Annotated in this window: 36 protein-coding genes (2 of these 36 cut by a window edge); 22 read left to right on the forward strand and 14 right to left on the reverse strand. The window is 73.7% G+C overall.

Annotated elements, in window-relative coordinates; translation table 11 throughout:
- The 6 genes from BLA60_RS03380 to BLA60_RS03405 all read left to right on the forward strand — a co-directional run.
- Window positions 1-731, forward strand: the 3' portion of a protein-coding gene (locus BLA60_RS03380) for an NAD-dependent epimerase/dehydratase family protein (RefSeq protein WP_075131145.1). 292 nt of this gene lie to the left of the window's left edge; the window shows 731 of its 1,023 coding nt (coding positions 293-1,023); the start codon falls outside the window, past its left edge; it ends in the stop codon at window positions 729-731.
- Window position 732: 1 nt separating this feature from the next.
- Window positions 733-1,725: a dihydrodipicolinate synthase family protein gene (locus BLA60_RS03385; protein WP_075131146.1), complete on the forward strand. Its 993-nt coding sequence runs from the start codon at window positions 733-735 to the stop codon at window positions 1,723-1,725.
- Window positions 1,709-2,662, forward strand: coding sequence for a hydroxyacid dehydrogenase (locus BLA60_RS03390; RefSeq protein WP_084734585.1), 954 nt, complete (start codon window positions 1,709-1,711; stop codon window positions 2,660-2,662). The genes BLA60_RS03385 and BLA60_RS03390 overlap by 17 nt, the downstream gene beginning before the upstream one ends.
- A complete protein-coding gene (locus BLA60_RS03395) occupies window positions 2,659-3,555 on the forward strand; it encodes a GNAT family N-acetyltransferase (protein ID WP_075131147.1) in 897 nt (298 codons plus the stop codon). Before BLA60_RS03390 ends, BLA60_RS03395 begins: the two co-directional genes overlap by 4 nt.
- An 86-nt stretch (window positions 3,556-3,641) precedes the next feature.
- Window positions 3,642-4,400: a metallophosphoesterase gene (locus BLA60_RS03400; RefSeq protein WP_154814077.1), complete on the forward strand. Its 759-nt coding sequence runs from the start codon at window positions 3,642-3,644 to the stop codon at window positions 4,398-4,400.
- 193 nt (window positions 4,401-4,593) lie between these two features.
- The gene (locus BLA60_RS03405) at window positions 4,594-5,607 is read left to right on the forward strand and encodes a M23 family metallopeptidase (protein WP_245811799.1); all 1,014 of its coding nucleotides are present in this window, start codon (window positions 4,594-4,596) and stop codon (window positions 5,605-5,607) included.
- Here the strand turns inward: BLA60_RS03405 and BLA60_RS03410 are convergent.
- The 3 genes from BLA60_RS03410 to BLA60_RS03420 all read right to left on the reverse strand — a co-directional run bounded on the left by BLA60_RS03410 (window position 5,604) and on the right by BLA60_RS03420 (window position 8,061).
- Complete coding sequence (locus BLA60_RS03410; protein ID WP_154814078.1) at window positions 5,604-6,395, reverse strand: hypothetical protein; 792 nt, start codon at window positions 6,393-6,395, stop codon at window positions 5,604-5,606. The genes BLA60_RS03405 and BLA60_RS03410 overlap by 4 nt on opposite strands.
- Before the next feature lie 80 nt (window positions 6,396-6,475).
- Window positions 6,476-7,759: a C2 family cysteine protease gene (locus BLA60_RS03415; RefSeq protein ID WP_075131150.1), complete on the reverse strand. Its 1,284-nt coding sequence runs from the start codon at window positions 7,757-7,759 to the stop codon at window positions 6,476-6,478.
- 2 nt (window positions 7,760-7,761) lie between these two features.
- Window positions 7,762-8,061 carry a type VII secretion target gene (locus tag BLA60_RS03420; RefSeq protein ID WP_162292891.1) on the reverse strand — a complete coding sequence of 100 codons (300 nt, stop codon included), beginning with the start codon at window positions 8,059-8,061 and terminating at the stop codon, window positions 7,762-7,764.
- A 116-nt stretch (window positions 8,062-8,177) separates the two neighbouring features.
- Here BLA60_RS03420 and BLA60_RS03425 point away from each other — a divergent pair, with 116 nt between their 5' ends.
- Window positions 8,178-8,564 (forward strand): YbaB/EbfC family nucleoid-associated protein, encoded by a 387-nt coding sequence (locus tag BLA60_RS03425; protein ID WP_075131152.1) that lies wholly within the window; start codon window positions 8,178-8,180, stop codon window positions 8,562-8,564.
- A gap of 120 nt (window positions 8,565-8,684) precedes the next feature.
- Entirely contained in the window at window positions 8,685-8,996 is a 312-nt protein-coding gene (locus tag BLA60_RS03430) for a hypothetical protein (RefSeq protein ID WP_075131153.1), read from the forward strand.
- Between the two features lie 8 nt (window positions 8,997-9,004).
- On the opposite strand, the gene BLA60_RS03435 is transcribed toward BLA60_RS03430, so the two are convergent.
- The 3 genes from BLA60_RS03435 to BLA60_RS03440 form a co-directional block, all read right to left on the reverse strand.
- Window positions 9,005-9,886: an RICIN domain-containing protein gene (locus tag BLA60_RS03435; RefSeq protein WP_154814080.1), complete on the reverse strand. Its 882-nt coding sequence runs from the start codon at window positions 9,884-9,886 to the stop codon at window positions 9,005-9,007.
- A 54-nt stretch (window positions 9,887-9,940) separates the two neighbouring features.
- Window positions 9,941-10,297, reverse strand: a complete 357-nt coding sequence (locus BLA60_RS42930) for a hypothetical protein (RefSeq protein ID WP_154814081.1) — start codon at window positions 10,295-10,297, stop codon at window positions 9,941-9,943.
- A gap of 118 nt (window positions 10,298-10,415) precedes the next feature.
- Complete coding sequence (locus BLA60_RS03440) at window positions 10,416-13,214, reverse strand: AfsR/SARP family transcriptional regulator (RefSeq protein WP_075131154.1); 2,799 nt, start codon at window positions 13,212-13,214, stop codon at window positions 10,416-10,418.
- A 145-nt stretch (window positions 13,215-13,359) separates the two neighbouring features.
- On the opposite strand from BLA60_RS03440, the gene BLA60_RS44525 reads away from it, so the two are divergent.
- The 5 genes from BLA60_RS44525 (at window position 13,360) to BLA60_RS03460 (ending at window position 17,122) form a co-directional block, all read left to right on the forward strand.
- Entirely contained in the window at window positions 13,360-13,527 is a 168-nt protein-coding gene (locus BLA60_RS44525) for a hypothetical protein (protein ID WP_170108383.1), read from the forward strand.
- A 177-nt stretch (window positions 13,528-13,704) separates the two neighbouring features.
- Entirely contained in the window at window positions 13,705-14,241 is a 537-nt protein-coding gene (locus tag BLA60_RS03445; protein ID WP_075131155.1) for a MauE/DoxX family redox-associated membrane protein, read from the forward strand.
- A 19-nt stretch (window positions 14,242-14,260) separates the two neighbouring features.
- Window positions 14,261-14,803: a TlpA disulfide reductase family protein gene (locus BLA60_RS03450; protein WP_075131156.1), complete on the forward strand. Its 543-nt coding sequence runs from the start codon at window positions 14,261-14,263 to the stop codon at window positions 14,801-14,803.
- Complete coding sequence (locus BLA60_RS03455; protein ID WP_075131157.1) at window positions 14,800-16,773, forward strand: ABC transporter ATP-binding protein; 1,974 nt, start codon at window positions 14,800-14,802, stop codon at window positions 16,771-16,773. Before BLA60_RS03450 ends, BLA60_RS03455 begins: the two co-directional genes overlap by 4 nt.
- Window positions 16,733-17,122: a S26 family signal peptidase gene (locus BLA60_RS03460; RefSeq protein ID WP_245811825.1), complete on the forward strand. Its 390-nt coding sequence runs from the start codon at window positions 16,733-16,735 to the stop codon at window positions 17,120-17,122. Before BLA60_RS03455 ends, BLA60_RS03460 begins: the two co-directional genes overlap by 41 nt.
- Window positions 17,123-17,129: 7 nt before the next feature.
- Here the strand turns inward: BLA60_RS03460 and BLA60_RS03465 are convergent, their stop codons facing one another.
- Entirely contained in the window at window positions 17,130-18,044 is a 915-nt protein-coding gene (locus BLA60_RS03465) for an AraC family transcriptional regulator (protein WP_075131158.1), read from the reverse strand.
- Window positions 18,045-18,117: 73 nt separating this feature from the next.
- Here BLA60_RS03465 and BLA60_RS03470 point away from each other — a divergent pair, with 73 nt between their 5' ends.
- A complete protein-coding gene (locus tag BLA60_RS03470) occupies window positions 18,118-19,128 on the forward strand; it encodes an SDR family NAD(P)-dependent oxidoreductase (protein WP_075131159.1) in 1,011 nt (336 codons plus the stop codon).
- 6 nt (window positions 19,129-19,134) lie between these two features.
- Here BLA60_RS03470 and BLA60_RS03475 read toward each other — a convergent pair whose 3' ends face one another.
- The 7 genes from BLA60_RS03475 to BLA60_RS03505 are packed head-to-tail and all read right to left on the reverse strand — an operon-like array spanning window position 19,135 to window position 26,628.
- Window positions 19,135-19,683 (reverse strand): hypothetical protein, encoded by a 549-nt coding sequence (locus tag BLA60_RS03475; protein WP_075131160.1) that lies wholly within the window; start codon window positions 19,681-19,683, stop codon window positions 19,135-19,137.
- The gene (locus tag BLA60_RS03480) at window positions 19,680-20,366 is read right to left on the reverse strand and encodes a hypothetical protein (protein WP_154814082.1); all 687 of its coding nucleotides are present in this window, start codon (window positions 20,364-20,366) and stop codon (window positions 19,680-19,682) included. Before BLA60_RS03480 ends, BLA60_RS03475 begins: the two co-directional genes overlap by 4 nt.
- Window positions 20,363-22,171, reverse strand: coding sequence for a carbamoyltransferase family protein (locus BLA60_RS03485; RefSeq protein WP_075131506.1), 1,809 nt, complete (start codon window positions 22,169-22,171; stop codon window positions 20,363-20,365). Before BLA60_RS03485 ends, BLA60_RS03480 begins: the two co-directional genes overlap by 4 nt.
- Window positions 22,172-22,185: 14 nt before the next feature.
- On the reverse strand, window positions 22,186-23,475 hold the full coding sequence (locus BLA60_RS03490) for a hypothetical protein (RefSeq protein WP_075131161.1): 1,290 nt from the start codon (window positions 23,473-23,475) through the stop codon (window positions 22,186-22,188).
- On the reverse strand, window positions 23,472-24,668 hold the full coding sequence (locus BLA60_RS03495) for an ATP-grasp domain-containing protein (RefSeq protein WP_075131162.1): 1,197 nt from the start codon (window positions 24,666-24,668) through the stop codon (window positions 23,472-23,474). Before BLA60_RS03495 ends, BLA60_RS03490 begins: the two co-directional genes overlap by 4 nt.
- The gene (locus BLA60_RS03500) at window positions 24,665-25,660 is read right to left on the reverse strand and encodes a glycosyltransferase family 2 protein (RefSeq protein WP_075131163.1); all 996 of its coding nucleotides are present in this window, start codon (window positions 25,658-25,660) and stop codon (window positions 24,665-24,667) included. Before BLA60_RS03500 ends, BLA60_RS03495 begins: the two co-directional genes overlap by 4 nt.
- 8 nt (window positions 25,661-25,668) lie before the next feature.
- Window positions 25,669-26,628: an NAD-dependent epimerase/dehydratase family protein gene (locus BLA60_RS03505; protein WP_075131507.1), complete on the reverse strand. Its 960-nt coding sequence runs from the start codon at window positions 26,626-26,628 to the stop codon at window positions 25,669-25,671.
- A gap of 215 nt (window positions 26,629-26,843) precedes the next feature.
- Here BLA60_RS03505 and BLA60_RS03510 point away from each other — a divergent pair, with 215 nt between their 5' ends.
- From BLA60_RS03510 to BLA60_RS03545, 8 genes are all read left to right on the forward strand, one after another.
- On the forward strand, window positions 26,844-27,404 hold the full coding sequence (locus BLA60_RS03510; protein WP_154814083.1) for a hypothetical protein: 561 nt from the start codon (window positions 26,844-26,846) through the stop codon (window positions 27,402-27,404).
- Window positions 27,401-28,441 carry a GNAT family N-acetyltransferase gene (locus BLA60_RS03515; RefSeq protein WP_075131164.1) on the forward strand — a complete coding sequence of 347 codons (1,041 nt, stop codon included), beginning with the start codon at window positions 27,401-27,403 and terminating at the stop codon, window positions 28,439-28,441. Before BLA60_RS03510 ends, BLA60_RS03515 begins: the two co-directional genes overlap by 4 nt.
- A 3-nt stretch (window positions 28,442-28,444) precedes the next feature.
- Window positions 28,445-29,452 carry a GNAT family N-acetyltransferase gene (locus BLA60_RS03520; protein ID WP_075131165.1) on the forward strand — a complete coding sequence of 336 codons (1,008 nt, stop codon included), beginning with the start codon at window positions 28,445-28,447 and terminating at the stop codon, window positions 29,450-29,452.
- A 260-nt stretch (window positions 29,453-29,712) separates the two neighbouring features.
- Window positions 29,713-30,141: an aspartate 1-decarboxylase gene (gene panD, locus BLA60_RS03525; RefSeq protein ID WP_075131166.1), complete on the forward strand. Its 429-nt coding sequence runs from the start codon at window positions 29,713-29,715 to the stop codon at window positions 30,139-30,141.
- Window positions 30,142-30,156: 15 nt separating this feature from the next.
- The gene (locus BLA60_RS03530; protein ID WP_075131167.1) at window positions 30,157-30,369 is read left to right on the forward strand and encodes an MbtH family protein; all 213 of its coding nucleotides are present in this window, start codon (window positions 30,157-30,159) and stop codon (window positions 30,367-30,369) included.
- A gap of 35 nt (window positions 30,370-30,404) precedes the next feature.
- Complete coding sequence (locus tag BLA60_RS03535) at window positions 30,405-40,466, forward strand: non-ribosomal peptide synthetase (protein WP_075131168.1); 10,062 nt, start codon at window positions 30,405-30,407, stop codon at window positions 40,464-40,466.
- A complete protein-coding gene (locus BLA60_RS03540) occupies window positions 40,463-53,857 on the forward strand; it encodes a non-ribosomal peptide synthetase (protein ID WP_075131169.1) in 13,395 nt (4,464 codons plus the stop codon). Before BLA60_RS03535 ends, BLA60_RS03540 begins: the two co-directional genes overlap by 4 nt.
- Window positions 53,854-57,671, forward strand: partial view of a non-ribosomal peptide synthetase gene (locus tag BLA60_RS03545; RefSeq protein ID WP_154814084.1) — the 5' portion only. It continues 2,308 nt past the right edge of the window; 3,818 of the gene's 6,126 nt are visible here — the first part of the coding sequence; the start codon lies at window positions 53,854-53,856; its stop codon lies beyond the right edge, outside the window. The genes BLA60_RS03540 and BLA60_RS03545 overlap by 4 nt, the downstream gene beginning before the upstream one ends.

Genomic DNA, 57,671 nt, shown 5'->3' on the forward strand with positions numbered 1-57,671 from the left:
CCGACGGCGCCGACGTGGTGTTCATGGTGGGCGCCAAGTTCGGCACCACCGGCGCGCCGCACCTGGCGTGGGCGGTCAACGCGGCGCTCCCGGCGCGGGTGGCGCAGCGCTACCGGGACGCGCGGATCGCGTCGTTCTCCACCGGCAACGTGTACCCGCTGGTCGACCTGGCGTCGGGCGGCAGTGTGGAGACCGACCCGGTCGGCCCGGTGGGGGAGTACGCGATGAGCTGCCTCGGCCGGGAGCGGGTGTTCGAGCACGCCGCCGCGCAGGGCGTCGCGGTGAGCGTCCTGCGGCTCAACTACGCGGTCGACCTGCGGTACGGGGTGCTGGCCGACATCGGCCAGACCGTGCTCGCCGGCGAACCGGTGGACGTGACGACCGGCCACGTGAACGTGGTGTGGCAGCGTTACGCCAACGAGGTCGCGCTGCGGTCGCTGGCGCACGCCACCGCGCCCGACCCGTTCGTGCTCAACCTGACCGGCCCGGAGACCGCGTCGGTGCGCCGGATCGCCGCCGTGTTCGCCGACCGGTTCGGCACCGACGTCACGTTCACCGGCTCCGAGGCGCCGACCGCGCTGCTCAACGACGCCACGCGCTGCCACCGCCTGTTCGGCTACCCGGACGTGCCGCTCGGGGTGCTGATCGACCGGCAGGCGGACTGGCTGGCCCGTGGCCTGCCGCTGGCCGGCAAGCCGACGAAGTTCGCCGTTCGGGACGGGAGGTTCTGACATGTCGCTCGCCCCGCTGCTGTCCGGCACGGTCATCCCGGCCCATCCACTGGCGCTCACCGCGTCGCGGCACCTGGACGAACGTCGCCAGCGCGCGCTGACCCGCTACTACCTGGCGTCCGGGGTCGGCGGTCTGGCCGTCGGCGTGCACACCACCCAGTTCGCCATCCGCGAGGCCGGGCTGTTGGGTCCGGTGCTGGAGCTGGCGGCCGGGACGATCCGGGAGTCCGGCCGGTCGGGCGAGGTCGTGGCGGTCGCCGGCGCGTGCGGCCCGGTGGACCAGGCGGTCGCCGAGGCGAGTCTGGCCGCCGACCTCGGCTACGACGCGGTCCTGCTCTCGCCGGTGGTCGACGGCGCGGACGAGGCGGCGCTGCTGGCCAGGGCGCGGGCGGTGGGGGAGGTGCTGCCGGTGATCGGGTTCTACCTGCAGACCGCGATCGGCGGCCCGGTGCTGTCCCGCGAGTTCTGGCGGGCACTGGCCGACCAGCCGACGACCGCGGCGATCAAGGTCGCGCCGTTCGACCGCTACCGCACGCTGGACGTCATCCACGGGGTGGCGGCGGCCGACCGCCGCGACGAGGTCGCCCTGTACACCGGCAACGACGACCACATCATCGGCGACCTGGTGGCGACCATGCCGGGCGGTCTGCGGTTCCGGGGCGGGCTGCTGGGCCAGTGGGCGGTGTGGACGCGGGCGGCGGTGGCGATGTTCGCGCGGCTGCGCACCGACCCGGCCGGTGTCGCCGCGCTGGCCCCGGGCCTGACCGACGCGAACGCGGCCGTGTTCGACGCGGCCCACGGGTTCGCGGGCTGTATCGCCGGGGTGCACGAGGTGTTGCGCCGCCAGGGTCTGCTCGACGGCATCTGGTGTCTCGACCCGGACGAGACCCTGTCTCCCGGTCAGGCCGACGAGCTGTCCCGGGTCACCGCCGCCTACCCGTGGCTGGTCGACGACGAGTTCGTGGCGGAGCACCGCGATGACTGGCTGTCCTGACACGCTGGTCTGCGTGCCTTCGGCGGTGCGTGCGGCCGTGTTCCCGTCCGGTGTCGGCGATGCCCGCCTGCTGGACGACCCGGCCGGGCTCGCGGACGCCCTGCCGGGCACGGAGATCCTGGTGACCGGCTGGGGCCTGCCGGCCCTGGGCGCGGAGCTGTTGGACCGCGCGCCGAACCTGCGGCTGGTGGCCCATCTCGGCGCGTCGGTGAAGTTCCTGGTCACCGAGGAGCTGTTCGCCCGGGGGGTGCGGGTGACCCAGGCCGGTCAGGCGATGGCCCGCCCGGTGGCGGAGGTGGCGCTGGCGTTCACGCTGTCGCTGCTGCACCAGCTCCCGCGTTTCGACCACGCCCTGCACACCGGCGCGCGGTGGGCGGCGGCAGAGCAGGCACCGGCCCGCCACGAGATCCTCGACTGCCCGATCGGTGTGGTCGGCGCGTCGCGCACCGGCCGGGCCTACCTCGACCTGGTGCGAGCGCTGGGCGCCCGCGTGTCGATCAGCGACCCACACTGCACCGACGAACCGGTGCTGCCGCTGGAGGACCTGCTGACGTCCAGTCGCATCGTCGCCCTGCACGCCCCGGTGTTGCCGGAAACCCACCACCTGCTGGGCGCCCGCGAACTGGCCCTGTTGCCCGACGGCGCCGGTGTGGTGAACACCGCCCGCTCCTGGCTGGTGGACGAGCGGGCGCTGCTGGCCGAACTCCGCACCGGCCGTCTCGACGCGGCCCTCGACGTCTTCGACGACGAGCCACTGCCGCCGGATCACGAGTTCCGCCGCCTGCCGAACGTGCTGTTGACCCCACACCAGGCCGCGGGCACGGTCGAGGGCCGTGTCCGCCAGGGCCGGATCGTCCTGGCCGAGATCGACCGCTACCGAGCCGGCCAACCCCTGCGCCACGAGGTGACTCCCGACCAGCTGCCGAGAATCGGGTGACCACCTTCCGCACGGCCCGCCCCGAGGACACCCCGGCCCTGCGGTCGTTGTGGCACACCGTCTTCCCCGACGCCGACCACGTCGTTCCCCTCTACGAACAGGACCGGGGCCGCGCCGCCCGCACCTTCCTGGCCTGCGAGGGCGAAACCCCGGTGGCGGTGGTGTACTGGCTGCCCCGCCCGATCCGTGACCTGACCGGTGCGGCGCGGCGCGTCGGCTGCGTGTCCAGCGTGGCGACCCTGCCCCGGGCGCGCGGCCAGGGCCTGGTCCGCCACCTGCTCACCCTGGCCACCACCTCCATGACAGCCGCCGGCTGCGCCTGGTCGCTCCTGTTCACCGCGACGCCCGCCGTCTACCCGAACTGGACGGTGTTCGACCGCGTCACCGTCCACGGAACCTTCGCCCGGCCCTCCCCCCAGCCCGGCTGGACCACCCGGGAGGCGTCCCTGTCCGAATGGCCCGTCCTGGCCGGCCTGTACACCCGCCACAACGCGACCCGCCCCCTCACCACGTCCCGCACCCCCGACGACTGGACCACCCGCGTCCCCATCTGGTACGCCGAGCACCAGATCCTGCTGGCCAGCCACCACGACACCCCCACGGCCTACGCGATCATCCACTGGCCAACGGCGACCGTCACCGAGTACGCCGCACCGACCGACGCCGGCGCCGCCGCGCTGTTCACCGCCGTGGCCCGCGCCGCCAGCGACCGCCAGGTGACCGCGGGCCGCCTGCTGGCCCCGCCTCCCAGCACGATCGGCGAGCTGTTCACCACGTGGACCACCGCCCACGACCACACCGGCCTGGCCCGCCCGCTCACCGCCGGGGCCACCGAGGTCAGGTCGATCGTCGAGGCGCCAACAGCGGTCCACTGGACGGCCGACTACTTCTGAGGACCGCCGGGAAACCGAGGTGGTCCGCCGATCTCGTGCCGGAGTGGACGTCGCGCCGAGACGCGGGGTCTGGTGGACTGGTCGGTGTGATCGTCTTCGCGCAGGTGAGCGACCTGCATCTGGACGGAAGTGAACGCGCGGCGGAGCGGACGCGCCGGGTCATCGACTACGTGAACGCCCTCGAGTTGGACGCGGTGCTGGTGACCGGGGATCTCGCCGACCACGGGCGGCCCGAGGAGTACGCCGAACTGACCGTCGCGCTGAAGTCACCGCATCCGATGATGCTTCTCCCGGGCAACCACGACCGTCGGGAGGCCTATCGCGAGGGGTTGCTCGGTGAGCCGGCCGATGGTGGGCCGATCAATGTGGTCCAGCGGGTCGGCGACGTGAACTTCCTGCTCGCCGACTCGACGATTCCCGGTCGGAGCAACGGGTTCCTGGCCGAGGAGACGCTGGCCTGGGTGGACTCGACGCTGGCCGCCGACGCGGCGTCGCCCGCGTTCGTCTGCTTCCACCACCCGCCGGTGGCACTGCACAGCCCGCTGGTCGACGTGATCAGGCTGGACAACGCGGCGAGGCTCGCCGAGGTGCTGGGCGGGCACCGCAACGTGGTCGCGGTGCTGTGCGGGCACGCGCACACCGCGGCGACGAGCACGTTCGCCGGTGTTCCGCTCCTGGTCGCCCCGGGCGTGGTGTCCACACTGACGCTGCCCGCCGAACCCCGCCCGGACGTCGACCTCGACCTGCCGCCCGCCCTCTACCTGCACGTCCTGGACGACGAGCGGCGGCTCACCACCCACTGCCGGGTTGTCGTCCAGGACGCGCCCCGCACTTTGACCCCCTGACCGTCAACCCTTGTTTGGTTCACGTTATCCGAATGTTGTGATACATGTCCTAATCGGGTGGCCAGGTGAGGGTCGGTGGCGCATAGTCGCGTGACCCCGACCCCGGGTACGCAACGGTGTCCCCCGCGCCGCGTGCCCCGAACCCTGTACTGGAGCGCTCATGGGTGCTCGCCGTCGACAGACGCGAGCCACGTTGGCCGTCCTGATCGCCTCGACGACGGTCACCTCGATGCTGATCGTTCCCTCCGCGGCCGCGCAGCCCTCGTTGGACGACCAGTTGGCCGCCGCCGAGGCGGAACTGGACGCGGCACAGGCCCGGCTGGCCAAGACCTTCCAGGCGTTCGCCACGGCCGACCAGCGGCACAAGGACGCCGCGAAGGCCGCGCAGGCCGCCGCAGGAGCGGTGACCAAGACCCGCGCCGAGGCCACCGCCGCCACCGAGCACGAGCGCCGAACGCGGCTGGAGTTCGACGAGTTCGCCGCCGCGAGCTACCAGCAGCGCAGCTCCATCGGCTCGATCCGCGCCTACCTCGGCGCCAAGAGTCCCGGTGACCTGCTGGACCGAGCCTCGATGGTCCGGGTCCTGGCCGGCGAGTACGTCGACGTCATGGACACCACCAGCAAGGCGGTGGACCGCAAGTCCACCGCCGACCGGCAGGCCCAGTCAGCCCTAGAGAGCGCGGTGACCAACCGGGACGCCGCCGCGAAGGCCAAGACCGAGGCCGAGCGCGCCTACCGCACCGCCGTCGACATCCAGGACGCGGCCAAGGCCGAGACGGCCCGCCTGGCCGAGCGGCGCGCCCAGCTCAGCGGCGGCGGTTCGGGCGAGGTCGTCCTCCCCGCCCAGGGCACCTTCACCTCCGGCTACGGCGCCCGGGGTGGTGCCATCCACTTCGGCATCGACATCGCCAACAGCATCGGCACCCCGATCCTGTCGGCGATGGCCGGCGAGGTCATCGACTCCGGCCCGGCGAGCGGGTTCGGCCTGTGGGTGCGGGTGCAGCACCCCTCGGGCGAGATCACCGTCTACGGCCACATCGACCAGTCGCTGGTCAGCGTCGGTCAGCAGGTGGCGGCCGGTGAGCAGATCGCCACCATGGGCAACCGCGGCCAGTCCACCGGCCCGCACCTGCACTTCGAGGTCCACGAGAACGGCAACAAGATCGACCCGCTGCCGTGGCTGCGTGGCCACGGGATCAACCTCTAACGAAGCAGCTGCCGGACCTGGACGGGAGACACGTCCCATGGCGCGGCCGTGTTGATGACCGTCAACTGGCCCGAGGTGTCGAGGAAGAACACGCCGGTCCGTTCCTGCTGGACGGGGAAGGCCCAGGTGCCGCCGGGCTGCGCCGGCTGTGGGCCGCGGGTCACCGCGACCGGCCCTGGCAGCTCGCCCTTGAGCGCCTCGATCGGCTCCAGGGTGCCGGTCGGGGCCCAGTCGAGCCGGGGGGTGCTGGTCTCGACGCTGCCCGCGTCGCCGGTCGCGGCGGCGAACACGATGACATCGGCCATGGCCACCCACTCCCGGAGCTGGTCGCTGGTGGGCGGCGGGAGCGTGGCGGGCAGGCCGGCGAGCGCGCGGGCGAACCACTGGGCCGCGAACTCGTGGTCGTGGACACCGACGTGGCCGAACAGCGTCGGCGCGTCACCGCCGTCGCGCAGGACGAAGACGCCGCCGGAGCGGGCCTTGCGGTCGCCGGACGCGTGGGCGGCGTCGACGAGGAAGTAGGACGACTCCGGCTTGGTGATCGACAGCTTGTCCGGTGCGGGGTCGCCCTTGAGCGTGGCCGTGACCTCGATCGTCGCGGTCTGCGGACCGTAGGCGTCGCCGGCGCCGTCGGCCGGGGTGGTGTCGGTGATCGTGCCGGTGACGATCAGGTCCGCGTCGGCGACCAGCGCCGGGATCGGCTCGGCCGGATTAGTCGCCCGGTCGCCGCTGTCGCCGCTGCCACTGCTGTCGACCGGCCGCTGGGCGGTCGCGGTTTCGGTCCGCATCGGTTGCTCCTTCTGGTCTGCCGAACAGGCGCTGGCCGTGGTCACCACGAGGATCGCGGCCAGGACGCTCGTCCGCTTCACTAGTCCCAGTCCTCGACGTAGCGGACCTTGTAGAACTCCTCGGAGAAGTCGTCCATGTTCATGACGATCCGCCCGTCAGGGTAGGCCTCGCCACCCGCCTCCTTGACGCCGTTGATGATGGCGTCGTTGTTCGAGGCCCACGGGTTCATCATCTCGACGTACTGCACGCCGTCGCGCTCGTACATGTTGGTCACCATCAGCGCGTGGCCGCCGTCGATCCCGATCCGGCCGCGCACGCTCGCGGTGACCGGCCGCCCGTCGTCGAGGGCCTCGCGCATCTCGTTGTACGAGTCGCCCGGCGACTTGTTGTCGCCGAAGAACAGGTCGGTGGAGGAGTCGGGGTCGAAGGCGCCGGTGTTGGCGCCGAACAGGTCCTCGTAGGCCTCGTTGGAGTCCCCGCCGTTGATCTCCTCGTAGTTGCCGCCCTCGTGCTCGGCGTAGGCCGTCTCGACGATCGCCACCCACTTGCCCTGGTCGGCGCCCTGGTCCAGCAGGCTGTCGTCGTTGACGGTGACGTCGCCGTCCTGGAAGTGCACGGTGTAGGTGCCGTCACCGTTGTCGGTGATCAGGTCCTTGATCTTCTGCGGGTCGGTGAGGGCGGTCGACCCGAGTGCGGCCAGCAGCCAGCAGTCACCGAAGTCACCCTGACGGATGTCGGTGATGTCCGGTTCCCCGTTGGGGTAGAGCGGGTCGCCCGAGCGGTCCTCGGTGTTGTGGTCGCCGGGCGGACCGGCGGGGTTCATGTCCTCTTCGGACAGACCGTCGAAGGCGCCGCTGATGGCGGCGGCGGCCCGGGCGTCCTCGGCGGTCATGCCCGCGAGGTTCTGCTTGATCGTCGCCTCGTACTGGCGGGCCTTCTCGTCCAACGCGTGCTGGGCCGACACGACCTGCTCGGCTTCGGCGTCGCCGGGGAGGTAGAGCATCGCCGACGGCGCGGTCACGCTCCCGTCCTCGGCGACGGTGAAGTCCTCGGACTCCGCCCGGAGGATGGCCGCGCGCGCGAGCGACTGGTAGCCCTCGATGCCGGCCGCCCCCGCGTCGGCGGCCTCGGCGGCGTCGGCGTGCGCGTCGGCGAGCTTGCGGACCTGCCCTTCGGTGCGGCCCATGGACTCGGTGGCCGCGTCGGCGGCGTTGCCGAGCCAGCTGCCCAGCAGGTCACCGAGCACACGGAGCGCGGTCTCGTTCCCGTCGCGCAGCAGCGTGCCGTTGGCGCGGAACTCCTCGGCCTGCGCCCGCAGCGCGCCGACGTCACCCCGCAGTGCCTGCGTCTTGCCGATGGCCATCGTCACACCACCGCGCCGCGGAGGAGGGACTCGCCGCTCTCGTCGGACCGCGTGTAGGCGGTGGCGCCGCTGGCCGCCGCGTCCGCCCACGCCTGCCACGACCTGGCGACCCCGGAGAACGCGGACTCGGAGGCGGTTCCGGCCGCCTCACAGGCCCCGGCGACCGTGAACCCGGCCATCCCGGAGCCCACCCCGGCGGCGGCGCCGGTCCTGCGCCCCGACTCGATCTGCTGGCGGCACTCCTCGACCGACCCGGCCGCGCCCCGCAACAGGGTCGGCACCACCTGAAATGCCTCCGGCATCGCCCCTCCACGCCCCGCTTGACACGCCCGCTCGATCATCGACTCAAGATCAGACCGAGGCTACGCGCCGTTGGTTCCCCGCAGAGTGAAAATGAGACGGGTTCTATCCTGACGGCGTGCCTGATGCCATCCACGCCAGCCTGGCCGAGCTCCAGGCGTCGTTCACCGAGACCCACACCGCGCAGTCCCGGGACGGCTCCGTCCGCGCCGAGGCGACCGCGCGACGCCAGACCGCGCTGTACCTGTCCCCAGGAGCGTTGAGACTGTCTCCGAGCGACCTGGCGGAGTTGATCCTGGAGACCCAGCGGGAAGCCCAGTCCGCGGCGGAGGCAGCCGTCTCGTCACGGCTGGACGGCTTCCGCGCCGACCCCCGGGTGTCAACGGCCCTCGACTCACTGCGGGACGCCCAGGCGCTCCCGACCCCACCGCCCACCCGCCGCCCGTCACGCGACGACGACGAGAACTACACCGTCTCGGTCTACAACAGCAACACCAGCTGGTGAACCGCGCCGGGGCCGTGGACGGTCCGCCGGGCTCGCCTGTCCGGCGGTACTGACCGCGTCCCCTGAAGCACTACGCTGTTCGTGGCGTCGGGGGCGGCGGTCGAACACCCCGGAGTCGACATGAGCGGCGACAAGTGGGCGAAAATCTTCCAGGACAACCAGAGCGTCGGCGGTGTCCTCGGCGCCGCGGTCGGAGCGGTCGCCGGCTTCGCCGGAACCGCCGCTGTACTTGGGTTGGCTGAACTCGGCCTCCCCGGCATCGCCGACAACGTGGCCGACCGCCTGAACCTACCCGTGGACCAGGCCACGGGCGAGGGCGTGCGAGTGGTGCTGGAAACGGCCGCCCTGGCCGGCGCGGGCGCCGGCGCGAAACTCGGACACGCCGCCGATCCCCACGTACGCCGCTTCCTCCGCCGCTTCGCCCCGAGGTGACAGGTTCGCTAGGGATTCGTGGTCTTCAGGTCGACGAGGAAGCGCTGGCTCTCGCGGGAGTCGCACGGTTGTTGGACGGCTTCGGCGCCTTCGGCGGTGTCGTCCTTGCGGAGGCCGACGCACTGGTCGGTGTGTGCCCGGCGGAGTCGGTAGCCGGTGAGGGAGTCGGGGGCGAAGCGCTCGATCCGGAACAGTTGCGCGTCGTCGTCGGGGTCGCAGCGGGAGCGGGGTTCGAGCATGTCCTTGGCGGGGGGCTCCTCGCGGATCGTCAGGCAGCCCATCACCTTGTCCTTGGGGTGTTCCCACTTGATCTGGGTGAGGTCCTCGTCCACGGGTTCGAGGAGGGTGCGGGGACCGTCCGGCTTGGTGCACGGGAGTTGGACCATCACCACGTCCTCGTAGCGGAGGGAGCGGTCGAAGCCTTCCGTCAGGCACAGGTCCGGTGTCCGGGCGGGCCGGATCCGCACCCATTCCCCCGCCGAGGACAGGGGGAGCACGTCGGGGGGATCGGGCGTCGGGGGTCGGTCCGGTTCGGTGGTGATGGTGATGACGAGCAGAACTGCGGCGACGACCATCACCAGGGTGAGCAGGATCAGCAGTCGGGTGCGCGCCGGACGTGTCGGCGGCGGGGGATCCGCGACCGTGTCGGCCGTTGTGTCGGTGGCTTCACGGACGAGGCGTTCGTAGGCGCGCATCCAGTCCGCCAGCCGGTTCTGTTCGCCACAGGCGCGGACGAACGCCGCGACGAGTTCCGGTCGCGGCAGCGTCTGTCTTCGGAGCAGATCCGCCGCGGTACTGCGGGCGAGGGCGTCGCCGCGAGCGGTCGCCTGGTCCTCCAACTGGCGCAGGGTCAACCCGGATCGTTCCTTGAGGGCACGCAACGCGGCCACGAATTCGACGGCATCGCGTGCGGCAGCGGGATCAACCCGTTCGTCCTCCACCCTTCAGAGGTACCGCACCGTGTGCGCATGACGCAACGGAGGCTGTCCGGACGTTCGGACAGGGACCGTGTTTCCGTTGCCGGCCAGGCGAAACGCCCGGGCGGCTGTCCCGGACAGGCGAGGGGTGTTGCCTGAGTCACCCGGATGACGTGAACCTGTCACCGTGCCCGGTCCGGCGATCGCCGGCGGGCCAGCGGAACGCCAGTGCATCGCGGGGGTGCGGCTTTCCGCCACCGACGAGGCCGGGGACTCGGCGGCGTCATCCATCATCAGCAATCCCATACCAAGGGGGATATTTGTCGTGTCCACGTTGACGATCAGCGTGCTCGTCGTGCTGTTGTTCTCCACCACCACGGCCACGGCCGCGGTGGTGGAGGAGTCGGTCGGAACCTCCGTCGTGACGGACGACCACCCCTGCTGCAGAACTCCGTGACACCGTGCGTGTGGCCGGCGCCGGCTGCCGGTTCCGGCCACACGATCACGTGGTGCTGACCGATTTCGAGTACTCGCTCAGCGCATCCGTTCTGGCCTGCGTGCCGTGCAGGCCGTCGCTGCTCACGACGGCCTGCTCGGCGCAGCGGCCCGCGTCCTCGGCGTTGCCCGCCAGGCGGTGCGCCCGCGCGAGGACCGTGAGTGCCCAGATCTCGCCGAACCGGTTGGCGCTGCGGCGGGCCTGGTCGAGCCCCTGGGTCATCAGCTCGATGGCCCGGTCGTACTGGCCGAGGTCGATGTGGATGCGGGCGAGCACCTCGCACACGTCGGTCTGCCGGTAGTGGTCGTCCATCCGCTCGTAGAGCGCCAGTCCCGTCTCGATCATGCTGATGGCCTCGGCTGACCGGCCGAGCTGGTGGTGTGCCTTGCCCAGGTTGACCAGCGCGAAGGCCTGACCGACGGCCGCTCCGATATCCCTGGCGATCTCCAGTTGCCGCTGGAGGAACTCGATCGCCTGGTCGGGACGCTGCCGCGCCAGGTGCGTGTAGCCGAGGTTGCCGAGCGCGCGTTGTTCGCCGAACCTGTCCCTGAGTTCCCGGCAGATCTCGAGTTCGGCCGAACCGTGGACGAGGGCCTGGTCGGGCTGGCCGACGTGCAGGTTGGTCACCGCCAGGTTGCCGTGCGCCACGGCCAGCGAACCGCGGTCACCCAGGCGTTCGGCCGCCGCGACGACCTCCTGCTGGAACCCGACGAGGGCCGACAGGTCGTTGGCGCCCGAGTGCAGGTACCAGTGCAGGCCCAACGCGAGGTCCACACCGAGGCGCAGGTGTTCGGCGGGACCGAGCCACGCCTGCCGGACGACCTCGATCAGGTCGCGCCGGTGTTCGTCCAGCCAGCGCGACGCTTCCTCCGTCCCACCCAGCGGACTGAACCGGACACCGTCGCCGGTCGCGGGATGGTGCGCCCGATGCGGGTACACCAGCGCGTTCGCCCGCGCCACCGTGGCCAGCAGGTAACCCAGAACCCGGGTCAGGACCTGGGATCGCTCCGGCGCGGATACCGTGTCGAGACCACACTCGTTGGCGAAGAGCCTGATCAGGTCGTGCATCAGGAACCGGCCCGGCACGTGTTCCTCGACCAGGTGGGCGTCCAGCAGGCGTTCGACGGTCCGGTCGGCCTCGGCCGGCGACGTGTCGAGCATCGCGGCTGCCAGGGTCAGGTCGATCTCGGTGACGGGCACCAGACCGAACAAGCACAGGGCCTTGGCCGCGGTCCGGTCGGTGGGGTCGTCGCTGTCGCGCAGCGCGGCATGGCTGACCGCGAGGCTGCTGCGCAGGGCAGTGTCGCCCGAGGCAAGTTCGGCGAGCCGGTGCCGGGCGTCGGCGAGCCGTTCGACCAGGTCACTCACCGCCCAGCTGGGCCGGGCGTTGAGCCGGGCCGCGGCGACGTGCAGTCCCAGTGGCAGGTTCCCGCACAGTTCGGCCAGCCGCCGGACCGCTTTGGGGTCGGCGGCCGGCCGCACGTCCGGGACCAGCGCGTCGAGCATCATGCTGGCCTCCTCGGCGGCGAGCGAGCCGACCCGCAGATGGGTGACACCCTCCACCGTCGCCAGCCTGGTCCGGCTGGTGACCAGCACCGCGCACCCCGCCAGCAGCGGCCGGACCTGGGCGGGGGTGGCGGCGTTGTCCAGCACGATCAGCAGCCGCCGCCCGGCCACCATCGTGCGCAGCAGTCCGGCGGCCTTGTCGACGTCCGCCGGCAGGTCCGACCCCACGGCCCCCAGCCCGCGCAGCAGCTGGTGCAGCGCCTCCACCGGGGACAACGGCGTCACGCCGGGGGTGGCGCCACGGAGGTTGACGTGCAGGTGACCGTCGGCGAACCGGGAAGCCGCCAGGTGCGCCGCCCGGGTGGCCAACGCCGACTTGCCCACGCCGGGAGCGCCGTGCAGCACCACGACCGGCCCGGCGGTGGTGGCCTCGCCGTGGAGCATCCCGTTCAGCACGTCGAGTTCGTCGTCCCGGCCGATCAGCGTCGGCAGGTCACGCGGTAGCTGCCGGGGAACGTGGACCACCCTGGCCGGCGCGGTCCTCGACGGGCTCAGTGACGGGTCGGCGGCGACGATCCGCTGGTGCAGCCGCTGGAGATCGGCTCCCGGGTCGAGCCCCAACTCCCCGATCAGGCGGGTGCGCAGGTCCTGGTAGTGCTCGAGCGCGTCGGCCTGGCGACCGCTCAGGTACAGCGACAGCATGAGCTGGCCGCCGAGCCGCTCGTCCAGCGGGTGTTCGGCAGCGCGCGCGGTCAGCTCGACGACCAGGTCGCCGTGGTTTCCCCGGCGCAACAACAGGTCTGCGCGGTCCAGCTCCACCGCGAGGCGGTGCTGGTGCAGGGTGGTCCGCACGTCGTCGAGCCACGGAGAGCGCAGGCCGGCGAACGCCTCGCCCCGCCACAGCCCGAGCGCCTCCCGCATGAACCGCAGGGCGCGGTCCTCGTCGTCGGTGGCCCGCGCCTGTTCGACCAGGTGGTGGAACCGGTACAGGTCGACGGCCATCGGGTCGACCGGGATGGCGTAGCCGCCACGTCGCCGCACGATGCCGGCCCCGCCGGCCGAGACGAGGGCCCGCCGCAGCCGGGACAGGTAGCTGTGCAGCGTGGCCCGGCCGCGAACAGGGAGATCATCGCCCCACACCCGGTCCATCAGCTGGTCAGCGGAGACCGGCTTGTCGGCCTCGATCAGCAGAACCACCAGAACGCTCTGCTGCCGGGCATGCCCGACATCGACGAGTTGTCCGTCGACGCGTGCTTCGGGAACACCGAGCAGGCGGTAACCCTCGGCGATGGACGACACCTCCCGGACCCGAGCCCGTAACCGACACCTAACGAAATACAGGCTCTGGCCAGCGGATTCAAGACTTGTCGCAAGATCCGCACAGCCCCGGCCGGACATCGTCTGAAGCGAGATTCCAGCACCACACCAGAGATGGGAGAGAAACGTGTACCGCAAGATCGAATCGATGGGCGCGAGGCTGCTCGGCCTGTTCGTGCCCAGCGTGGATGCCTCGGCGGCCTGTCAGTACTACTGCTGGAGCGCCTGCTACCAGTGCCCGAACTACGCGCCGTGCTGCCGGCTGACCAGCTGCTCGCTGTCCTGCCAGATCTGACCGGTCCTCGACGCGTCATCCGGACCGATCGCTGCCGCTGGTGGACCCCCGCGATAACCACCACCGTCGTGACAGTGAGGCCCGGTTGAGGATCAGGGGTTGATCGTGGAACGCCTTCCGCGACGACGGAACGGTTGTCGCGGAAGGCGTCTCCGGCGCTTCGGAAGGGTGTTTCCCATGCAGTACTGGACGATCGGTGTCCACAGCGCGGTCGGCGTGATCTTCCTGGTCTCGTCGGTGAGCAAGGTGCGCAACCGGGCCGCGTTCGACTCCTTCGTCGACTCGGTGCGGACCATGCGCCTGCTCGGCCCGGCGTGGTCGCTGCCGGTCGCGGTCGCGGTGGTCGCCACGGAGTTCCTGATCTGGGTGCTGCTCGCGATCCCGGCCCGTCTCGTTTCCGCCGCCGGTCTCGTGCTGGCGGCCGGGTTGCTGCTGGTGCTGGCGGGTGCGATCGCCGTAGCGGTCCGGCGCGGGGTTCGTGCTCCGTGTCGGTGCTTCGGAGGTTCGGTGTCCCCGCTCGGACCGTGGCAGGCCGTGCGCAACGTCGTGCTCGCCTCGGCCGCGCTCGGCGCGGCCATGACCGGTCTCACCCCCGGCCCGACCCAGCCGGCCGGGGTGGCCGTCGCGGTCGTCGCCGGCGTGGTTCTCGGCTACCTGGTGGCCGTGTCCGACGACCTGATCGAACTGTTCGCCGGTGTCGACGCACCGGCCTGACAAGTCAACTGGAGGAACGGTGTCCATCCTGATCTCGGCCGTGGTGCTGGTGGGTCTGCTCGCCGCGCTGAACCTGGTGCTGAACGTGGGGGTGGTCAGGCGCCTGCGTGAGCACACCGAACTGCTCGCCAGGGCGTCCAACCCCCGCACCGCCATCGGCGCCGGCGAGTCCGTCGGCCCGTTCGAGACGACCATGACGGATTCGCGGACCCTGGCCATGGACGACCTGGTCGGCGAGAACCTGATCGCCTTCTTCTCCACCACCTGTGAGCCGTGCGAGGAGAAGCTGCCCAAGTTCATCGACCTGGCGAAGGTCTGGCGCGGTGGCCGCGACCAGGTCGTCGCGGTGGTGGTCGGTGACCCGGCCGACGCGACGTGGCGGGTCGCGGACCTGGAGGCGGTCGCCCGGGTGGTGGTCGAGGAGACCGACGGCGCGGTGAGTACCGCGTTCGGCGTGCGGGGCTACCCGACGGTCCTGGTGACCGGGCCAGGGCCGGAGGGGCAGCTGGTGGTGACCGAGGACCGTGTCCAGCTCGAGGCCCGCGTCCCAGTGCGGGCATGACCGGGTCCGCCGGGGCCGGGGGAGGGGCCACGGTGCGGCAGGTGCTCGCGGTGTGTTCGCTGGCGGCCGGTGCGGCACCGGGCATCCTGCTGGTCTACTCGGTGCTGATGGTGGCCAGCGGCGCGCTGCCGGTGGTGATCGCCTGGCTGACCAAGCTGGTGCTGGACCAGCTCGCCGGGGAGCCGGTGTCCGGCACGCTGGTCGTGGTGGGGGTCGGGCTGGCGCTGGCCGGGCTGGTGGGGGGCGTCGCGCCGCACGCGCACCGCTACCTCGGCGCCGAGCTGGACCGGCGGGTGGAGGTACGGGCCCAGGACCGACTGTTCGGCGCGGTGGAGCGGTTCGTCGGCCTGGGTCGCTTCGAGGATCCCGTGTTCCTCGACCGGCTCCGGCTGGCCCAGCAGTCGGTGCACAATCTCGCCGACCAGGCCGTCGGCGGGGTGCGGGGCGTGGTCACCTCGGCGATCACGATCGCCGGGTTCGTCGGGTCGCTGTTCGTGCTCAGCCCGACCCTGATGGTCGTGGTGTTGGGCACGGGGATGCTGACGCTGGCGGCCGAGATCGCGTTGTCCCGCCGGCGGGCCCGCATGCTCTGGCGGATCGGGCCCGTCGAACGTCGGGAGTTCTTCTACGCCCAGCTTCTGTCCACTGTGGAGGCCGCGAAGGAGGTCCGGTTGTTCGGCACGGGCGGCTTCCTGCGCCGGCGGATGATGGGGGAGCGGTTGACCGCCAACGCGGCCCGGCGCGCGACCGACCGTCGCGAGGTCGCGGTCCAGTCTGTCCTGGCCGTGCTGGCGGCGACCGTCGCCGGCGGCGGGCTGCTGTGGGCGATCGGTGACGCGCAGCGCGGCGGGCTCTCGGTCGGGGACGTCACGGTGTTCGTCGCGGCGGTGGCTGGGGTGCAGGCGGCCCTGGCGTCGCTGACCAACGAGGTCGCCCGAACCCACCAGGCACTGCTGATGTTCGATCACTACCTCGCGGTCACCCGGGCCGCGCCCGACCTTCCGCTGGCGGCGCGTCCTCGCCCGCTGCCCCCGCTGCGGCACGCGATCGAGCTGCGGGACGTGTGGTTCCGGTACTCCGAGGAGCATCCGTGGATCCTGCGGGGGGTCACGCTGCGGATCCCGCACGGCCAGGCGCTGGCGCTGGTCGGGCTGAACGGGGCCGGCAAGTCCACGCTGGCGAAGTTGTTGTGCCGGTTCTACGACCCCACCCGCGGCGTGATCCTGTGGGACGGCGTGGACATCAGACAGGTGGACGTGACCGAACTGCGGCAGCGGGTCGGCGCCGTGTTCCAGGACTACATGGCCTACGACCTGACCGCCGGGGAGAACATCGCCCTGGGCGACCTGGACGCCCTCGGCGATCCGGGCCGGATCAGCACGGCCGCGCGCCGGGCCGGCGTCCACGACCGGATCACCGAACTCCCCCGGGGCTACGACACCCTGCTGTCCAGGACGTTCTTCAGCGAGTCCGACAAGGACGACCCGGAGACCGGCGCCATGCTCTCCGGCGGCCAGTGGCAGCGACTGGCCCTGGCCAGGGCCTTCCTGCGCGACCGGCACGAACTGCTGATCCTCGACGAGCCGTCCTCTGGCCTGGATCCCCAGGCGGAGGCCGAGATCCACCGCTCGCTCCGCCGGTTCCGCAGTGGACAGACAAGTCTGCTGATCTCCCACCGCCTTGGCGCCGTCCGGACCGCCGACCTGATCGTCGTCCTGGACGACGGGCAGGTGGCCGAACGTGGAACCCACCTGGCACTGATGACCCGGGGTGGCCTGTATGCCCAACTTTTCCGCCTACAGGCGGCCGGCTATCAGGAGTCGGCACCAACAGGAGGCGACGATGTCGACACTGGTCCCCGGCCTGACCGGGTTGGCACTACTGCTGGCGGTTCTCGTCCTTCTGGCCCGAACGGTGGTCAGGGTGACGGTGCGCGGCATGAGCATGGAACCGGCCTACCGGGAAGGTGACCAGGTCCTGGTGCGCCGGGGCAGAACCCTGGAACAGGGTCAGGTCGTTGTCCTGGAACAGCCGAGCGGCACCGGCTGGCGCCTGCCCCCGCTGCGCCAGGGCGCCGGCGCCGCGGCGATCGCCACCCGCTCGTGGCTGATCAAACGCGTGATCGCCGTCGCCGGCGACCCGGTCCCTCGCGACCAGGTCCCCCTGCTGGCGACGTTCCCCGAAACCCGTGTCCCTCCGGGCAAGATCGTCCTGCTCGGCGACAACCAGGCCGTGAGCCTTGACTCCCGACGCCTGGGCTACTTCCCGACCGACCGCGTCCTGGGGGTCGTCGCCCGCGACCTCCCGCGCCGGGGGTGACCGCGCGTCACCAGATCTGTTGGCGGTAGCGCAGGGGGGAGAGGCCGACCTGGCGTTTGAACGCGGTGCTGAACGCGCTTTCCGAGGTGTAGCCGAGGTTCGCGGCGAGGGCGCCGACGCGGATGTCGGTGTCGCGCAGGGCCCGTTGGGCGAGCAGCATCCGCCAGCGGCTGAGGTAGGTCAGGGGTGGGACGTCGGCCACGGTGCGGAAGCGTTCGGCGAAGGACGTGCGGGACATCGCGGCGGCGGTGGCCAGGTCGTCGAGGTTCCAGGGCCTTCCTGGGTCGGCGTGCATGAGCCGGATCGCGGGGCGCAGGCGCTCGTCGGTCAGCACTCGTAGCCAGCCTGGGGGGAGGTCGGCCTGGTCGACGTGGGCGCGCACCATTTCCAGCACCAGGAGCTGTACGTGCTGGCGGATCGCGAAGTCCGCGCCGATTCGCCGGTGGCGTACCTCGTCGAACACCCGGTGGATGGTGCCGCGCAGGGTGAACGCGGCGGTGGCCGATCCTCGGATGTGCGCGACCGGGGGAAGTGCCGCGGACAGCAGTGCCCGGCCGGCGGGGTTGAGGTCGACCCGCCCGCCGACGACGATGTCGTCGGTGTCGAGGTCGACGCCGGTGAGGTCGGTCGACGGCGGGTTCTCGTCGGGCCGGAGTTCACGGGGTGGACCGTCGCCGGTGCCGCCTTCCAGGCGCAGCCACGACCGGTCGTTCAGCACGGCGACGTCGCCCGGTTCGAGGTCGATCGGCGAGGCGGCGGCGTCGGTGGTCAGGCGCGCGTGGCCGCTGACCATCGCGAAGAACTTGAGCGGGGTGCCGAGTGCGCCGTGCGTCACCCACGGGTCGCGTGCCGCGAACCCGCCGGAGAGCACGCCCCGGACCTCGACGAGGTCGAACACCTCGGAGAGCTGATCTCCGTCCACGCTCGTACTATCGCGAAGAAAAACCGGATGGACAAGTATTCATCGTCCCCCGGTCGGGGTCCAGGCTGGAGTCATGACACTGGGTATCACGCACAGTCAGCACCCGCTCGGCTCCGGGTTCACCGCCGCCTCGACGGCCGAGGACGTGCTGGCCGGCATCGACCTCACCGGGAGGAACGTGATCGTCACCGGTGGCCACTCCGGCCTCGGACTGGTGGCCACCCGGGCGCTGGCCGAGGCCGGCGCCTCGGTCACGGTCGCCTCGCGGGACACCGACCGCGCCGCGCGGGCGGTCGCCGGGATCGCGCGCGTCGAGGTCGGCCGGCTGGACCTGCTCGATCCCGCCTCGATCGACGCGTTCGTCGACGGCTACCTCGGGTCCGGTCGCCCGCTGCACATCCTGGTCAACAACGCCGGGTTCACCCCCTCCGGCAGCGGGCTCACGCACGACGCGCGCGGCTACGAAACGCAGTTCGCCGTCAACCACCTCGGTCACTTCCAGCTGACGCTCGGGCTGTACCCGGCGCTGCGGGCGGCGGGCGGCGCCCGGGTCGTCACCACCACCTCGGGCGCCCAGCGCATGTCCGACATCCTGTGGGACGACCCGCACTTCACCACCGGCCGGCACGACCCCGGCCTCGCCTACCCGCAGTCCAAGACCGCCAACGTGCTGTTCACCGTCGAGCTGGACCGCCGGTGGGCCGCCGACGGGATTCGTGCCTACGCACCACATCCGGGGATCGTGCCAGCCACGGCCTTCAACCGGGCGGTCGGTGAACGGGCACAGCGGGACATGGGCCTCATCGACCAGGCCGGTGAGCCGATCATCGACCCCGTCCGGGGACAGAAGACCCCCGAACAGGGCGCGGCGACGATTGTGTTCGCGGCCGCCAGCCCGCTGCTCGCCGGCCTCGGTGGCGTCTACCTCAACAACAGCGACATCTCGCCCCTGGACGAGGACCCGAGGGCCATCGACCTCACCGAACCCGGCCCCGACGGGATCCCGGTCGACGTCGTGCCGCACTCCGTCGACCCCGACTCCGCGCGGCGCCTGTGGGAGCTCAGCGAGGAGCTGATCCGGTAGGGAGTCTCACGACGAGTCGGGTGCCAGCGACCAGACCTCCGCGGTGGTGAGGAACGCCGAGGACGACGGTCGCTCGGCGCCGCCCTCCCGGCGCACCGCGCCGGCCACCGGTGTCCCGCCGATCGTGACCGACGCGTCCGCCGCCGGGGCCAGGACCAGGCGCAGCGCGTGCGGTACGCCGTCGAGCGGGAACGCGTCGGTCTCGAACGTGCGGACGGCCAACGCGCCGGAGACGGTCACCGCCACGTCACCGGCGCGGGCCGACAGCCCGTCGCGGAGGTCGAGGTCGACCGTGACCTCGGCCCGCTCCGGGGTCGGCTCCGGCCACGGCAGTCCGGCGGCCTCGGGGAAGTGCCGGACGAACGCGCGCTCCAGCCAGCCGCCGAGGGTCGGGTCGTCGGCGAGGACCCGCACCCGGCCGTCGTGCCACAGCACGATCGCCCTGCCGGGGCCGTGCACCGACCAGTCGACCGTCCACACCGAGGCGAACGCGGTCACGTCGTCGCCGTCGAACAGCCGGACGGCGGGGTTGGCGCCGCACAGCAGCACGGTCACCGCGCCGGCCTCGTGACACGCTCGTCCACCCAGCGCTCCACCGGCGCCACCAGCACGGCGACCGCGAGAGCCAGGTGCACGGCCAGGAACACCACGGCCGTCACCACCCCCGGCGGCCCGCCGACGAACACGACGATGTGCGAGGCCCAGTCGAGGGTTTCGGGACGCCCGTCCGGCCAGGCGTACAGCAGCCAGAAACCCAGGTCGTTCAGCCCGGACACGACCAGCAGCACCGACGCGACACCGACCTTGAGCACCGTCGCGGTGCGCGCGCCGCCGAGCCGGAACGCGATCAGCCCGAACAGCACCAGATAGCTGACGACGAACAGCTGGAACTGGTAGACGGTCTGGAACCCGCCCGCCTCACCGACCTCGCGTGCGGTGCCGTAGTCGAGGACCCGCAGGATCAGCGCGGTGTCCACGTAACCCATGTAGGCCAGCACCCCGAGGACCACCAGCACCGGACCGAACCGGCCACGCGGGAACGTCGCGACCGCGAGCGTCGCGAACACCAGCGGACTGATCTTGAACGCCCACTCGCCGAGGTCGTCGAGGGTCTGGTCCGGCGGCAGGGCGACCATGATGAGACCGGCGAGCACCGCGGCCGGAACCGCGAAGGCGAGCCACAGCCAGGACCGGGCTCGGTACAGGGTGGCCACCGGCCCGGCGACGTGGGTGGTCACGCCGGGGCCTCGCCGGACTTCTCGACCCAGAACGGGCCGAGCGCCAACGCGTCCACATCGGTCTTGAGGAAGCAGGCCAGCGCGTCCTGCGGGGTGGTGACGATCGGTTCGTTGTTGTCGTTGAACGACGTGTTCAGCACCATGGGCACACCGGTCAGTCTGTCGAAGTGCGAGATCATCCGGTGGTAGAGGGGGTTGTCGGTCGCGCTGACGGTCTGGACGCGTGCGGTGCCGTCCACGTGGGTGATCGCCGGGACCACCGAGCGCTGGTGTTCGAGCACGTCGAACACCAGCAGCATCACCGGCGAGGGGTAGCCGCTCGCGAAGAACTCCCCGGCCCGTTCGGCCAGGCACGACGGCGCGAACGGGCGGAACGGCTCGCGGTGTTTGACCTTCTCGTTCATCCTGGTCTTCGACTCCGCGTCGCGGGGATCGGCCAGCAGCGAGCGGTTGCCCAGCGCCCTCGGGCCGCACTCCATCCGGCCCTGCATCCAGCCCACGATCAGACCCTCGGTGAGCTTGGTGGCCGTGTGCTCGGCGATGTCGTCGACCCGCCGGTACTCCACGCCGGCGTCGACCAGCGCCTGCTCCAGCTCGGCCTCGGTGAACTCGGGGCCGGTGAACAGGAACCCGTCGCGCGGCCGGGGCGCCTTGCGCTCACCCACGCTGACCTGGAGCGCGGCGCCGAGCGCGGACCCGTCGTCGGCGGCCGCCGGCTGGGCGAAGAACTCCTCGAACGGGGTCTCCAGCAGGATGCGGCCGTTCATCACCGAGTTCAGCGCGACCCCGCCCGCCACGCACAGCTTCGTCAGCCCGGTCCGCTGGTGCAGCCAGCGCGCGAGGTGCAGGCCCGCGTCCTCCAGCACGGACTGCAACGCGAACGCGATGTCGACGTAGTGCTGGGGAACCGGGTCGTCGGCGGTGACCTTGGTCCGCGCGCGCGGCGGGCCGAAGGTGTCGATGAACTTCTGGGACACCACGTGCTTGCCGGAGGTGTGGTGGCGGAACCAGCTCAGGTTCAGCTCGTAGCCGCCGTCGGGGTCGAGGTGGACGAGGTCCTTGAACGCCTCGACGTAGGTGTCCTCGCCGAACGGGGCCAGGCCCATCACCTTGCCCTCGTCCATGGTGGGCCAGAACCCGAGGTAGCCGGTGACCATCGCGTACAGCGCGCCCAGCGAGTGCGGGAACTTGATGCGCCGCAGGTCGGTGATCGTGTTGCCCCGGCCGACCGACAGGCACGTGCTGGTGCCGTCGCTGCCGATGCCGTCGAGGGTCAGGACCGCGGCCTCCTCCCACGGCGAGATGAAGAAGGTGCTGGCGCCGTGCGCGCGGTGGTGGTCGACGAGCCGCACGCGGAACTTCGTCGGCCCGGTGTACCCGAGCGCCTGCCTGAGGTCGCGGCCGAGGGTGTAGCCGCGTTTGACGTGCCCGAGGACCGCGCCGCCGACGTGGTAGTCGTCGATGCCGCGCCCGCCGTGGCGGAAGGTGTCGACCATCGTCTGCGCACGGCCGCCCTGGTCGCCCTTGGCGTTGCGGAACACCTCCAGCGTGCCGGGGAAGTAGCGGGCGAACACCTTGGCCGCGTGGAGGGGTTCTGGCCAGCGCTGCCAGAAGTAGGCGACGTGGTCCAGGTCGCCGAGGGTGATCCCGCCCTGCCGCAGGCAGTAGGCGATCGCGTCCGTGGGGAACGCGCCGTCGTGCTTGATCCGACTGAACCGCTCCTGCTCGGCGAACGCGACGATCTCCCCGTCCCGGACGAGGGCCGCGGCGGCATCGTGGTGCCTGCTGATACCGAGTACGTACATGGTGGCTCCGCTGGTCATCGGTGGGTGGGAACGGGGGTGGCGCGCAGTTCCGGGTGGCGGCGCAGCACCAGGTGGCGCAGCACGGTCGCCCGGGCGGTGGCGGCCAGGACGAGCGTGAGCAGGCCGCCGGCGGCGCCGAGCCAGGGCACGAGAACCGCGGCGAAGGCCGCCGTCGCCACGATGCCCGCCACGGCGGTGGTGGAGGTACTGGTCAGGATCGCGCTGTTGGTGTTCTCCAGCACGAAGTTCGCGTACATGACGAGGAACGACACGACGATCTCCACCGCGACGAGGAGACCGAGGAGCACCATGGGCACCAGGCTGTCCGTTGTGGACAGTGCGGCGCGCCCGCCGGGGAAGGCCACCAGCACGGCGACGCCCGAGGCGAACACCAGGCCGATGCGCTGGGCGGCCCGCAGCCGGTTCAGCGCGCTCGTGCGCCCGCCGGCACCGCCCGCGCCCCGCAGCCGCGCCGAGAACGCGGGCTGGTGCAGTTTCATCTGGTAGAGCAGGAAAGCGCCGGCCATGCTGGCGACCAGCAGCGCCATGTAGAGCGGCCCGCTGTCGGTGACCCGGCCGGACAGCGCCAGCGCAAGGTAGACCAGGGACGCCCCGGCCACCTCCAGGACCTCGGACAGGCCGAGCAACCCGGCGCTGCGACCGTAGGCGCGCAGCACCCGGCGGCCGGCCGGGACCCCCGGGCGTACCCACTCGGCGGGCAGGCCGATCATCGAGCAGCCGGCCACCGCGCCCACACAGGCCAGCTGCACCAGCAGGTGGGTCGTCGGTGACCAGCCGAGCAGCCAGGTGGCGGCCGTGCCGGCGAGCACCAGCACGGTGAGCGCGCCGAACGCCGAGGCGTCGCGCAGCGGGCGGCCACGCAGCCGGTGCAGGCCGCTGACCGTCATCAGGAAACCGGTCGCCGCCGACCAGGCCGCCGCCGCGAGGTACAGGGTGGCGGTCGAGTGCGGGGCGGCGACCAGCGCGACCGCGAGCGCGACGAGCAGCGCCACCACCGGCGCGGCGGCCGCGCGCAGGGTCAGCGCGGCCACCCGAGGGCGCAGCAGACGCAGGCGTGGCAGGACCTTGAGCGCCGTCTTCTCGGCGGCGGTCGGCAGCAGCGCCAGCCACGCGCACAGTCCCATCGCGTTGGCGAACTGCCCGAAGGCGTCCTCGTGCCACGCGATGGCCAGACCCACCGCGGTGAACTGTCCACTGAGCCGGAACACGCCCCGCCCGGCGGCCAGCCGCACGATCTCCGAGAACCGCAGCGCCGTGCCGGTGGTCGCCGTGCCGGTGGTCACGGTGCCATCAGCTCGACGGACAGGCTCCTGGTGACCGTCGTCGCGGCGGTGCGCAGTGCGGCCGGGGTGTCGGCGGCCAGGATGACGTAGCCGACCTTGTTCGCCGCCTGGTCGTAGGGTTTGACCTGGTCGCCTGGCGCGGCGAACAGCCGGACGTCGAGCACCTCGGGCATCGCGCGGACCTCGGCCAGCCCGTGGACGGCCGCGAGCCGCCCCGGCCGGTCGGCGGCCAGCACCCACAGCATCACCGGGCGGGGCGGGCGGGGAACCACCGTCACCGGGTCGCCGACCGCGAGGGACACGGTGGCGGCCAGCAGGTCGACGCCGTAGCTCGCCTCGACCAGCTCGGCCATCCCGTTGCCGCCGGACCGCGCGCCCATCTCCACCAGGTACAGCTCGCCGTCGTGGCCGAGCACCGCGTCGAGGTTCAGCGGCCCGCTGGCGTACCCGAGTTCGGCGACGAGGGTGGCGAGCATCTCCGCCAGTCGCGCCTCGACGCCGTCGGGCAGGTCCGCCGGCACGGTCTGGGTCGCGGTGATGAAGTATGGCGGCGGGGTGAGGGTGCGGGCGCTGACCGTGTGGAACACCGGCCGGCCGGCGCGCACCAGCGCCTCGACCGTGAGGTGCGTGCCGTCCACGAACTCCTCGACGACGAGCCGGTTCGCGGGGGAGAACGTGACGGCGTCGCGGATCGCGGCCGCGAGGGAGCCGGGCACACCGCACGGCACCACGCCCCGGCTCCCGGTGCTGTCGACCGGTTTCACCAACACCGGGAAGCGCAGGCCGCGAGCCGCGCGGACCAGCTCGCCGCCGGGGGAGCCGGCGACCGTGCGGTAGGAGGGGAACCCGAGCCGGTCGCAGACCTGGCGGAACTCCCACTTGTCGGCCGACGCCGCGACCGCCGAGGCGGAGACCGGATCCGGCAGTCCGAAGTGGAGGGCGAGCTGCCGTTGCGTGGGCAGCGCGATGTCGCTCGCGGGCGCGAGCACCCCGACGATGTCGTCGCGGCCGGCGAGCGCCGTCGCGACCAGTTCCGGCGCCCGCGTGCTGACGTGCAGGAACTCGTCGGCGTAGGGCACACCGGGCGCGCCGGCGTTGATGTCGACGCACACCGTGCGATAGCCCATCTTGGACGCGCACTGGTAGGTGGGCACCGCGCCGTCGGCGGCGCCGAGGATCAGCAGCGAACTCATCTCGCGCGCCCCCCGGTGCCCACCGGCTCCAGCGCCGCCGTGGTGAGCAGCAGGTCGGCCGGCTCCACGTCGATGTTGGACTCCCGTACGTAGTACAGCGCCGGCCGTGGCTGGCCGGAACCGACCGCCACCACGTAGCGCACCGTCACCGCGAGCGCCGCCAACAGGGGGACCAGCAACAGCAACAGGACGGTGACGCCGCCCACCGGGTCGAGAAGTCCGGTCACTCCGCCCAGCGCGGCGACCAGGGCCAGCCCGGCGGCCACCAGGGCGACCAGCGCGGCGACCGAGGCCAGCCGGTTGGAGAACCCGACGAACAGGCCCATGGCGTGACCGACCAGCCAGCGCAGGTTCAGCTTCGAGGAACCACGTGCCCTGGCGCGGTGCTCGACCGCGACGGTGGTGTACCGGTTGGTCAGCCGGGGGACCGTGGCGAGGAAGTACGGCGTGCCCAGCCGCAGGTCGACGATCCGGCGGGCCAGTTCGGTTCGCACCAGGCGGAACGTCGTGGCGCCCGGCGGGATCTCGATGCCGAGCAGCCGGCGCGCGACGAGGTGGTAGGCCCGCGCCCCGGCCCGCCGCACGAACGGGTCGTGGCGCGTCTCGCGCACGCCGAACACCGCGTCCTGGCCGGCCGAGGCCGCGACCAGCTTGTGCGCCTCGGCCACCGGGAACTGCACGTCGGCGTCGATGTGCAGTACCCACGGCTTGCTGGCGTAGCGGTAGCCGGCCGAGAACGCCGCCTCGAAGCCGAAGTTGCGGGTGAACGACAGGTACCGCACCCGGGGGTCGGCCGCCGCGAGCCGCCGGACGATCGGCAGCGTGCCATCGGTGCTGCCGTCGTCGACGAACACGAACTCGACGTCGTGGTCGCCGAACTCGGCGACCACCTGCCGGTAGGCGTCCTCGACGTTGTCCGCCTCGTTGTAGCACGGCACGACGACGCTGACGCCCTGTCCGGCGAGGTCGGGTTCGTGCGCGGTGTTCGTCATGCCGGTGGCTAGTTCGTCGTTCGTGCCAGGCGCATCTGGTCCGGGACCGACCAGTGGACGCCCTCGTTCTCGATGAACCAGTCGACCGTGCGGGCGAGCCCGTCGCGCAGCGGGACCAGGGTTGCCGGGTCCATCCCGATCTGTCGCAGGGTTTCCGGGTCGGCGGTCACCACCGCGCCGGGCTGCTCGCCGGGCCGCATGGGCAGCGCCTCGATCGGCACCGGCGCGTACCCGCGCTCGACACACAGCTCGATGACGGTCTCGGCGACGGCGCGGATGGTGGTCGACTCGGCCGGACCCACCTCGACGGTCCTTTCCGGAACCTGACCCCGTTCGGCCGTTTCCAGGGCACTGACCAGCGCGCGGGCCACGTCCGCGACCCACACCATGTCCGAGACCTGCACACCGCCGCCGTAGAGCTCGACCGGCTGTCCGGACAGCGCGCGGCACACCACCGCCGGGGTGATCTTGCGGACCTTGGCGGCGGCGAACGGCGCCGCGGCGGCCTGGCGCGGGCCGTAGGCGTTCACGACGCGCACGTTGTGCACCCGGGTGCCCCGGTCCGCGTTGAACATGTGGGCGTAGCGCTCCACCGCGGACTTCGAGATCGAGTAGCTGTTGTTCATCCAGTGGTTACCCACCGCGATGTTCACCCCGGGCAGGTCGTACTGGGCGACCGCCTCCAGGAAGTTCAGACCGCCGATCAGGTTCGTCTCGGCGGACGGTCGGGGATTGAGGATCGTCTCCTGGGTGCCGAGGACGGCGGCCAGGTGGATGATCCCGTCGCAGTGCGCGGCCAGTTCGACCATCGCGGTGGCGTCCCGCACGTCACCGAGCATCAGCTCCCACCGGTCCTGTGCCGGCTTGCGGTGGTGGTCGAGCACGACGGGCTCGTGGCCCCGGCTGACCAGTTCCTCGCAGACGTAGGTTCCGATGAATCCGTGTCCACCGGTGACGCCAACCTTCATCGAGAACTCCCTCATGGATGTCCCTGACCACGGGTTCAGGATGACTGTGGGCTAGGGCAGGCGGATTTGTAACAGACAAACCCCCGAAACACGCAGCGACGGGGGTGCAATTCGGCTGGTTGGCGCAATTGGCGCGTGGCCCCGCTGCGGCCGTTCAGGCGCATCACGGTGGTGACGCCGATGATTGCCGAGGTCGCGTGGCACACTCGCCGCCCGTGAGAACAGTGGCCTCGGGCCTGTGGTGGCGTGTGGCCTACCGGCGCGCGGTCACCTCGGCCTTCCGCACGGTCCCGTTGTACCGCGAGGTATGGGCGTTGTCGGGGCGGACCGACCCGGTGCTCGTCCCCGGTCGGACCGGTGTGGACGGTGGCGCGGTGCGTTCCTCGGTGGTGCGCGGGCGTCTGGCCGACCTCGTTCCGCTGGCCGGCGGCGCGGCCGTCGTGGATCCGACGCGGGGTCTGGATCACGTCCGGTCCCTCGGCGGGTTCGGCCGCGACGCGGAGCCGGAGGTCGTGGCACCGGACGAACTGGCGCGGGCCGGCGGTAAACGAGGTGTTCTCCGCGATCCGCTGCTCGGTTTCCTCGGGGCGTCCCGGTCCTGTGGGGAGTGGCACCTGGACTGGCCCAGGGTGTACGCGCGGGCGACCGGCGGCGGTCTGGCGGTGACGCTGCTGGCGCACCGGTCGCCGATGCTGGTGGACGTCCTGGTGTGTGACGGTGTGGCGGGCGAGGTGGTGGCCTGTCCGGTGCACGGCACGCCGGTGGTGCGGACGTGACCGTGGCGTGCGAGGTGTACGACCCGAGGGTCGACCCGGAGCCGCCGGGCTGGCCGGAGTTCCGCCGGCACCTGTACCAGCCGTGGGACTACGACCTGCTCCGTGTGGACGCGTGGATGGCGCGAAACCCGCCGCTGCTGGTCCTCGCGCGCGAGGGCGGCGCGGTGGTGGCCGCGATGACCGCGATGGTGTGCGGCCTGGTGGACGTGCGCCGTTTCGCCCGTGCGCCGGGGTCCCGCCGGGTGGGCGGGTTGCGGCTGGCGCAGGTGTTCCAGCCGTGGCTCGGCGAGGCGGGCTTCACGTTCGCGGACGGGGTCGAGCCGGGTGAGCGCCGGGGGCTGCTGCGTGCGCTGGAGCGGGCGGTGCGTCGTCGTCTCGGGGTCGGGTTGACCGCAGTGGTGTACCGCAACGTGCCGCTGGAGCTGGTGCCGCTGGTCTCCGGGCGGGGCCGGTTGGTGCGTGAGGTCGCGGTGCCGGCGGCGGTGTTGACCAACACGTGGCGCACCGACGAGGAGTGGCTGGCGTCGTTGTCGCGCAACCGCCGCAAGAACGTGCGACGGATCGACCGGCTGGTCGCGGCCGACGACTCGCTGGTGGTGGATACCGGTCCCGCACGGTCCGACGTGGATGGTGCGGAGCTGGCGGCGATGCTGCGTGAGCACCGTGCCGGCCACGGCCGGCAGCCGTTCGACCCGCGTGGCCCGGTCGCGGCGGCCTACCTCGGGGCGTTGGTGCGGCGGCCGGACGTGCACACGCTGACCTACCGGGAGCGCGACGGCGAGCTGATCGCGTTCTGCACCATGCTCGACCATCCGCAGGTCCCGTTCCTCCAGTTCTGGGCGTCGCGGGCCCGCGTGGACGGCGGTCGCCCGCACCTGTACTTCGACTGTCATGCCAGGGCGGTGCGGCACGTGATCGCCCGGGGTCTTGGCGGGTTGGCGGCCGGCCGGGGGATGTTCGAGCAGAAGGCGTCGCTGGGTTTCGCGGCCCAGCGGATGTGTGTGGTCGCGGCGCCGGCCCCGGTCGTGGGGCGGTGAGCGGTGGACCTGGAGGTGCTCGACCCCCGGTTCGACGCGGAGCCAACGTACTGGCGGGCGTTGCGGGAACGGGCCGGGCTGCGTGCAGACTGGGCGTGGGAGGTGTTGGCGGTCAGGGCGTGGTCGGGCCGCACACCGGTGCTGCTCGCGGTCGCCGGCGGAGCGCGGCCCTGGGCCGTCGTGTGCGCGGAGTGGGCGGGACTACCGGTGCGCCGCAACGGTTTCGTCGGGGCCGGCCGCGCCCGTGTGCTGGGTGGGCTGCACGTGCGTGCCCCGGGCACCGGGTCCGTGCCGGGGTGGTGGGCGGCCGAGGACGTTCCGGTGGGGGAGCTGCTGCACGACTACGTCCGGGCGATGCGCCGTGAACTCGGTATCGGCTGTCGTGGCGCGCTGCTGCGCCAGGTCCCCCAGGAGGTTCTCGACCGGTTGCGGGTGTCCCCGCGTCTGGTCCGGCCCACCGAGGCGATGGCGGTGCTCGACCTGACCGGTCTGCGCACCCACGACGAGTGGGCCGCGACCCTGCCGAGGAAGCGCCGCCAGAACCTCCGCAAGATCATCCGGGATCTGGCGGCGGCCGACCACATCGCGGTCGACGTCGTCCCCGGCTCGGCGGTCGATCCCGTCGAGATGGCGTCGGTCCTGGTTCACAACGAGCGCAAGTACAACACCGGCCGGCTGGTGCCGCTGCCGCAGAACACCGGGTACCTGGCGGCGTTGTTGCGCCAACCGGACACCCTCGTTGGCCGGTACACCGACCGGCGCACCGGCCGGCTGCTCGCCCTGGTGTCCATCCTGGACCACCCGACGTGGCCGGTGATGCGGCACTGGTCGGCCGTGCCGTGGCCGGATCCCGGTGCGCGGCCCAACCTCTACCTGAACCAGTACAGCACCGTCGTGAGCTGGGCGACCGAGGGCGGGCGCCAGGGCATCCTGGTCGGCAAGGGCAAGGCCACGCTCAAGGAGTCGCTCGGCGCCGAGCTGGTTCCGCAGTTCGCGGCCGTCCTGCGCTGACCGCCGCGCGATCACGCGCTGTCGACCCGATCACTGACCCGGCGAGGCTCGCCGGGTGTTTCCGTGTGGCCTGTTCCGTGCACGTCTTGCCACGGACCGTACTCTATGGTTAGCCTAGCCTAAGTTCGACGTGCGGGGCTGACCGGAGGCCCGGACCAGGCAAAACAGTGCCTGGTCGGCCCGGAATTCCGTTGTCCCGCAGCGATGACGTGTGTCCACCCGCGCACGTCCGTCCCGTTTCCACTCACCAGGGGGAGTTCGTGCTGCGCACGGTTCTCAACGGCAAGATCCACCGCGCGACCGTCACCCAGGCGGACCTGCACTACGTCGGCTCCTTGACCATCGACGCCGATCTCATGGCCGCGGCCGACATCCATGAGGGTGAGCGCGTCCAGGTCGTGGACATCACCAACGGCCACCGGCTGGAGACCTACGCCATCACCGGCGAGGCCGGCAGCGGGGTGATCGGGGTCAACGGCGCCGCCGCGCACCTCGTCCACCCCGGTGACCTGGTGATCATCATCACCTACGTCGGGGTGCCCGACGAGAGGCTCGACGCGCACCGCCACCGGGTCGTGCATGTCAACGCGCGCAACGAGATCGTCGAACTGGGAGCCGATCCGGCCGCACCGGTGCCCGGTGGCGGTCCCACGCGTTCCGGTCGTGACGTCGCCGCGATCAGCGGCTGAGACAGAGAGGGTGCCATGACCAACCCGTTCGACGACGAGGACGGCGTGTTCCTCGTGCTGGTCAACGACGAGAACCAGCATTCGCTGTGGCCCCGGTTCGCGGAGGTGCCCGACGGCTGGCGCACCGCGCACGGCCCGGCCACTCGGCAGGAGTGCCTCGCCTACGTCGAGGAGCACTGGACCGACCTGCGCCCGCGCAGCCTCATCGAGGCCATGGAACGCGACTGACCGCACTCCACACCGACGACACCGAGAGGGCAGCAGTGAACGCCGGTGAGTTCCTGCCACTGACCACGGCACAGCAGGGCATCTGGCTCGGCCAGCGGCTCGACCCCGACAGTCCCGCCTACAACGTCGGCGGCTACGTCGACCTCCGCGGTGTCCTCGACCCCGGCCTGCTCGCCACGGCGTGCGCGGTGGTCAGCGGCGAGGCCGAGACACTGCGGGTGCGCGTCGAGCCGGGCGGGGAACGGCAGGTCGTGCTGGCCGAGCCGGGGCCGGGGCTGTCGGTGGTGGACGTGAGCGGCGAGCCCGACCCGGAGGCGGCCGCGTCGCGCTCGATGCGGGCCGATCTCGCCCGGCCGTCGGATCCGGTGCGGGAGCCGGTGTTCGTGCCCGTGCTGTACCGGCTCGCCGACCACCACCACCTGTGGTTCGTGCGGTGTCACCACATCGCGATCGACGGGTACAGCTTTCCGTTGGTGTGCCGGCGGATCGCTGAGGTCTACACCGCGCTCGCGCGGGGCGCCGAACCCGGGGCCCCGCCGTTCGCGCCGCTGCGCCTGCTGGTCGAACGGGACCTCGCCTACCGGGAATCGTCCGAGCGGGAGCGCGACGCCGGGTACTGGGAGCGGACCCTGGCCGACGCGCCGCCCGCCACCACGCTGAGCGGCCGGCGGGCCGCGCACACCCGCGCGTTCACCCGACACTCCACCCACCTCGCCGACGACGCGGCCGCCGTGCTCGCCGGTGCGGCGAAGGCCTCGCGCACGACGTGGGCCGAGATCGCCATCGCCGCGTTCGCCGCCTTCCAGTGCCGGCTGACCGGCGAACCGGTGGCGCGGATCGGGATCCCGACCACCGACCGGGTCGGGACGGCGTTGCTCCGGGTGCCCGGCATGGCCGCGAACGTCCTGCCGCTGGTGGTCGACGCGGCGCCGGAGCGGACGGGCGCGGAGGTGGTCGCGGCGGTCGCCACCGGCCTGGCCGGGCTGCGCGCCCACCAGCGCTACCGGCTGGAGGACCTGCTGCGCGGCGGCGGGCGGGACGTGCGCGACCTGTACGGGCCGAGCGTGAACATCAAGTTCTTCGACTACGGCCTCGACTTCGCCGGTGTGCCCGGGGTGTTCCACAACCTGGCGGCCGGGCCGGTCGACGACGTGACCGTGTCGGTCTACCACGGCGCCGGGCGGTTCGCGGTCGACCTCGACGCCAACAGCGAGACCCACACCCCGGCGCGGACCGCCGGGTACGGCACCCGGTTCACCGAGTTCCTCACCGCGTTCGCCGCCGCACCGGACCTGCCGGTCGGTGACGTGGAACTGGCCGAACAGCGACGGTCCCGCGGGAACGGTGGACAGCTGACCGGTGTGCCCGTCGCCGAGGCTCCGTCGCTGGGCACCGCCTTCCTCCGGACCGCCACGGCGTTCCCGGACAGGTGCGCCCTGCGTGACGGCGACCGGTCGTGGACGTTCGCGGAACTGGCCGAGGAGACCGGTCACCTCGCCGCCGTGCTGCGGGACGCCGGCGCGCGGCCGGACGACGTGATCGGCATCGTGGCGCCCCGCTCGGCGGAGACGGTGATCGCGATGCTCGCCGTCGCGCGGGCCGGTGCGGCCTGGCTGCCACTGGACCACGAACTGCCCGTCGAGCGGCTGCGGCACATCGTCGAACAGACCGCGCCCCGGCTGATGATCACCTGCCGCGGCGGGGCCACGCTCGACCTCGCCGGCATCGCCCCGGACGTCCCGGTCATCGACCTGGACACGGTCGACCTGCTCGCGCCCACGGTCCCACCCGACCACGTGCCACCGCCCGACGCGCGGGCCTACGTGATCCACACCTCCGGGTCCACCGGGCTGCCCAAGGGCGTGCACGTGTCCCACCGGGCGCTGGGCACGTTGCTCGCCGCGCACGGAACCGGCCTGTTCACCCGGTTCCCGGGCCGGCTGCGGGTCGCGCACACGGCGCCGTTCGCGTTCGACGCCGCGCTCGACCCGGTGCTGTGGCTGGTCGCCGGGCACGAACTGGTGGTCGTCGGCGACACCGTCTCCCGCGACGTCGACGCGCTCGTGGACCTGGTGCGCCGGCAGCGGATCGACTCCCTGGACCTCACGCCCGTGCACCTGGCCGCGCTGGTGGACGCCGGACTGCTGGCCGGCGAGCACCGGCCCAGGCTCGTCGTGTTCGGTGGTGAGGCCGTGCCGGCGCCGCTGTGGCACACGCTCGCCGCGACACCCGCGCTGGTGGCGGTCAACAGCTACGGGCCGACCGAGTTCACCGTCGACGCCACCCAGGCCGTGGTCACCGGGACGGAACCCGTGATCGGCGGACCCGTCGGCGGCGCCCGGGCGCTGGTGCTCGACGCCCGGCTGCGGCCGGTGCCCGCCGGGGCGGTCGGTGAGCTGTACCTCGGCGGGCCGCAGCTGGCACGCGGCTACACCGGTGCGGCGGCGACCGCGTCCCGGTTCGTCGCCGACCCGCTGGGCCCGGCGGGCGCGCGGCTGTACCGCACCGGTGATCTCGTGCGTCTTCGGGAGGACGGCGCGCTCGACCACCTCGGCCGGGGGGACGCCCAGGTGAAGCTGCGCGGCTACCGCATCGAGCCCGGCGAGGTCGAGCTGGCGCTGACCGCCCACCCCGCCGTGGTGCGCTGCGCGGTGGTCGTCCGCGACGACCTGCTCGTCGCCTACGCGGTGACCACCGCCGCCCAGGAGGACCTGCTCGCCCACCTGCGGACCCGGCTGCCGCACTACCTGGTGCCCGCCACGATCGTGCCGGTCGCCACTCTTCCGTTGACCACCAACGGAAAACTCGACATCGCCGCCCTGCCCGTACCCGAACCGTCCACGTCGGACACCGAACCGAGGACCGCCACCGAGACGGTGGTGTGCGCCCTGTTCGCCGAGGTGCTCGGGCGTGACCGGGTCGGTGTGCACGACGACTTCCTCGCGCTGGGCGGGCATTCACTCAGCGCCGGCCGGCTGCTGGCCGCGCTCCGGGCACACACGGGCGTCGGCCTCGACCTGCCGACCGTGCTGACCGCACGCACCCCGGCAGCGCTGGCCCGGGCGGTCGAGGACGTCAACCCGGACACCGAGCAGGACGCCGGGCACCCGCCGCTGGTGCGTGACAGCGACGACAGCCCCGTGCCGTGGTCGCCGGCACAGGCCCGGTTCTTGTTCGCCGAGCAGCTCGCCGGGCCGAGCCCCGTGCACCACGTGCCGCTGGTCATCCGGTTCCCCGGCCGGGTCGCCGAGGAACCGCTCGCGGCCGCGATCCGCGACGTGGTGCTGCGGCACGAACCGCTGCGGACCGTCCTGGTGGACGGCCACCAGCGCGTGCTTCCCGACGCCGACGTGTTCACCGTCCGCCGGGTCGCCGACGAGGAGGCGGAGATCCGGGCCCTCGTCCGCACCCCGTTCGACCTCACGACCGAGCCGCCGCTGCGCGCCACCATGCTGCGCGGCGGCACCGGCGACGTGCTCGTGCTGGTGTCGCACCACACCGCCGCCGACCACGGCGCCACCGCCCCACTGCTCGCCGACCTCGCCCACGCCTACGCCACGCGCGCGGAGGGCCGCGAACCCGACTGGCCGCCGCTGGCCGTGCGCTACCGCGACCACACCCGCTGGCACGCCCGCCTGCTCGACCGCACCGCCGGCGACCACGTCGCGTTCTGGCGGGCCAGACTCGCCGGGGCGCCGGAGGAGATCCCGTTGCCGGTCGACCGGCCGCGCGGGGACACGACCACCACCGACGGCGCGGTCGCGGGCCGGGTACTGCCCGCCGCCGTGCACCAGGCGGTCGCCGAGTGCGCGCGGGCCGCCGGGGTCACCACGTTCACCGTGCTGCGCACCGCGGTCGCGCTGCTGCTGAACCGGCACGGCGCCGGCACCGACCTCCCCCTCGGCACCCCGGTCGACGGCCGCACCGAACCGGCCCTGCGGGACGTCGTCGGCTGCTTCGTCAACACCGTCGTGCTGCGCACCGACCTGTCCGGGACACCGACCGTCCGCGAACTGCTCGCCCGCGTCCGCGACGCCGACGCCGAGGCCCTTGCCCACGCCGACCTGCCGTTCGACCGGGTCACCGAGGCGGTCAACCCGCCACGGGTACCCGGCCGGCACCCGCTGTTCCAGGTGCTGGTGGTGCACGAGCACGCCACCGTCGACGCACTGCGGCTCGGTGACCGGACCGGGCGGGTCGAACTGGTGAACACGGGCACCGCCAAGGTCGACCTGACGATCAAGTTCACCGAACGCGCCGACCGGGGCGGGATCGCCGTGTTCGCCGAGTACGCGACCGCGCTGTTCGACGAGGGCACCGCGCACGCGCTGCTGGCCCGGCTGGTGACCCTGCTGGCCGCCCTGACCACGGGTCTGGACCGGCCGGCCGCCGGCCTGGACGTGCTGGCGCCCGCCGAGGCCGCGCGTCTGCGCCGCCACGCCGCCGGGCCGCGCGTGCCGGTCGAGGACACGACGCTCGCCGGCCTGCTGGACCGCGCGGTCGCCGAGCACCCCGCCCGGCCCGCGCTGCGGTTCGGCGCGCGACGGCTCACCTACGCGGAGTTCGACGACCGCGTCACCCGCCTCGCCGCCGGGCTGCGTGACCGGGGGGTCGGGGCGGGCACGGTCGTGGCCGTGGACCTGCCCCGCTCGGTGGAGCTGGTGGTGGCGCTGCACGCGGTGGTCCGCGCGGGCGCCGCCTACCTGCCGCTGGACCCGGACCACCCGGCGCGGCGCCGCGAGCTGATGGTCACCGACGCCCGCCCGGTCCTCACGCTGACCGCCGGCCTCGTCCGCGAGCTGGCGGCCACCCCGGCGCGGCGTGACTGGCGCGCGGCGACCCCCGCCGAACCCGCGTACGTCATCTACACGTCCGGGTCGACCGGGCGGCCCAAGGGCGTGGTGGTGACCCACCGCGCGGTCGTGAACCGGCTCGCGTGGGCGCAGGACACGCATCCGCTCGGGCCGGGTGACGCGGTGCTGCACAAGACGCCGGCCGGGTTCGACGTGTCGGTGTGGGAGTTGTTCTGGCCGCTGGCCCACGGCGCCGAGCTGGTGGTCGCCCGACCGGACGGGCACCGCGACCCGGAGTACCTCGCCGCCGAGATCCGCGCCACCGGTGTCACGACCGTCCACTTCGTACCGTCGATGCTGCGCGCGTTCCTGACCGACCCGGCCGCCGCCACGTGCACCGGCCTCACGCGCGTGCTGTGCAGCGGTGAGGCGCTGACCCCGGACACGGCCGCCGCGTTCCGCGACGTGCTGCCCGGAGTGGAGCTGCACAACCTGTACGGCCCGACGGAGGCGGCCGTCGACGTCACCGCGTGGCGGGTCACCGACGAGCCGGGTCCGGTACCGATCGGCACCCCGGTGTGGAACACCGACGTGCGGGTCCTGGACGCCGCGTTGCGGCCGGTGCCGCCCGGGGTGGCGGGGGAGCTCTACCTCGCGGGCCGCCAGCTCGCGCTCGGCTACCTCAACCGGCCGGGCCTCACGGCGGAGCGGTTCGTGGCCGACCCGTTCGGGCCGCCGGGGACACGGCTGTACCGCACGGGCGACCTCGCGCGCTGGCGTGCGGGACCGCTGCCCGGCCCGCTGGACTACCTGGGGCGTACGGACTTCCAGGTCAAGGTGCGCGGGGTGCGGATCGAGCTGGGGGAGGTGGAGGCCGCGCTGTGCCGCCACCCGGAGGTGACGGCGGCCGCCGCCGCGGTGCACGGGACCCGGCTTGTCGGGTACGTGGTGCCCGCGACCGTCCCACCCGTCGCGGTGCGCGAGTTCGTGGCGACGGTCGTGCCGGACGCGCTGGTCCCGGCGGTCGTCGTGCCGCTGGCCGCGTTGCCGCTCACCCCGAACGGGAAGCTCGACCGCCAGGCCCTGCCCGCACCGGGAGTCACCGCGCCGGACACCACCCGGACCGGCCAGGTCGGGGTCGTGCGGGCGGCGTTCGCGGCGGTGCTCGGCGTCGCGGACGTGGGCGCCGACGACGGGTTCTTCGCGCTCGGCGGGGACAGCATCCTCGCCATCGACCTGGTGAACCGGGTGCGGGCCCACGGGTTGACGGTCGGCGTGCGGGACGTGTTCGCCCACCAGACGCCCGCCGAACTGGCCGGGCGGGCGGCCGTCGTGGAAGCGCCGGCGGCGTCCCGGCCGGCCGTGGGGCCGGTGCCGCTGACGCCGATGCTGCACTGGCTGCACGACCGCGACGACCTGACCGCGACCCAGAGCGCCGAGCTGCCGCTGCCCGCCGGGGTGACCGAGGAGTCCGTCGTCGCTGCGGTGCGGGCGCTGATGGCGCGGCACGAACTGCTGCGCGCCCGGCTGACCGTGAGCCGCGACGGGCTGTGGTCACTGGCCGTGCCGGAGTCCGCCGAGCCGGTGTTCGACGGCACGGTCGACCCGACGGCCGGGCGGACGGTCGTGTGGCGGGTGCTGCCCGGCCGGCTGGCGGTCACCGCGCACCACCTCGCGGTCGACGCCGTGTCGTGGGGTGTGCTGGCGGCCGACCTCGACGCGCTGCTCGCGGGGCGCGTGCTGGCACCGGTCCGCCCGTTCCGCGAGTGGGCGGACCGGCAGCTCGAACGGTCCGCCGCCCCGGAGGTGCTCGACCGGTTCGGGTACTGGCGCGACGTGCTCGCCGGCCGCACGCCGCTGCCGGCCGGCGACACCGCGCCGGGAAGTCTCGAATGGACTGTCCAGGTCGGTGACCTGTTCCGGCAGGCCGAGGAGCGGTTCCGGGTGACCGGCGGTGAACTCCTGGTCGCCGCGGTCGTGCTGGCGCTGGGCGAGGTGACCCTGGGCGTCGAGACCCACGGCCGCGACGACGACAACGCCGGCCAGGTCGGCTGGTTCACCACCCTCCACCCGGTTCACCTCGCCGCGCCGGGCCCCGATCCGGTCGCGGTGCTCAAGCACGTCAAGGAAACCCTGCGCACCGTGCCCGACCCGGCGAGCTACGGGCTGCTGCGCCACCTCAACCCGAGGACCGCGCCGGCGCTGGCCGCGCTCGGCGACCCCGAGCTGATCGTGAACCACCTTGGCCACCGCGACACGGTGCTCGCCGGTGACGCGCCACCGGCCGCCGCGCTGGAACTGACCGCGTACACCACACGGGACCTGCACCTGCGCCTGGACTCGACCGGCCACGACCTCGCCGCGTTCCGTACGGGTCTCGACCGGGCACTGGCCGACCTGGCGGTCGCGGTCGCGGCCAGCGCGGGCGGGCGCACCCCGTCCGACCTGACCAGGCCGGGCCTCACCCAGTCCGATGTGGACGATCTGGACCGGGAGTGCCCCGGCTGGCTCGACGCCCTGCCCGTCACGCCGTTGCAGGAAGGTCTGCTCGCGCTGGCGCACACGCACCCGGACGCGCTCGACGTGTACACGGTCGAGGTGGTCCTGCGCTTCGCCGAACCCCTCGACGCGGACCGCCTCGCCGCCTCGGCGACCCGCCTGGTGGCCCGGCACACCGCCCTGCGGACGGGTTTCCGGCACCTCGCCAGCGGCGAGGCCGTCGGTGTCCTGTACCCGGCGGTACCGGTCCCGGTGACCACCGCCACCGGCCGGCACACCCCGTTCGACCTGTCCGCCCCGCCGCTGGTGCGGTTCGCGCTCGACGCCAGCACGCTCACCGTCACCGGCCACCACCTCGCCTGGGACGGCTGGTCGGCGCCGCTGCTGGTCCGCGAACTGCTCACCCTGTACGTGGGCGGCGTGGTCGACGACACCAGCCTGCCCGCACACCTCACCTACCTGCGCGGACTCGGGCCCCCGGACCTCGACGTGTGGCGCGAGGTCCTCGCCGGGCTGGCCGCGCCCACCCTGCTCGTCGCGGCCCAGCCAGGACCGGCCACCGAACTCCCGGCCGAGATCACCGCCGAACTCGACGAGACCAGGACCGAGGCCGTCCGCGCGCTCGCCAGGGCCCACGGCCTGACCGTCAACACGGTCGTGCGCGGCGCGTGGGGCCTGACCCTCACCGAGGCCACCGGCACCGGCGACGTCGTGTTCGGCGTGACCGTGTCCGGCCGACCGGCGGGCGTCCCCGGTATCGACACGGCCATCGGCATGTTCGTCAACACCGTCCCGGCGCGCTTCACCGGCGGTGACACGATCCTGGCCGCGTTACGCCATCTGCAGGACACCCACGCCGCCACCATCGACCACCAGCACACGGGTCTCGCCGCGATCCAGCGCGCCCTGGGGCTCGGCCCGCTGTTCGACACGCTTGTCGTCGTCGAGAACTACCCCCTCGACGAGGAGGCGTTGCTGGCCGGGTTCGGTGAGCTGCGCCCGATCGCGATCGAGGCCGACGACGCCACCCACTATCCGGTGACCCTCACGGTGTTCCCCGGCCCGACGCTGGGCGTGTCGCTGAAGTACCGCCGCGACGCGCTGTCCGAACAGGACGCGCGGCGGCTGCTGGCCACGTTCCTCGACCAGCTCGACCGCTGTGTCGCCGACCCGGGCGCGCGGGTCGAGCACCACGCCGCAACGCCCGCGCCCCGACCCACCCCGACGCCCCTGGTCGCCGCCGGCCCCACCGCCGCGCGGATCGCGACCCTGTTCGCCGAGACGCTCGCCCTGCCGGAGGCCGGCGCGGGGGACAGCTTCTTCGGGCTCGGCGGCGACAGCATCCTCGCCATCCAGCTCGTCGCCAGGGCACGCGCGGCGGGGCTGCGGTTCACCGCCGCCGACGTGTTCGCGCACCGCACCCCGGCGGCGCTCGCGGCCATCGCCGTTCCGCACGCCGACACCGCCGTGCCCACCGTGACCGAACGGGGTGGCGACGGGCTCGTCCCGGTCATGCACGCGCTGCGCGAACTCCATGGCCCGATCGACGGCTACGCCCAGCAGATGCTGCTGCGCCTGCCGGGCGACGCCGACGAACCCCGGCTCCGGGCGGCGATCAGCGCGATCCTCGCCCGGCACCCCCTGCTGCGGTCCCGGCTCGTCACCACCCCCGCCTGGCAGCTCGAACCCGGCGAGGCCACCGTCCGTCCGCACCGGTTCGACGGCGACACCTCGGCGGCCGCCCGCCGACTCGCCCCGGAGAACGGTGTCCTGACCGACTGGGCGTGGCGCGCGGGCGAACTCCTCGTCACCATCCACCACCTGGCCGTCGACGGCGTCTCGTGGCGGATCCTGCTCGACGACCTTGCCACCGTCTGGGCGGGCCGCGAGCCGTACCCGGTCGGCACGACCTTCCACCAGTGGGCCGGCCTCCTCGCGGCGGAGGCCCGCGCGCCGCGCCGGACCGCCGAACTCGATCACTGGCGGACCGCGCTGTCGGCGCCACCCGTCCTGCCGGGAGTGGTTCTCGATCCGGTCTGGGACGTCGCGGCCACCCAGGCCGAGGTCTCTGGCACGCTCGGCCCCGCCGACACGACCGCCCTGCTCGGCGAGGTCGCCGACGCGTTCCACACCGGCCCGCAGGAACTGCTGCTCGCGGCGCTCACCTCGGCGTTGGGCACCGGCGACGTGTCGGTGCTGCTGGAAGGCCACGGTCGCGCCGACGAGCTGTTCCCGGGTGCCGACACCAGCCGCACCGTCGGCTGGTTCACCACCCTGTACCCGGTCCGGCTGCCCGGCGCCACCGATCTGTCCACAGTGGTCAGACAGGTCAGGGAGGCGCTGCGGGCGGTGCCCGACCGGGGGATCGGCTACGGCCTGCTGCGCCACCTCAACGACACCACCGCCGCCGACCTCGCCGCCCTGCCGGCACCGCAGGTCCGGTTCAACTACCTGGGACGCCTGACCGCCGGCACCGACCGCCCGTTCGAACCGGTCGACACCAGGGAACCGCTGGGCGGTCACGTGCCGCCCGGTCTGCCCGTCCCGCACCCGCTGGACATCACCGTGGTCGTCGTCGACGTCCCGGCCGGGCCGGTGCTGCGGTGGCGGATCGCGTGGCCCGCCGAACGCGTGGCCGGCGACGTGGTCCGCGACCTCGCCGCCCGTTTCCACACCGCGCTGACCGAACTGCCGCGTCTGGCCGCCGACGGCGTGCCCGGCGGTCACACCCCGTCCGACTTCACCCTGGTGCACCTCGCCCAGGACGAGATCGACGAGTTCGACGAACTCTGGAGGACCTCGTGAGCGGCCTGGCCGACGTACTGCCCCTCACCCCACTGCAGCAGGGGCTGATGCTGTGGGCCGGGTACGGCGGCGCCGCCTCGGGCGTCTACACGGTCCAGACCACGATCGACCTGGACGGCGTCGTCGAGGCGAAGGCGCTGCGGGCCGCCGCCGAGACGTTGCTGCGCCGCCATCCCACCCTGCGCGCCGGTTTCCGCTTCCGGCGCGGCGGTGAGCCGGTCGCGCTGGTGCCCGCCTCGGTCACCGTCGACTGGCGCACCGTCGAGACCCAGGACCGCGCCGCCGAGGCGCGGGCCGAGCGGGAGCGGCCCTTCGACCTCGCGCGCCCGCCGCTGCTGAGGTTCCTGCTGGTCACCACGGCGGCCGACCGGCACACGCTGGTGCTGACCCACCACCACATCCTGCTCGACGGCTGGTCGATGCCGCTGCTGGTGCGGGAGCTGTTCGCGCTCTACGCCCAGGCCGGGTCCGACGCCGGCCTGCCGGCGCCCGCCCGGTTCCGCGACCACCTGGCGTGGCTGTCCACCCGCGACACCGACGCGTCCAGGGCCGCGTGGCGCCGCCACCTCGACGGCGCCGAGCCCACGCTGGTCGCCGCCGGTCACGACCTGCGCGGCGCGGCCACCGCCGCCGAGCACACGGTGTGGCTCGACGCCGCCACGACCGCCGGGGTGCTGGCGGTCGCGCGGCGCCTCGACGTCACCGCCAACACCGTCCTGCAGTGCGTGTGGGCGCTCGCGCTCGGCGAGCTGACCGGCCGCGGCGACGTGACGTTCGGGCTCACCGGCTCCGGCCGGGACACCGACGTGCCCCGCGCGACCGAGATCCTCGGCCTGCTGATCAACACCACGCCGGTCCGGATCGCCCTGCGCCCGCACGAGACCCTCGCCGACCTGGTGACGCGGGTCCAGCGGGAACAGGCCGGGCTGCTGGCCCACCAGCACCTCGGGCTCGCCGACCTCCAGGACGGCCGGGGCGAGTTGTTCGACACGTTCACCGTGTTCGAGAACTACCCGGCCGACCCCGACGAACTGGACCGGCTCGGCCGCGCGGCCGGTCTGCGGGTCCTGGGCATCGACGGCGCCGACTCCAGCCACTACCCGCTGGGGGTGGTGGCGACGCCGGGGGAGCGGCTGCGCCTGGACCTGCGCCACCGCGCCGAGGTCGTCCCGGACGTGACCGCCCTGGCCGCCCGGCTGGTCGCGTTGTTCGGCGCGTTCGCCACCGACCCGGACCGTCCGGTCGCGACACTGCCCCGGTTGACCGCCGCCGAGCACGAGCGGTGGGTGACCGCGCCCAACCGCACCGGTGCCCAGGTCGGCACCGCGTCGTTCCCGGCGCTGGTCGAGCGGGCCGCCGCCGCGCACCCGGACGCCGACGCCGTGGTGGGCGACGCCGAGCGCGTCACCTACCGGGAGCTCAACGCCCGCGCGAACCGGCTCGCCCGCTACCTCACCGACCGGGGGGCCGTGGCGGAGCAGCAGATCGCGGTCGCGCTGCCCCGCGGGGCGGACCAGGTCGTCGCGATGCTCGCCGTCCTCAGGGCGGGCGCGGTGTACGTGCCGGTCGACACCGACTACCCGCCGGACCGGATCGGGCTGCTGCTCGGCGAGGCGCGGCCCGCGCTCGTGCTCACCGAGCCGCAGCACCTGCCCGTGCTGCCCGGCACCGCCCCCGTCGACCTGCTCACCACCGCCGAGGCCGTCGCCGCCACCCTCCCCGCCGGCGACCCCGCGACCGTGCCGCACCCGGACACCGGGGCGTACGTGATCTTCACGTCCGGCTCCACCGGCACCCCCAAGGGCGTGGTCGTCACCCATCGCGGGCTGCCGAGCCTGGCCCACACCGTTGCCGAGCACTTCCGCCCGGGGCCGGGGGACCGGGTGTTGCAGTTCGCGTCGCAGAGCTTCGACACCTCGGTGTGGGAACAGGTCATGGCCCTCACGACCGGTGCCACGCTGGTGATCGCACCGCCGGAACGACGGCTCGGTGAGGCGCTCGCCGGCCTGCTCGCCGAGCACCGCGTCACCCACCTGACGCTGCCGCCCGCCGCGCTCGCCGAACTCCCGACCACGGCCGTGCCGGCCGGTGCGGTCGTCATCGTCGCCGGTGAGGCCTGCCCGCCGGACCTCGCGCGCACCTGGGTCGAGGCCGGGCACACCCTGTTCAACTCCTACGGCCCCACCGAGACCACGGTCGACGTGACGCTCTGGCGCGCCACCGGCACCGGCCTCGACGGCACCGCCCTGCCCATCGGCACGCCCGTGCACAACACCACCGTCCACGTGCTCGACCCGTGGCTGCGGCCGGTGCCGGCCGGCACGGTCGGCGAGCTGTACGTCGGTGGCCCCGGCCTGGCGCGCGGCTACGCGGGCGCGCCGGGCCTGACCGCGACCCGGTTCGTGGCGGGCCAGGGCGGGCAGCGGTGGTACCGGACCGGTGACCTGGTGCGGTGGCGGTCCGACGGCACGCTGGAGTTCGCGGGCCGCGCCGACCACCAGGTCACGATCCGGGGCTTCCGCGTGGAGCCCGGCGAGGTCGAGGCCGCGTTGCGCGCCCTGCCCGGCGTGACCGGCGCGCTCGTGCTCGCCGTCCCCGACCCGGCGCCCGACCCGGCGACCGGCGCGCGGCTGGTCGCCTACGCGGTGACGAGCCGCGACGCCGGTGACCTGCGGGCCGCGCTCGCCGGATCGCTGCCCGACCACCTGGTGCCGGCGGCGATCGTCGTGCTGGACGCGTTCCCGCTGACCCCCAACGGAAAGATCGACCGGGCCGCCCTGCCCGCGCCGGCCGTGCGGGCCGCCCGTGCCGACCGGGGCGACCCTCGGCTGGAGCTGATGTGCGGGCTGTTCGCGGCCGTGCTCGGACTGCCCTCGGCCGGCCCGGACGACGGGTTCTTCGCGCTCGGCGGGCACTCGCTGCTGGTCGCGCGGCTGCTCGCGCGGGTGCGGACCGCGTTCGGCGACGAGGCGAGCATCCGTGACGTGTTCGACCACCCGACCCCGCGCGGCCTGCTCGCCCGGCTGGGCACCGGCATCCGCCGCCCGGCGCTGGTGCCCCGGCCGCACGACGGGGTGGTGCCGCTGTCGCCGGCCCAGCAGCGCCTGTGGTTCCTGCACCGGCTCGACGGGCCAAGCCCCGCCTACAACATCCCCTCGGTGCTGCGGCTGACCGGCGACCTGGACGTGTCCGCGCTGGAACGCGCGTTCGGTGACGTGGCCGACCGCCACGAGACCCTGCGCACGGTCTTCGCGCAGGACACGCAGATCATCCGGCCGGACGCCGCCGTCCCGTTCACCGTCGTGCCGGCCGACGAGTCCACTGTGGACGCGGCACTGGCGGGTGCGGCCGCCCACCGCTTCGACCTCACCACCGAGACCCCGCTGCGGGTCACCGTGTTCCGCCTCGGACCGGACGAGCACGTCCTGCTCGTGCTGGTGCACCACATCGCCGGCGACGAGTGGTCGGTCGGCCCGCTGTTCGCCGACCTGCGCACCGCCTACCTCGCCCGCCGCGCCGGGCAGCCACCCGACTGGCCGCCGCTGCCGGTGCGGTACGCGGACTACGCGCGCTGGCAACGGGAACTCGACGTGGACACCCAGCTCGACCACTGGCGCACCGCGCTCGACGGCTCGCCGGCCGAGCTGGGACTGCCGGTCGACCACCCCGGTGCCGAGGTCACCGGCCGGGGCGGCTACCAGCCGTTCGAGGTCCCGGCCGAGGTGCACGCCCGGCTGATCGCCCTGGCGCGCGCGAGCGACGTCACCGAGTTCATGGTGGTGCAGGCCGTGGTCACCGCGCTGCTCACCAGAATGGGCGCGGGCGAGGACATCCCGCTCGGCGCGCCGGTCGCCGGCCGCTCCGAGGCCGCGCTCGACGACCTCGTCGGCTTCTTCGTCAACACGCTGGTGCTGCGGGTGTCCACGGCGGGCGACCCGACGTTCACCGAGCTGCTGGGCCGGGTCCGGGAGACCGACCTGGCCGCCTTCGAGCACGCGGACGTGCCGTTCGAGCGGCTCGTCGAGATGCTCGCGCCGGCCAGGGTGCCCGGCCGCAACCCGCTGTTCCAGGTGATGGTCACCCACCAGCACCAGCTCGACCTGGACCTCGGGGTCGCCGGGCTGGTGAGCCGGGCGGTGCCGTTCGGGCTGGACACCGCGAAGTTCGCGCTGTCGTTCAGCTTCTTCCCCGAGGCGGACGGACGGCTCGGTGGCGGCGTCGAGTACGCGGCCGACCTGTTCGAGCCCGCCACCGCCGCCGCGCTCGCCGACCGGCTGACCCTGGTCCTGACCGCCCTGGTGACCGAACCGGACCGTCCACTGTGGTCACACAAGGTGCTGCTGGCCGGGGAGGCGACGGTCCCGGCACCGGCCCCGGTGTCCGGGCGGCTCACCCCGGACCTGGTACGGGAGGCGGCGCTGCGCCACGCGGGCCGCATCGCGCTGGTCGACCCGGCCGGCGACGAGCTGTCCTACGCGCGGCTGACCCGCCGGGCCAACCAGCTCGCGCGCCTGCTGGCCGCGCGGGGGATCGGCCCGGAATCGGTGGTGGCACTCGCGTGCCCGCCCTCGGCGGGGTTCGTCGTCGGCCTGCTGGCCGTGCTGGCGGCCGGAGCCGCGTACCTGCCGCTCGACCTGGACCACCCGCGGGCCCGGCTGCGGCTCATGCTCGACGACGCGACCCCGGACCTGGTGCTGGCGGCCGGGAACGCCGTCAGGTGGTGGTCCGGTGAGCGGCTCGCGCTGGACACCGTGGATCTGGCGGTGGACCTGGCGGCGTACTCCGGCGCCCGCCTGACCGACGCCGACCGCACCCGGCCGCTGCGCCAGGAACACCTGGCGTACGTGCTGTTCACCTCCGGCTCCTCCGGGCGGCCGAAGGCGGTCGCCGGAACCCACGCCGGGCTCGCCGCCCGACTCGAGTGGGGCCGGGACGCGTTGCCGCTGGGCACGCACGAGGTCGTGCTCGCCAAGAGCTCACCCGCGTTCGTCGACGCCAGCACCGAACTGCTCGGCGGCCTCGCCGGGGGCGCCCGCGTCGTCCTGGCCGCCGACCGGCGCGACCCGCACGCGCTCGCCGCGGCCGTCCAACGCCACCGGGTCACCCGGCTCACCGGCGTGCCCAGCCTGCTGACCGCGTTGCACCGCGAGACGGACGCGGACCTGTCGTCGGTCCGCACCTGGATCTCCAGCGGCGAACCACTGCCCACGACGCTGACCCCGCCGGGCCGGCTGGTGAACCTGTACGGCTGCTCGGAGGCCAGCGGCGACAGCCTGCACGCCGAGGGCGCGGGCCCGTTCACCGGCCGCGTCGACGGCACCGCCGGGTACGTCCTCGACCCGAGGCTGGGGCTCGCGCCGGTCGGCGTCACCGGCGAGCTGTACCTCGCCGGGGTCGGCCTGGCCCGTGGCTACCTGGGCGCCCCTGGCCTGACCTCGGCGCGCTTCGTGGCCAACCCGTTCGGTCCCGGCCGGCTGTACCGCACGGGCGATCTGGCCCGCCGGACGGACGCGGGCATCGCACTGCTGGGCCGCGCCGACGACCAGCTCACCGTGCGCGGCTCCCGCGTCGAACCGGCCGAGGTCGAGGCCGCGCTGGCCCGGGCCGAGGGCGTGACGGCCGCGGCGGTCGTCGCCAGGGACCGGGCGGGTGAGCGCGAGCTGGTCGCGTTCGTGACCCCGGACACCGTGGCGCTGGCGGCGCTCCGCGCCTCGGTCACGGCCGCCCTGCCCGCCCACCTCGTGCCGACGTCGTTCGCCGCGCTGCCCGAACTTCCCCGGCTCCCCGGCGGCAAGGTCGACCGGCGCGCCCTCGCGGCCCTGCCCGCCGGCCCCGCGCCCACCGGGACGGTCGCCCCGTCGAACGACCGTGAGCTGGCCCTGGCCCGGATCTTCGCCGGCGTGCTCGACCGGCCGGTGCCGGACGTGACCGCGAGCTTCTTCGAACTCGGCGGCCATTCGCTGCTCGCGACCCGGCTCGTCGCCCGCGTCCGCGCCACGCTCGGCCGTGAGGTGTCGCTGCGCACCGTGTTCGAGGCGCCGACCGTCCGCGCCCTCGCCGCCCGGCTCGACGAGCGCGCCACCCGGCCGCCGGTGCGGGCACGGCCCCGCCCGCAACGCGTGCCGCTGTCCTACGCCCAGCGTCGCCTGTGGTTCCTCGACCAGTTGGCGGACACCGGTGCCGCCTACACCGTCCCGTTCCTCACCCGCCTGAGCGGTCCGGTCGACACCGCCGCGCTGTCCGCCGCGGTCGGCGACCTGCTGGGCCGGCACGAGGCGCTGCGGACCGTGCTGCGCGCGGCCGACGGCGAGCCGTACCAGCACGTCCTCACCGACCCGCCGGTCCCGTTCGCCACCGGGTGCGCGGCGGACCTGCCGGCGGTGCTGGCGCACCGCTTCGACCTGGCCCACGAGCCGCCGCTGCGGGTCACGCTGCTGCGCGATGGCCCGACCGACCACGTGCTGGCGGTCGTCGCGCACCACACCGCCGCCGACGCGCTGTCGGCGGGGCCGCTGGTCACCGATCTCGCCACCGCCTACGACGCGCGCCGCGCCGGCCGGGCACCGGACTGGTCGCCGCTGCCCGTCCAGTACGCGGACTACACGCTGTGGCAACGGGAACTGGACGTCGACGGTCAGCTTGACCACTGGCGCGCCCGCCTCGCGGACCTGCCCGACGAGCTGACCCTGCCCACCGACCGGCCCCGCCCCGCGCGCGCCAGCCACCGGGGCGGAGTCGTCGAGGCCGACCTCCCCGCCGATGTCCACAGAGGACTTCAGGCGATCGCCCGCCGGACCGGCGCGACGCCGTTCATGGTGCTGCACGCCGCCGTCGCCGCCCTGCTGTCGGCGCTGGGCGCGGGGGAGGACATCCCGGTCGGCACGCCGGTCGGCGGCCGGATCGACCCCGCGCTGGACGACCTCGTCGGGTTCTTCGTCAACACGGTCGTACTGCGCACCGACCTGTCCGGCGACCCCACGTTCACCGAGCTGGTGACGCGGACCGCCGACACCGACCTCGCCGCGCTCGCCCAGGCCGACGTCCCGTTCGAACGGCTCGTCGACGAGCTGGCGCCCCGCCGCTCCCGCGCCCGGCACCCGCTGTTCCAGGTCCTGGTGAACCACAACCACCGCCAGCTCGCGGCACCCGCCCTGCCCGGCACCACGGGCGAGGCCCTGCCCGTGGACCTCGACACCGCCAAGGTCGACCTCGCGTTCGCCTTCGACGAACTGCCGGACGTGCCCGGCCTGACCGTGTCGGTCAACTACTCGGCCGACCTGTTCGACCGGGCGACGGTCGACACGCTGGTCATCCGCCTGCTGGCGCTGCTCGCGACCGTCGCGGCGGCACCGGACACCCGGCTCTCGCGCCTGGACCCGCGCCTGCCGGCCGAACGCGTCCAGCACGACACCTCGGTCGACGTGGCACCGGGCACCGCAGTGGACCGCCTGCTGCGCGCGGCGCCCGACACGCCCGCGGTCCTGCACGGCGGGCGCACCCTCACCTACGCCGACCTGGTTCGTCGCAGCGGCGCGGTCGCGGCGCACCTGCGTGCGCGTGGCGTCGGCCAGGACGACGTGGTGGCCGTGGCCATCCCGCGCTGCGTCGACCTGGTCGTCGCGCTGTGGGGGGTGCTGCGCGCCGGTGCCGCCTACGTGCCGCTGGACCCGGACGACCCGCCCGCCCGCCGCGCGTTCGTCGTCGGCGACGCCGGCGCGACCGTCACCCTGTCCGATGTGGACGTTCCGGACGCGGACTTCACCGACACCCCCCTCCACCCGGACACGGCCGCCTACCTGATCCACACCTCCGGCTCCACCGGCCGCCCCAAGGGGGTGGTGGTCACCCACCGCGCGCTGGTCAACCGCCTGGAGTGGATGCGGGCCGCCTACGACGTCGGCCCGGCCGACCGGATCGCGCAGAAGACCCCGACCGGGTTCGACGTGTCGGTGTGGGAGCTGTTCCTGCCGGCGTTCACCGGTGCCGCCCTCGTGCTCGCCGACCCCGGCGGCCACCGCGACCCGGCGTACCTGGCGGAGCTGGTCAGCGGCGTGACGATCGCGCACTTCGTCCCGTCGATGCTGCGGGCCTACCTCGACGCCGGGCAGACGCTCACCGGCCCGCGCCTGGTGGTCACCAGCGGCGAAACCCTCACCCCGGACCTCGCCGCGCGCTGCGCCGTGCCGGTGCACAACCTGTACGGGCCCACCGAGGCCACCGTCGACGTCACCCACCACGCCGTCACCGCCGCCGACCTCGACGCGGGCGTGGTCCCCATCGGCCGGCCGGTGTGGAACACGACCGTGCACGTCCTGGACCGCCTGCTGCGGCCGGTTCCGGACGGCGTGCCCGGCGAGCTGTACCTGGGTGGCGTCCAGGTCGCCCGCGGCTACCACGCCCGCCCCGGCCTCACCGCGACCCGGTTCGTGGCCGCCCCGAACGGGCAGCGCTGGTACCGCACCGGCGACCTCGGCCGCGTCCGCGACGGCGTGCTCGACCACCTCGGCCGCACCGACGACCAGGTGAAGGTCCGGGGCGTGCGCGTCGAGCCGGGCGAGGTCGAGGCGGCGCTCACCGCGCTGCCCGGGGTCCGCGCGGCGGCGGTCCTCGCCGTCGACGACCGCCTGGTCGCCTACGTGGCCGGCGGGACCGGGGACCCGCGCTCCGCGCTCGCCGGCACACTGCCCGCGCACCTCGTGCCGTCGGTCATCGTCCCGCTCGACGACCTGCCGCTCACCCCCAGCGGCAAGCTCGACCGTGGTGCCCTGCCCGACCCGGTCGCCCGGCCCGAGGGGACCGACCTCGCCCGCGACCCGGTCGAGGAACTCCTGCTGGGCATCACCGGGGACCTGCTGGGCACGACCGTCGGCGTCACCGACGACTTCTTCGCCGTGGGCGGCCATTCGCTGCTCGCGGTCCGGCTGGTCGCCCGCGTGGGCGCCGAACTCGGCGTGCCGTTGTCGGTCGCCGACGTGTTCGACGCCCCGACCGTGCGCGCGCTGGCCCGCCGGATCGCCGGCCGCGCCCCCGGTGCCCGGCCCGCGCTGGTCCCGGTGGACCGTCCGGCCGTGCTGCCGCTGTCCCCGGCCCAGCGACGGCTCTGGTTCCTCCACCGGATGGACGGGCCCGGCGCGGCCTACAACCTCCCGTTCGCGGCCCGGCTGTCCGGCGACCTGGACGTCGAGGCGCTGCGGCGCGCGGTCGGTGACGTCGTGGCCCGGCACGAGATCCTGCGCACCTGCTACCCGGACGGCGCGACCCCGACCCAGGAGGTGCTGGCCGACCCGGTGATCCCGTTCCACCGGGCCGCCACCACCGAGGACCGGCTGGCCGGCGACCTCGCCCTGGCCGCCGCCCACCCGTTCCGGCTCGCCGACGAACCGCCGGTCCGCGTCACCGTGTTCGCCACCGGCACCGACCACGTCGTGCTGGTGCTCGTGCACCACATCGCGGCCGACGAGTGGTCCACCCGGCCACTGTTGCGCGACCTCGCCACCGCCTACGCCGCCCGCCGCACCGGCCACGCTCCACAGTGGACACCGCTGCCCGTCCAGTACGCCGACTTCGCCCTCCAGCGACCGTCCGGTGACCTCGCCTACTGGACCGAGCACCTCGCCGGGCTGCCCGACGAGCTGAACCTGCCCACCGACCGGCCACGCCCGCCGGTCGCCACCTACGCGGGCGGCGAGATCGTCCAGGCCCTGCCGCCCGAACTGGCCGCGGCCGTGCGCACGACGGCGGCCCGGCACGGCGTCACCGTGTTCATGGTCGTGCAGGCGGCGGTCGCCGCGCTGCTCGGCAAACTCGGCGCGGGCACCGACATCCCGCTCGGCTCACCCGTCGCCGGCCGCACCGACCCGGCGCTCGACGACCTCGTCGGGTTCTTCGTCAACACCCTGGTGCTGCGCGCCGACCTGTCCGGCGACCCCACGTTCGCCGAACTCCTCGGCCGCACCCGCCGCACCACGCTCGACGCGTTCGCGCACGCCGACGTCCCGTTCGAACGGCTCGTCGACCACCTGGCCCCCACCCGGTCCACCTCCCGACACCCGCTGTTCCAGGTCGTCGCCACCCACCGCCTGGTCGACGACACCGACCTCGGCCTGCCCGGCCTGCGCACGACCGAGATCGACCCCGGCCTGGTGAGCGCCAAGTTCGACCTCACCTTCACCGTCCGCGAGACCCGCGGCGACCCCGGCCTCACCCTCACCGTCGTGTACGCGAGGGACCTCTACGACGACCCGACCGCCGTCGACCTGCTCGACCGGCTGGCCGGTCTGCTCACCGCGTTCTGCGCCGCGCCGGACACCCGCCTGAGCGGGGTCGAGATCCGCACCACCGCCGAACGGAACCGGATCGCCGGGTGGAACGACACCGCCCGGGACGTGCCGCCCGCTGGACTGGCGCAGCTGTTCGAACGCCAGGCCGCTGCCCGCCCGGACGCTCTCGCCCTCGCCGACGGCGACCGCCGGTACACCTTCGCCGAGGTCGACACGGCGGCCAACCGCCTCGCGCACCGGCTGATCGACGCCGGGGTGGCGCCGGAGAACCTGGTGGCGCTCGCGTTGCGCCGCGGCGCCGACCTGGTGGTCGCGCTGCTGGCCGTCGCCAAGGCCGGGGCGGCGTACCTGCCGGTCGACCCCGACCTCCCCGAGACCCGGATCCGGCACGTCCTCGACGACGCACGGCCCGTGCTCGCCGTCGGTGAGCCCATCACCGGGCTCCCGCACGTGCCGGTCGGGACCGCCTGGGACACCACGCTTCCCGCCGGCAACCCCGGGCTGCCGGCCCCCGCGCCGGAGGCGCTCGCGTACGTGATCCACACCTCCGGCTCCACCGGCCGCCCCAAGGGCGTCGCCGTACCGCACGGCGGGCTCGCGTCGCTGGTCGCCACCATGGCGGGCGGCTCGGACAGCGGGCCCGGCCGGCGGGTCGGCCAGTTCGCGTCGTTCTCGTTCGACGTGTCCCTGGCCGAGCTCGCGATCTCCGTGCTCGCCGGCGCGAGCCTGCACCTGTTGCCCGAGCACGCCCGTGCCGGGGCCGCGCTCGCCGCGTTCGCCACCGAACACGCCCTGACCCACCTGGTGATCCCGCCGTCGGTCGTGGCGTCGCTGCCCGAGGACGCGCTGCCGGCCGACCTCACGCTGATCGTCGGCACGGAGGCGTTGCGGCGCGAGCTGATCCGGCGCTGGGCGGGCGGGCGGATCCTGCTCAACGCCTACGGCCCGACCGAGCACACGGTGAACTCGACGCTGTGGCGCGCCGATCCGACGTGGGGGTCGGGAGTCCTGCCGATCGGCCGCCCGGACGTGAACAAACAGGCGCACGTCCTTGGCCCGGACCTGGTGCCGGTGCCGCCGGGGGTGACCGGCGAGCTGTACCTCGGCGGCACCGGGCTCGCACGCGGCTACCTCGGCCGGCCGGGGCTGACCGCGACCCGGTTCGTGGCCGCCCCGGACGGGCGGCGGTGGTACCGCACCGGCGATCTCGTGCGCTGGACCGGCGACGGGCTGCTGGAGTACCACGGCCGCGTCGACGACCAGATCAAGGTGCGCGGCTACCGCATCGAACCGGCCGAGATCGAGGCCGCGCTGGTGGACCGGCCCGGTGTCCTGGCGGCGGCGGTCGCGGCCAGGGAGATCGACGGCCGGCGGGTGCTGGTCGGCTACACGGTCGGCGCGGATGTGACCGCCGGGGACCTGGCCGACACCCTGCCCGAGTACCTGATCCCGTCCGCGTGGCTGCGGCTCGACGCGCTGCCGCTCACGGTCGCGGGCAAACTCGACCGCGACGCCCTGCCCACGCCGAGCGCCCGCGCGCGCGGCACGGACGCCCCGGCCGAGAACCGGCGCGAGGAGACGCTGCTCGCCCTGTTCCGCGCGCTGCTGGGCCGCGACGACATCGGTGCCACCGACGGGTTCTTCGAGCTGGGCGGCGACAGCATCGTGTCCATCCAGCTCGTCGCCGCCGCCAGGGAGCGGGGCCTGGCGCTCGCCCCGCGCGACGTGTTCGAACGCCGGACCGTGCGCGGCCTGGCCGCCGTCGCCACCGAACTCGCCGCGCCGGACACGCACGACGACGGTGCCGGCCTGGTGCCGCTGACGCCCGTCATGCGCTGGTTCGTCACCCACGACCCGGCCGTGGAGAAGTTCGGCCAGTCGATGGTGATCCGGCTGCCGGCCGACGTCGACGAGACCCGGCTGCGGGCGGCGTTGCGCACGGTGCTCGCACACCACGACGCGCTGCGCGGCCGGCTCACCGCCGACGGTCTGGACATCGGCCCCCTGGCCCACGACCCGCTCGACGTGCTGGCGTGCCCGGCGGGCACCCGGCCCCGCGACGGATTCCTGCTGGCCCGCGACCGGCTCGACCCGCGCGCCGGCCGGATGCTGCGCGCGGTCTGGTTCGACCACGGTCCCGGCGTCGAGTCCGAGCTGCTGGTCCTGGTGCACCACCTGGTGATGGACGGCGTCTCGTGGCGCGTGCTGCTGCCGGACCTGGAGGCCGCGTACGCGGGCCGGGACCTGCGCCCGGTTCGCACGTCGCTGCGCACCTGGGCCACCGGACTGGTGGCGGTGGACAAGGAGAACGAGGCCGCGTACTGGCGCGGCGTCCTCGATCCGCCGCCGGCACCGCTGGGCGGTGGCACCCACGCCACCGTGCGGCGGCTGCGGGTCACCGCCCCCGCCGAACCGCTGCTCACCACCGTCCCCGGCACGCTCCGCGCCGAGATCGACGAGGTCCTGCTGACCGGTCTGGCGCTCGCGGCCCGCGACTGGAGCGGCGAGGACGACCTGCTGGTCGACCTGGAGGGCCACGGCCGCGCCCAGGACCTCGTGCCCGGCGCGGACCTGTCGCGCACCATCGGCTGGTTCACCAGCGTCCACCCGGTCCGCCTGCGCACCACCGGCATCGGCGTCGCCCGGGCCGAGGCCGACCCGGCGCGCGCCGAAGACGTGCTGCGCCTGGTGAAGGACCACCTGCGCCGCGTGCCCGACCACGGCATCGGCTACGGCCTGCTGCACGACCGGTCCCCGGCCCAGATCGCCTTCAACTACCTGGGCCGGCTGGGCGGCGGCGCGGACGCCGGACCGTGGCAGCCGGTCGACGGCGGCCTCGGCGGCACGGTCGACGAGCACCGCCGCGTCGACCACCCGCTGGTGGTCGACGCGGTCACGGTCGACGGCGAGCTGCGCGTCGACCTCGCCCACACCGGCGTCGGCGAGGCGTCCGCGCGCCGCCTGGCCGACCTGTTCGTCCGGGGACTGGCGGCCGTCGTGGCGGCGGCCGCCCGGCCGGACGCGGGCGCCCACACCCCGGTCGACGTGCCGCTGGCGCGGCTGTCGCAGTCGCAACTGGACCGCATCCGAACGAGGTGGACGACCCGATGAACGCGCCGGCACTGGCCGACATCCTGCCCCTGTCCCCACTGCAGGAGGGCCTGCTGTACCTGAGCAGCTACCAGCCAGACGGCCCGGACGCCTACACCGTGCAGCTGGCCGTCGACCTGTCCGGCGACCTCGACCCCGCCCGCCTGCGGGACGCGGTCCACGGCCTGCTTGACCGGCACCCGAACCTGCGGGCCTGCTTCTGGTTCGAGGAGTCGGACCGGCCGGTCGCGCTCATCCCGGAGTCGGTGACCGCGCCGTGGACCGAGACCGACCTGCGCGGACAGCCCGACCCTCTGGCGCGGGCACAACGGATCGCCGCCGCCGCGCGCGCCGACCGGTTCGCCCTGGACGTGCCGCCGCTGTTCCGGTTCCACCTGCTGCGCCTGACCGACGGCGACCACCGCCTGCTGATCACCAGCCACCACATCCTGCTCGACGGCTGGTCCAACGCGCTGCTGGTGCGCGAACTCCTTGCCCTGTACCGGGACCGGCACCTGCCACCACCCGCCGGTCGCTACCGCGACTACCTGGAATGGCTCGACCGCCGCGACCGCGCGGCGAGCGAACGGGCCTGGCGGGACGCGCTGGCCGGAGCCACGTCGTGCACCCCGTTCTCCACCGCCCGGCGCACCGGCACCGCACCGGACCGTGCGGCGCTGACCCTTGACGCCGGGCCGCTCACCGCGCTGGCCCGCCGGGCCAGGGTGACGCTGCCGACCGTGCTGGCCGCGGCGTGGCTGACCGTGCTCGCCGCCTACACCGGCACCCCGGACGTGATCACCGGGCAGGCCGTCGCCGGCCGCCCCGCCGAGGTGCCCGCCTCCGGTGAGCTGATCGGACTGTTCCTCAACACCGTGCCGGTGCGCGGGCGGCTGCGGGCCGACGAGCCGTTCACGGCGCTGCTGCGCCGGGTGCGCGACGAACAGACGGCGTTGCTGGACCACCAGTACCTCGACCTCGCGACCGTCACCCGCGTCGCCGGGGTGGGGGAGCTGTTCGACAGCCTGCTGGTGGTCGAGAACTACCCGGTCGACGAGGACGCCCTGGCGGCCTCGGAGCGGGGGACCGGGCTGCGGGTCGAGCGGGTCAGCGGCCAGGACGGCACGCACTACCCGCTGATGGTGACCGCCGTTCCCGGCGGCGACACGCTGCGCCTGGAGGTCCGGCACCGCATCGACCCGGCCACCGCCACCGGCGTCCTCACCCGGCTGCGGGCCGTGCTCACCGAGGTCGCCACCGCCCCGGACACGCCGGTCGGCGCGCTCGGCCCGGCCACCGGCACGGCGCTGACCGGTCCGGTCGCGCCGGTCCGGCACCCGGACCTCACCTCGCTGCTCACCCTCGCCACCGACGCGGTCGTCCTCGTCGCCGGGCCTGACCGGCTCACCGGCCGCGCACTGGCGGCCCGCGCCGACGACCTCGCCGCCGAACTCGCCGCCCGGGGCGTCGGCCCGGACTCGGTGGTGGGCCTGGCGACCGGCTACCACGCCGACCTGGTCGTCGCGTTGTTGGCGGTCCTGCGGGCCGGGGCCGCGTACCTGCCGCTCGACCTCGGTTACCCGGTCGCGCGCCTGCGCCACATGATCACCGACGCCCGGCCGTCGCTGGTGCTCACCCGGGGTCCGCTCCCGGCCGGACTCGGTGGCCTGGCCCCGGAACTCGACGTGTCCATGGTGGAGTTCGCCGCCCGGCCGGCGCCACCGGTCGAGGTCCGCCCGGAGCACCCCGCCTACGTCGTCCACACCTCCGGGTCCACCGGCGAGCCCAAGGGCGTGGTCGGCACCCGGCTGGGCCTGGCCAACCGGCTCGAATGGCTCCAGCGGGCCGAACCGCTCGGCCCCGACGACCTGGTACTGGCCAAGAGCTCGATCAGCTTCCTCGACGGATCGACCGAACTCCTCGGCGCGCTGGTCGCCGGCGCGCCCGTCGTCCTGGCGTCCACAGCGGACCGCACGGACGCGCTCGCGCTGGTCGACCTCGTCCGGACCCACCGGCCGACGCGGGTCACCGGTGTCCCCAGCCTGCTGCGCACCCTGGCCGACCACGGCCGCGACGCGCTCGACTCGGTCCGCCTGTGGGTCAGCAGCGGTGAGGCGCTCACCGAGGCACACGTCGCGGCGCTGTCCGGCGGCGGCCGGATCCTGAACCTGTACGGCTGCTCGGAGGTCAGCGGCGACAGCCTGTGCGCCCCCGACGCCGGCGCCGCGCTCAGCCTCGGCACGCCGGTGGGCAACACCGTCGCGCGGGTCCTGGACGCGTGGCTGCGTGAGGTGCCGCCCGGTGGCGTCGGCGAGCTGTACCTGGCGGGCGCCGGCCTCGCCCGGGGCTATCTCGGCCGCCCGGGCCTGACGGCCGACCGGTTCGTCGCGACCGCCGGTGGCGCCCGGATGTACCGCACCGGCGACCTCGTCCGGCTGCGCCACGACAGCACGGTCGACCACCTGGGCCGCACCGACGAACAGGTCAAGATCCGGGGCTTCCGCGTCGAGCCGGCGGAGATCGAGTCGGTGCTCGGCGGCGTCGCGGGCATCAGCGCCGCGGCGGTCGCCGTGCACCGCGCCCCCACCGGACCGGTCCGTCTGGTCGGCTACCTGGTCACCGAGGACGGCGAGCCGTTCGACCCGGCCGTGGTCCGTGCGGTCGCGGCCGAACGGCTCGCCGAACACCAGCTCCCGTCGCTGCTGATCCACCTGCCCGCGTTGCCGACCACCCCCAGCGGCAAGATCGCCCGCCGCGCGCTGCCCGAACCCGACCTGGCCGGGCTGACCGGCACCGACCGCCCGACCACCGACGCCGAAGCCACGCTGGCGGCGTTGTTCGCCGACGCGCTGGGCCTGCCGTCGGTCGGCGTGCACGACGGTTTCGCCGATCTGGGCGGCGACAGCCTCGTGTGCATCCAGGTCGTCGGCCGCGCCCGCGCCGCCGGGCTCGCGATCAGCCCCCGGGACGTGTTCGAACACAAGACGGTCGCCGCGCTCGCGGCGGTCGCCACCGCACCGGCGGCCGACGTGCCGGCGGCCGACGGCCTGGCCGAGCGGCGGGCACGGCACGCCGCGCTGCTGGCCGAACCCGGGGTCAGCGACGTCGCGCCGGCCACGCCGCTGCAACAGGGCATGGTGTTCCTGTCCGGCTACGCACCCGGGCGCCCCGACCCGTACGCGATGCAGCTGGTGCTGCGGCTGACCGGTCCGCTCGACGCCGCCAGGCTGCGGGCGGCCGCCCAGCGGGTGCTCGACCGCCACAGCGCGCTGCGCGCCGGGTTCCGGCTCGCCGACGGCGAGGTCGTCCAGGTGTTCCACAGTGGACTCACCGTGCCCTGGGCCGAGTTCCCGGACGCTGACGTGTCCACGGTCGCCGAGGCCGAACGCGCGGCACCGTTCGACCTGGCCACGCCGCCGCTCGTCCGCTTCGCACTCGTCCGTCTCGGGCCGGACGAGCACCGCCTGGTGATCACCAACCACCACGCGATCCTCGACGGCTGGTCGGTCCCGCTGCTGGCCCGCGCCCTGTTCACCGCCTACGCCGGCCTGCCAGACGACGACACCGACGACACCGACCACTACCCGGACTACCTCGCCTGGCTCGCCTCCCGCCCCGACAGCGACAACGCCTGGCGCGCCGCGCTGTCCGGCGTGCGCGGACCGACGCTGCTCACCGACCCGTCCGCGCCGACCACCGCCGGGGAACCCGCACGGCTGCTGCCCCTCGACCTGCCCGGTGATCTCGCGGCGAGGCTCACCGGGCTGGCCCGGTCAACGCACGTCACCCTCAACACCGTCGTCCAGCTCGCCTGGGCGGTCGTCCTGGGCCGTGC

It is taken from the genome of Actinophytocola xinjiangensis (genome assembly GCF_001921215.1).
Lineage (GTDB): Bacteria > Actinomycetota > Actinomycetes > Mycobacteriales > Pseudonocardiaceae > Actinophytocola > Actinophytocola xinjiangensis.

Coding starts and splice junctions, on each gene's coding strand:
- BLA60_RS03385 (WP_075131146.1), top strand. CDS start 733: ATGTCGCTCGCCCCGCTGCTGTCCGGCACGGTCATCCCGGCCCATCCA.
- BLA60_RS03390 (WP_084734585.1), top strand. CDS start 1,709: ATGACTGGCTGTCCTGACACGCTGGTCTGCGTGCCTTCGGCGGTGCGT.
- BLA60_RS03410 (WP_154814078.1), bottom strand. CDS start 6,395: ATGCGGACCGAAACCGCGACCGCCCAGCGGCCGGTCGACAGCAGTGGC.
- BLA60_RS03415 (WP_075131150.1), bottom strand. CDS start 7,759: ATGGCCATCGGCAAGACGCAGGCACTGCGGGGTGACGTCGGCGCGCTG.
- BLA60_RS03420 (WP_162292891.1), bottom strand. CDS start 8,061: ATGCCGGAGGCATTTCAGGTGGTGCCGACCCTGTTGCGGGGCGCGGCC.
- BLA60_RS03430 (WP_075131153.1), top strand. CDS start 8,685: ATGAGCGGCGACAAGTGGGCGAAAATCTTCCAGGACAACCAGAGCGTC.
- BLA60_RS03445 (WP_075131155.1), top strand. CDS start 13,705: ATGCAGTACTGGACGATCGGTGTCCACAGCGCGGTCGGCGTGATCTTC.
- BLA60_RS03455 (WP_075131157.1), top strand. CDS start 14,800: ATGACCGGGTCCGCCGGGGCCGGGGGAGGGGCCACGGTGCGGCAGGTG.
- BLA60_RS03470 (WP_075131159.1), top strand. CDS start 18,118: ATGACACTGGGTATCACGCACAGTCAGCACCCGCTCGGCTCCGGGTTC.
- BLA60_RS03485 (WP_075131506.1), bottom strand. CDS start 22,171: ATGTACGTACTCGGTATCAGCAGGCACCACGATGCCGCCGCGGCCCTC.
- BLA60_RS03495 (WP_075131162.1), bottom strand. CDS start 24,668: ATGAGTTCGCTGCTGATCCTCGGCGCCGCCGACGGCGCGGTGCCCACC.
- BLA60_RS03500 (WP_075131163.1), bottom strand. CDS start 25,660: ATGACGAACACCGCGCACGAACCCGACCTCGCCGGACAGGGCGTCAGC.
- BLA60_RS03505 (WP_075131507.1), bottom strand. CDS start 26,628: ATGAAGGTTGGCGTCACCGGTGGACACGGATTCATCGGAACCTACGTC.
- BLA60_RS03530 (WP_075131167.1), top strand. CDS start 30,157: ATGACCAACCCGTTCGACGACGAGGACGGCGTGTTCCTCGTGCTGGTC.